The following is a 56,525-nucleotide window of genomic DNA, read 5'->3' on the forward strand; positions in this document are numbered from 1 at the left end:
GTCTCCTCGCCCAGCGTGCGGGTCTTCACCTGCTCCGGAGTCGCCGAGTCGCCCACGTACGCCTCCGGGCTCGCGCCCGTCAGGTGCCGCACCATCGCGACCATGCCGCCGTGGTACTGGAAATAGTCGTCCGCATCCGCGATGTCATGCTCGCGCGTGTCGACGTTCTTCGCCGCCACGGCGATCCGCTTGAACGCCGTCTCCATGTCCCCGCGCGCCGCCCGCCCGCCGAGCCCGCGCCCGTAGGCGTAGCCGCCCCACACCGCGTACACCTCGGCGAGGTCCGCGTCGGAGCGCCAGTTGCGGGCGTCGATCAGCGGCAGCAGCCCCGCCCCGTACGCGCCCGGCTTCGAGCCGAAGATGCGCGCCGTGGCCCGCCGCCGGTCGCCGTGCTCGGCGGTGTCCTCCTCCACATGCGCGCGTACGTAGTTGGACTCGGCCGGTTCGTCCAGCTCCGCCACCGCCCGTACCGCGTCGTCGATCAGCCCCACGACGTGCGGGAAGGCGTCCCGGAAGAAGCCGGAGATGCGGACGGTGACGTCGATGCGCGGCCGGCCCAGTTCCTCCACCGGCACCACCTCGAAGCCCGTCACCCGGCGCGACGCGTCGTCCCACACCGGGCGGCACCCCAGCAGCGCCAGGATCTCGGCGATGTCGTCGCCCTGGGTGCGCATCGCGGACGTACCCCACACCGTCAGGCCCACGGACTTCGGATACGCGCCGGTGTCCTGCACATACCGCTGCACCAGCGAGTCCGCCAGCGACTGCCCCACCTCCCAGCTCAGCCGCGACGGAATCGCCTTGGGGTCGACGGAGTAGAAGTTCCGGCCGGTCGGCAGCACATTGACCAGACCGCGCGTGGGCGACCCCGACGGTCCCGCCGGGACGTAACCGCCGTCCAGCGCCCGCAGGATGTGCCCGATCTCGTCCGTCGTCCTCTCCAGCCGGGGCACGACCTCCTCGCACGCGAACCGCAGCACGGCCACCGCGTCGGGAAGCTCCACGCCCAGCACTTCCCGTACCAGAGCAGCACTCTCGCCGGTCGCCCAGCCGCGCTCCTCCATCCCCTCCGCGATCCGCCGGCACAACTGCTCCAGCAGGTCGATCGCGTCGGCGGCCGACCGCGCCGGGCCGTCCACCAGGTCCGTCAGCTCCACCGGCACCTTCACCGGAGCGCCCGGCTCGGTCAGCAGTTCCTTCTCCACCAGCCCGAAGTGCGCGGCCAGCGCGGCCCGCAGCCCCGGCAGGGCGTTCGCCTGCCCGCCCCACACCTGCGAGGCGCGCAGCACCGCCAGGACGAGGTTCACGCGCGGCTCGCCGACCGGGCCGCCGCCGAGAATGTGCAGACCGTCCCTGATCTGCACATCCTTGATCTCGCACAGATAGCCGTCGATGTGCATGACGAACTCGTCGAACGCGTCGTCGTCCGGCTGGTCGTCCACGTGCAGGTCGTGGTGGAGCTCGGCCGCCTTCACCAGCGTCCAGATCTGCGCCCGTACCGCCGGTGCCTTCGCCGGGTCCAGGTCGCAGACCAGCGCGTACTCGTCGAGCAGCTGCTCCAGCTTGGCGAGATCGCCGTAGGTGTCGGCCCGCGCCATCGGCGGCACCAGGTGATCGACGACCGTGGCGTGCCCGCGCCGTTTCGCCTGTGTCCCCTCACCGGGGTCGTTCACGATGAACGGATAGACCAGCGGCAGGTCGCCGAGGACCGCGTCCGGCGCGCACCCGGCGCTCAGGCCCAGCCCCTTGCCCGGCAGCCACTCCATCGTGCCGTGCTTGCCCATGTGCACGACGGCGTCGGCGCCGAAACTGTTCTCCAGCCAGCGGTAGGCCGCCAGGTAGTGGTGCGACGGCGGCATGTCCGGGTCGTGGTAGATCGCGATCGGGTTCTCGCCGAAGCCGCGCGGCGGCTGGATCATCACCACGACGTTCCCGAACCGGAGCGAGGCGAGGACGATGTCGTCTCCGTCGACGTACAGCGACCCCGGCGGCTCGCCCCACGCCTGACGCATCCCCTCCCGAAGCTCCGGGTCCAGCTTCTCGAACCAGGCGCGGTAGTCAGCCGGCGGAACGCGTGCGGGCGCCGCCGCCAACTGGTCCTCCGTCAGCCACTCCACGTCGTGCCCGCCCGCCTCGATGAGCCGGTGGATCAGCTCGTCGCCCTCGGAAGGGTGGTCGGTGACCCCGTAGCCCGCCTCCCGCAGCGCGTCCAGCACCCGCACCGCCGAGGCCGGGGTGTCCAGCCCCACCGCGTTGCCGACCCGCGAGTGCTTCGTCGGGTAGGCGGTGAAGACCAGCGCCAGTTTCTTCTCGGCGTTCGGCTTGTGCCGGAGCGCCGCGTGGCGTACGGCGATCCCGGCCACCCGCGCGGCCCGCTCCGGGTCGGCGACGTACACCGGGACGTCGTCGGGGCCCTGCTCCTTGAAGGAGAACGGGACCGTGACGAGGCGGCCGTCGAACTCCGGGATGGCGACCTGCATCGCCGCGTCCATGGGGGACAGGGCCGCGTCGGACTCCTCCCACGCGGCGCGCGACGAGGTCAGGCAGAGCCCTTGCAGCACCGGCACGTTCAGATCGGCGAGCGCCCCGATGTCCCACGCCTCCTCGTCACCGCCCGCCGACGCCTGCGAGGCGTGCGTGCCGCCGGCCGCGAGCACGGTGGCGACCAGCGCGTCGGCCCGCGCCAGCAGCTCGTACAGCCCCGGGTCGGCGCCGCGCAGTGAACCGCAGTACACGGGAAGGGCGTTGGCGCCCCGTGCCTCGATCGCGTCGCACAGCGTGTCCACGAAGGCGGTGTTGCCGCTCAGTTCGTGCGCCCGGTAGAAGAGCACGCCGACGGTGGGGCGGCCCTCGACCGGGGCCCGCTCCCCGTGCAGCCCGAACTCCGGCATCGGGCGCGGCTGTTCGAACCCCTCGCCGGTCAGCAGCACGGTGTCCGACAAGAACCGGGCCAGTTCGGTCAGGTTGCCGGGGCCGCCCTCGACGAGGTAGCGCAGCGCTTCGGCGACCACCCCTGCGGGCACGGTCGACTCGGCCATGAGTTCCGCGTCGGGTACGGCCTCCCCGCCGAGCAGCACCGCCGGGATCCCGGACGCCTTCAGCGCGGCGAGTCCGTCCTCCCAGGCCCGCTTGCCGCCGAGCAGCCGTACGACGGCGAGGTCCGCGCCGTCGAGCAGCGCGGGCAGCTCGTCGGCCACGTCCACGCGGGTCGGGTTGCCGATCCGGTAGGAGGCGCCGGAGGCACGGGCCGCCAGGAGGTCCGTGTCGGCGGTCGACAACAACAACACAGTGCTCATGCGGGCGCTCCCGGTGGAATGAAGGGCAGTCCTTGCGGCGCGCCGGACTCGATGAGCCGCCACAGCGCGTCCGTGTCCGCGTGCTGTTCGATCAGGTCGCCGAGCCGGTCGAGCTGCTCCTCGCGCAGCGCGGCGAACGAGGTGCCGGGGGCCGGTACGAAGCGGCGTCCCGAGGCCCGCGCCACCTCGCGCAGGAAGGCCCGCCGGAAGCCGTCCGACTCCAGCGAGCCGTGCCAGTGGGTGCCCCAGGTCTGCCCGGCCCGGCAGCCGTCCAGGAAGGGTTCCCCTCCCAGTACTTCGGCGACCCCGTGATGGATCTCGTAGCCCTCGACGGGCTCCCCGAGGGCTTCCCCCACGGGCCGGGCGAGCGTCTTGCCGTCGGCGAAACGCACCCGTACGGGCAGCACGCCGAGCCCGTCGACGCGCCCCTGCCGGCTCTCCACGTGGTCCTCGATCTGTTCCCCGAGGATCTGGAAGCCCCCGCAGATCCCCAGCACGGGGCGCCCCTCGGCCGCCCGCCGCCGCAGCGCGTCCGCCAGTCCGCGCTCCCGCAGCCACTCGAGCGCCCGCACGGTACCGCGCGTTCCGGGCACCACCGCGAGGTCGGCGTCGGCCAGTTCCTCGGGCCGGTCCACGAACCGCACCACGACGCCCGGTTCGGCGGCGAGCGCGTCCACGTCCGTGAAGTTGGACATCAGCGGCACCGCGCACACGGCGACCCGCAGCACGTCCTCGCCGGCCGGCGCGGCGACCGCGGACTCCCGTACGGCGCCGCGCAGCGACACCCTCCCCCACTCTCGGCTTCGCTCGAGCGGGGGGACCCCCATCCCGTCCTCCTCGTCGATGCCGAGGCCGTGCCGGAAGGGCAGCACGCCGTACGTCCGCCGCCCGGTCAGACCGTGCAGCATGTCCAGGCCGGGTTCCAGCAGCGAGACGTCGCCGCGGAACTTGTTGACCAGGAACCCGGCGACCAGCCGCTGGTCCTCGGGCGAGAGCAGCGCCACCGTGCCGAAGAACGACGCGAAGACACCGCCCCGGTCGATGTCGCCGACCACGAGGACCGGCAGTCCGGCGCCCCGGGCGATCCCCATGTTCACGATGTCGGTGCGCCGCAGATTGATCTCGGCCGGGCTGCCGGCACCCTCACAGATCACCGCGTCATACGTGCCCCGCAACCGCTCCAGACAGTCAAGGACCGTGCCCAGCAGCCGCTGCTGGCGTCCGCCGTGGTATCCGCGGGCGCTCATCTCGCCGACGGGCCGGCCCAGCAGCACCACCTGGCTGGACCGTTCGCCGCCCGGCTTGAGCAGCACCGGGTTCATCAGCGCGGTCGGCTCGAGGCGGCAGGCCTGGGCCTGCATGGCCTGCGCCCGTCCGATCTCGGCGCCCTCCCGGGTCACGAACGAGTTCAGCGACATGTTCTGCGCCTTGAACGGGGCGACCTTCACGCCCTGCCGCACCAGCCACCGGCAGATCCCGGCGGTCACCACACTCTTGCCGGCGTCCGAGGTGGTCCCGGCGACCAGCAGACCTCCACCGCTCACGACGCACGTCCCTTCACGACGCTCCGCGCGGCGACGCCGGCGGCGAGCGCGAGCCAGCCGACCCGCCGCGAGAGCCGTACCGCCCGATCGATGTCGGACACGTTCACGGCGCGTCCGCCGCCGCCCAGGACCGGCCGGTGCTCGACCCGTCCGCCGTAGGAGAGAGTGCCGCCGAGCCGTACGCCGAGCGCGCCCGCGAAGGACGCCTCGACGGGACCGGCGTTGGGGCTCGGATGCTTCGCCGCGTCCGCGCGCCAGGCCCGTACGGCCCCGCGCGGGTCCGGTCCCGCGAGCGCGGCGAGTACGGCGGTCAGCCGCGCCCCCGGCCAGCCGGCGACGTCGTCGAGGCGGGCGGAGGCCCAGCCGTAGCGGCGGTGGCGGGGCGACTTGTGACCCACCATCGCGTCCAGGGTGTTGACGGCCCGGAACCCCACCAGGCCCGGCACCCCGGCGACGGCGCCCCACACCAGCGCGCCCACCACGGCGTCGGAGGTGTTCTCGGCGACGGACTCCACCACCGCGCGGGCGATGCCGTCGGCATCCAGCGCCTGCGGGTCCCGGCCGCACAGATGGGGCAGCCGGGCGCGGGCCGCCTCGACGTCCCCGGACTCCAGGGCGCGCCCGATGGCGCGGGCCTCCCGGGCCAGCGAGGTGCCGCCGACGACGGCCCAGGTGGCGACGCCGGTCAGGGCAACGGAAGCGGCGGGACTACGGCGTACGGCGCGGGCGGCGAGGCTCGCGAGCGTGACGGCGCCGCCGACGCACACGGCGGTGTGCACGGCCCCGCGGCCCCGGTCGTCGCGCCACAGCACCCGCTCCACGGCAGCCGCGGCCCGCCCGAAAGCGGCGACCGGATGCCCGCGGCGGGGATCGCCGAGCAGCAGGTCGCCGAGGAGGCCGGCGGCGGCGCCGTACGCGAACACGCGGTCGGCACCCATGGGTTCAGCCGGTGACGGATCCGGAGGGAGCGGCCCCGGAGCGGGGCGGTGTGTCGCTGGTCGACCTCAACAGGCAGCCGCGCATGGCGATATGTCCTCACTCAGGGTGTCCACGCCCTGGTTCGACGAGACCGGCGGCGAGAGTTCCTGGCTCCCCGGGTGGCTCACCCCGGTGACAGTGGCGGGACCGCGCCGGATTCGCACCGGCTTCCTCTCCTGCCGCCGTATTGGCTGAGGCAGTCCACCACGGCCCCCGAAGGGCCGTCAACTTGCCGTTGACCTGCGAGGCTGAAGTGTGCTGAGGCCCACAGAGGGGCGCCGGTGGGTGAACCGGGGACGGGCGCGCACACGCCGGCGGGCGGTGCGGGAGCTCCGGCTCCCGCACCGCCCGCCGGACGGACGCGCTGTGCGGTCAGGCCGCCATGACCCGTCAGGCCATGATCAGGTAGATGCCGTACCCCACCGCCGCCGCGCACGCCGCGAAGCAGGCGTACGCGCCGGTGACCGCCAGGGCCGCGGGCCGGCCCTGTGCGGCGGCCCGCTCGCGGTGGGACAGACCGGAGATGCCGAGGGTGAACAGGCCCACCAGGGCCACCGTGACCACGAGGCTGACGCCGAAGACGGAGCCGAGGGCCGCCCAGTCGATTTTCATGGTGCTCTACTTCCTTCGTACCGGGTCGCGGTCAGACGGTGGTCCTGGCCGACGGGGTCGCCGGGTCGGCGGACTCCGGGGCCGGGATCGTGACCGAGATCTCGTCGGCCACGGTGCCCGCCGGGGGAGGCGTCACCGCGGCCATGGCCTGCGTCACCACGCCGGACGGCTCCGCGTCCGGCACGTCGTGGTCGTTGACGTTGGTGTGGTCGACGACCTCGCGCCGGGAGACCTTCCAGATCGCGGCACTGGAGGCGATCAGGAAGACGGCCACGAGGGCGGTGCCCCAGTCGCCGAAGCCGCAGATCCACTCGGCGAGCGCGGCGACCAGGGCCGCCGCCGGCAGCGTCAGGCCCCAGGCGACGAACATCCGGGTGGCGGTCGACCAGCGCACCACACCGCCCTTGCGGCCCAGGCCCGCGCCCATCACGGAACCGGAAACGGAATGCGTGGTGGAGAGGGAGAAGCCGAGGTGCGAGGAGGCCAGGATGACCGTCGCGGCGCTGGTCTGGGCGGCGAAGCCCTGCTGCGGCTGGAGGTCGGTCAGGCCCTTGCCCATGGTGCGGATGATGCGCCAGCCGCCGAGGTAGGTGCCCATGGCGATGGCGAGGCCCGCGGAGAGGATGACCCACAGCGGCGGGTCGGAGTCGGGGGCGAGGGTGCCGCCGGTCACCAGGGCGAGGGTGATGATGCCCATCGTCTTCTGGGCGTCGTTGGTGCCGTGGGCCAGGGAGACCAGGCCGGCGGAGGCGATCTGCCCGGCGCGGTAGCCCTTCTCGGCGGCCTTGCCGTCGGCCTTCTTGCCCAGGCGGTAGGTGAGCCGGGTGGCGAACATCGCGGCGAGTCCGGCCACCAGCGGGGCGGCGATCGCGGGGATCAGCACCTTGGTGACGAGGACGTCGCCGTGCACCCCGCCGAAGCCGGCGGAGGCGACCGTGGCGCCGATCAGACCGCCCATGAGGGCGTGCGAGGAACTGGACGGCAGACCGACCAGCCAGGTCAGGAGGTTCCAGAGGATCGCGCCGACCAACGCGGCGAAGATGACCTCGGGACGGATGCCGGCCTCGTCGACGAGGCCCTTGGAGATCGTGTTGGCGACCTCCACCGAGAGGAATGCGCCGACAAGGTTCAGTACGGCGGACATGGCCACCGCGACCTTGGGCTTGAGCGCACCGGTCGAAATGGTTGTTGCCATCGCGTTCGCGGTGTCGTGGAAACCGTTCGTGAAATCGAACGCGAGTGCGGTTACCACCACAATCGCGAGGATCAGCGAGAAGCTTTCCATTTACCCAGGCAATCGTTCGAGGTCATTGGCTGATCGAACGTAGGTAACCTGGGTGAACGGAAGATGAACTGGAACGGGCATCGGGGTGACCGTAAGAGGGGGTGGCCGCTCCGCCGGATGGCCGGGGCCGACTGGCAGGATCGCGCCATGACTGAGCAGCTGCGGAACGGCCGGAGACACGCGGACGAGGACGAGGCGCGTGCCTGGGTGGAGCTGGTGGAGACCGCGTGCCGGAGCGTCGCCGACGGACTCGTCGTCGGCACCTCCGGCAACGTCTCCGTGCGGGTCGGCGAGACGGTCCTGGTCACCCCGTCGGGGGTACCGTACGACCGGCTGACGCCGGACGACGTGACCGGGGTCGACCTGGCCGGCCGGCAGGTGATCGGCACGCTCCTCCCGACCAGCGAGCTGCCCATGCATCTGGCGGTGTACCGCACGACCGGCGCGCGTGCCGTCGTGCACACGCACGCCGTGCACGCCACGGCCGTCTCCACGCTCGTCGACGAGCTGCCGCTGATCCACTACATGGCGGCGGCACTGGGCGGCCCCGTCCGGGTCGCCCGCTACGCCACGTACGGCACCGACCGGCTGGCCGAGCACATGCTCCGCGCCCTCGACGGCCGCACCGGCTGCCTGCTGCGGAACCATGGCACGGTCACCCACGGCACGACCCTCGGCCAGGCCTACGACCGCACGGCCCAGCTCGAATGGATGTGCCGGGTCTGGCTGACGGCGTCCTCGGTCCCGGGCCTGACCCCCCACCTCCTGACCCGCGAGCAGTTGACGGAGGTGAGCGAACGCCTGACCGGCTACGGCCAGCATGGCAGCCCCTCCGGCGCTTGAGGAGCGGGGGAGCGGGGGCCGGGGGGAGCGGGGGGCCGGGGGGGGAGCGCCCCCGGACCGGGACGGGAAGGGGCGACGGGGGGCGAAAACACCCCCCGGCCCCCACCTGAACCGGCCCACTGGCCGGGTACCCGTCCCGACGTGACACTGGAAACCGTGCGCACTGTCAGAGCGACGGCCGCTGCCGTCACCGCCGTGATGGGCGCCGGCGCCGCCGCCGTGGCCGCCGGGCGCTTCGCCAGCGACGCCGCCCTCAGGATCCCGCCCGGCGGCCCCCTGCCCACCGAGCCCGCACTCACCGTCCACGCCACCGCCGCCGGCCAGGTCACCCTCACCCGGGACCTCGCCGCCCTCCGCCCCGGCCGCCACGGTCTCGCCGGCAACGGCTTCCACGCGGTGGTCGGACCCGTGCTGTCCGGCACCTCCAACCCCGCCGACACCGTCGTGCGCCGGCTGGAGCGCGTCACGCACGGCACCCTGGAACCCGGCGACCGTGCCTGGCTCACCCCGGCCGTATGCACCGGCGACCCGGGCACCGCCCTCGGCCTGGACCACACCGACCTCGACGTCCCCGGCGAACTGGGCCCCCTGCCCGTCTGGTTCGTGCCGGGCGCCCGGGACACCTGGGTGATCGCCGTCCACGGCCTGGGCACCACCCGGGAACACCCCCTGAACGTCCTGGAGGTCCTGCACCACCACCGCTTCCCGGTGCTCCTCCCGGCCTACCGCGGCGACCCCGGCGCACCGGGCGCACCGGACCGCCTCAACCATCTCGGGGAGGCCGAGTGGCGCGACCTGGACGCCGTGCTGCGCCACGCGGTGGACTCCGGCGCCCGTCAGGTGATCCTCTACGGCTTCTCCATCGGCGCGACCATGGCGCTGCGCGCCACCGCCCGCTCCGAGCTGCGCGACCGCGTCGCCGGCCTCGTCCTCGACTCCCCGGTGCTCAGCTGGGAGGCGACCCTGCGCGCCCTCGCCGCCGCCCACCACACCCCGGGCGTGCTGCTGCCGCTGGCCGTCCGCGCCGCACAGGGCCGCACAGGGCTGTACGGCGACCGCAGGCCCGGCGCCGTCCACCTGGACCGCGTGAGCGTCCCCACGCAGATCTTCCACGGACCCGACGACGCCGTGGCCCCCTGGCGGTTCTCCCGCGACCTCGCCGCCGCCCAGCCGGACTTCGTCACCCTGCGCACCGTCAGGGGCGCCCCCCACGCCGCCATGTGGAACGCCGACCCTCAGGCGTACGAGGAGGGTCTGCGACGCTTCCTCACCCCGCTGATGTGAGGCCCTTCCCGGTGATTCCGTTTGGCGTCGTACCACTGGCCTGATTCGCTCGCTGCCACCGGTTCCGGCCCGGGGTTCGGGCCCTCCCCGGGGCCTCGTCGACATTCCGTTTGGGTTTTCGGACCGTCAACCGCAAGACTGCACCCGTGACGTCCCGTATCCCGCGCGACTCCAGGCTCCGACTCGTCGGCCCGCGACCCCTGGCCGCCGCCCCCGCCGCGATCAGCCGGCAGCGCCCGCGCCGCCCCGCGCCACGCCCCCCGGAGGGCACTCCCGCGCCCGCGGAGCTGGCCGGAATGGCCCGCTCCTGTCTGGCCGCGGCGGCCCGCGTCGCCCGCTGGGCCGACGCCGCCCTCGGCCCCGGCCGGGACGGCGCCACCGCCGACGGCAAGGCCACCCTCTCCGACGCGAGCGCCGAACGTGCCGCCCGGGACCTGGGCCTGACCACCGCTCAGGTCCGTGCCGACTGGGACACCGCACGCCTGGCCGGTCTGATCGAGGTGCACGGCGACACGGCCCGCCCCGGCTGGCGGCTGCGCGCCTGGGACCGCGACGACAGCGCCGTCCTGCGCGGCTGGGTCGCCCTCTGCGACGCCTGGTCGCTCGCCTGCCCCGAGCCCGAGGAGTACGAGCCCGCCGCCGTCGCCGAGGTCGTCACGGCCATGCCGCAGGTGCTCTCCTTCCTCCAGCTGTCCGCCGGCTCCGTCCCCGTGCCGCAGCTCCTCGACCTCCTCCAGCAGCGCGTCACCGAGCTCCGTACCGAGCGCTGCGAGATCGACTACGTGCCGCAGGCGGACGACGCGCCCGGACCCGCGGACGACCGGCCCGGAGCCGGGCCCGGGACCCTCCAGCGGCCCCGTCCCGCGCTCGCCGGGCCCGCGGCCGACGCCCCGCTCGAACCGCTGCTCGACTGGGCGCTGCGCGCCCTCGCCTCCGTCGGCGCCCTCACCTATGGCGACGGACAGGCCACCCTCACTCCGCTGGGCAGCTGGGCGGTGTGGGTCAAGCTGGAGCAGATCTGCGTCGCGGCGCAGAGCCCCGCCGGGAACATCGAGCAGGGCGCCGAGGACATGCTGCGCGGCTGCGCCCAGCTGCGCCCCAACGCGGCCCGCGCCGAGTACCGCGCCTGGCTCGCCGCCCGGCCCGTCGCCGGCGCCGTCAGCGAGCTGATCGCCGCCGCCCGGGGCGAGGACGCCCTGCTGCGCGGCCTGGCCTTCGAGGCGCTGCGCGTGGTCGGCGCCCCGGCCGAACCCGAGGTCCGCACCGTGCTCGACGAGCCGACGCTGCGGCCGTACGCCCTGCTGTGGCTGGCCGAGCACGACGGCGCCGACCCCGAGGACGCCCACGCGGTCCTCACCCGGGAGGAGGCCACCTGGCTCTGGGTGGACACCGCCGCCGCCGTCGCCGACCACGGCGAGGCCCCGCTGCTGGTGCGTCACCTGGAGTCCGCGGTCCAGCCGACGGTCCCCGCGCTGCTCACCGAGGTGCGGGCCGTCGGGCATCCGCGCACCGTGCAGGTCCTGGTGGCCCTCGCCGCCGCGCACCCCGACCCCGCCCTGGCCAAGGCGGTCCGCCGGGCCGCCTTCCAGGTCCACACCGGCGGCTGAGCCGGAGCGCGGGGCGGTGGTTCAGGCGCCGGCCTCCGGCGCGTATGTGCCGAAGCCCCACACGTTGCCCTCGAGGTCCCGGGCCATGTAGTCGCGTGAGCCGTAGTCCTGGTCCGTCGGGGGCATCAGGATCTCCGCGCCCTGCTCCGCCGCGCGCCGGTGGTGTGCGTCCACGTCGTCCACGACGACGTACACCCCGGCCGGGCCCGCGCCCTTCATCGCCGTGTCGAAGACCCCGCCGCGGCCCTTGGAGCCCAGCATCACCACGCCGTTGCCCTGCGCCAGTTCGGCGTGCATCACGGCTCCGTCCTCGCCCTCGTACACCGACAGCTCACTGAAGCCGAAGGCCTCCGTCAGCTGCCGGATCGCCGCCTTCGCGTCCGCGTACAGCAGCGTGGGGACGATGCTCGGACGCCCGCCGTCCGTGCCTGCCATGGTGACCACATCCTCGTGCCTCACGTGTGCCGGAATGTCCTTGTCCGCCCAGTGTGGCACCGGGCACCGACAACGGCCCGGACGCCCGCACGGAGAAAACCCGCACGGAGAAAAAGCGGTTGCACGGCCCCGTTAGAATGGCTCGCATGGCCATTCTCCTCGCGCATTAGACGGCGGGAACGTCCTCAGCCGCCCACCGCCACCCCAACCCGCCCTGGAGTCTGTCCGTGATCTCCGCCTCCGGCATCGAGCTGCGCGCCGGTGCCCGCGTCCTCATCGAAAGCGCCACGTTCCGCGTCGCCAAGGGCGACCGCATCGGCCTGGTCGGCCGCAACGGCGCGGGCAAGACCACCCTCACCAAGGTCCTCGCCGGCCAGGGCATCCCCGCCGCCGGGAGCGTCACCCGCTCCGGCGAGGTCGGCTACCTTCCCCAGGACCCCCGCACCGGCGACCTCGACGTCCTCGCCCGCGACCGCATCCTCTCCGCCCGCGGCCTCGACGTGCTGATCCGCAAGATGCGCGACAACGAGCAGCGCATCGCCACCGGCCAGGGCGCCACCCGGGAGAAGGCGCTCAAGCAGTACGAGCGCCAGGAGACCGAGTTCCTCACCAAGGGCGGATACGCCGCCGAGGCCGAGGCCGCCACGATCGCCGCCGCGCTCAACCTGCCCGACCGCGTGCTGGGCCAGCCCCTGCACACCCTCTCCGGCGGTCAGCGGCGCCGCGTGGAGCTCGCCCGGATCCTCTTCTCCGACGCCGACACCCTGCTGCTCGACGAGCCGACCAACCACCTCGACGCCGACTCGATCGTCTGGCTGCGCGACTACCTCAAGACCTACCGCGGCGGCTTCATCGTCATCTCCCACGACGTGGACCTGGTCGAGACGGTCGTCAACAAGGTGTTCCACCTGGACGCCAACCGCGCCGCCATCGACGTCTACAACATGGGCTGGAAGCTCTACCAGCAGCAGCGCGAGGCCGACGAGAAGCGCCGCCGGCGCGAGCGCCAGAACGCCGAGAAGAAGGCCGCCGCGCTCAACGCGCAGGCCGACAAGATGCGCGCCAAGGCCACCAAGACGGTCGCCGCGCAGAACATGGCCCGCCGCGCGGAGCGCCTGCTGTCCGGCCTGGAGGAGGTCCGCCGGTCCGACAAGGTCGCCAAGCTGCGCTTCCCCGAGCCCTCGCCCTGCGGCAAGACTCCGCTGACGGCCGAGAGCCTGTCGAAGTCGTACGGCTCCCTGGAGATCTTCACCGACGTCAGCCTGGCCATCGACAAGGGCTCCCGCGTCGTCATCCTCGGTCTCAACGGCGCCGGCAAGACGACCCTGCTGCGGCTGCTGGCCGGGGTGGAACAGCCCGACACCGGCGCGGTCGTCCCCGGACACGGACTCAAGCTCGGCTACTACGCCCAGGAACACGAGACCCTCGACCCCGACCGCACGGTCCTGGAGAACATGCGTTCCGCCGCGCCCGACATGGACCTCGTCGAGGTCCGCAAGGTGCTCGGCTCGTTCCTGTTCTCCGGCGACGACGTGGACAAGCCCGCCGGTGTCCTGTCCGGCGGTGAGAAGACCCGTCTCGCGCTCGCGACGCTCGTCGTGTCGTCGGCGAACGTGCTGCTGCTCGACGAGCCGACCAACAACCTCGACCCGGCCAGCCGCGAGGAGATCCTCGGCGCCCTGCGCACGTACCAGGGGGCGGTCGTCCTGGTCACCCACGACGAGGGAGCCGTCGAGGCGCTCCAGCCGGAGCGGATCATCCTGCTGCCGGACGGCATCGAGGACCTGTGGGGCTCCGACTACGCGGACCTGGTGGCCCTCGCTTGAGCCGCCGGACCGGTCAGCAGCGGTTGATCGAAGACGTGATCCACAGCGTATGGATCATTCGGCCCATCGGTGATCCATCATTCGTGTGAGATCTCCTCATCCCGAGGTGTGTCCTACACGGATTTCGCGGCCGAGCCCCCGGGCGAACGGGGCTCGGCCGTCACGTCTTTCTGACCTGGTACTTCGCGGAGGAACCCGATTGGAGGCATCGGCGGCACCCATCGGAATCATGTGTTCCGGATGTGGGGACGCGCTCCCGTCGTCACAACCTTGTCTCATCGACCTTGCCGAATGGGTGGCCATGTGGGCCGGGAGGGGTGATCATGAGGAGACCAGAGCGCACTTCCCATGAGGAGGCACGGGTGGCCGAGACTCTGAAGAAGGGCAGCCGGGTGACCGGCGCCGCGCGCGACAAGCTCGCGGCAGACCTGAAGAAGAAGTACGACGCCGGTGCGAGCATCCGGGCGTTGGCCGAGGAGACCGGCCGCTCGTATGGCTTTGTGCACCGCATGCTCAGCGAGTCGGGTGTCACGCTGCGAGGGCGTGGCGGGGCGACACGGGGCAAGAAGGCTCCTTCGTCCTGACCCCGGCGCCACAGAACCCGATGGTGGCCACCCGGTCGGCAGACCGACCGGCCGGGTGGTTACTGTGCAGTCACTTATGACCGCACCCATCGGAGGCGCCCCATGGCTTCGTCCGCCCAGGACCTCGGCCCGGTACTCGACAAGGACGGCGTACGGCTCACCGTCGACGACGCGATCGCCACGGTGACGCTGACCAACCCGGCCAAGCGCAACGCGCAGAGCCCCGCTCTGTGGCGGACGCTGACCGAGGCGGGCCGGATGCTGCCCGGCTCCGTCCGTGTCGTGGTGCTGCGCGGGGAGGGCAAGTCCTTCTCCGCCGGCCTCGACCGGCAGATGTTCACGCCCGAGGGCATCCCGGGCGAGCCGTCGTTCATCGACCTCGCACGCTCCGACGACGCCGAGCTGGACGCCGCCATCGCCGGGTTCCAGGAGGCGTTCACCTGGTGGCGGCGCAACGACATCGTGTCCATCGCCGCCGTGCAGGGACACGCCATCGGGGCCGGTTTCCAGCTGGCCCTCGCCTGTGACCTGCGCGTCGTCGCGGACGACGTGCAGTTCGCCATGCGCGAGACCAGCCTCGGTCTCGTCCCCGACCTGACCGGCACCCACCCGCTGGTCGGACTCGTCGGCTACGCCCGCGCGCTGGAGATCTGCGCGACCGGGCGCTTCGTCACGGCCGAGGAAGCCGTGAACACCGGCCTGGCCAATCTCGCCGTCCCCGCCGCCGAACTGGACGCGGCCGTCCAGGACCTCGCCGCCGCGCTCCTGGCGGCGCCCCGCGACGCCGTGATCGAGACAAAGGCCCTGCTGCGCGGCGCCCAGGACCGCACCTACGACGAACAGCGCACCGCCGAACGCACCGCCCAGTCCCGCCGCCTGCGCGACCTGGCCGGCCTCGGCGACTGACGCCGTGCCGTGCGGCGCCCGGGGGCGCATGTGCCGGGGGCATCGCCGAGCGCGCCGCCCCGGCCGCGACCGCACCGCGACCTGGCGGGGCTTCGGCGCGTAGCGACACGCCGTTCGCGGGGCTGCTGTCGGTGGTGTGCGGTGGCCGGGACGGCGTGTGCCGGGGGCGGCGCGCGGCGCGCTGCTCAGGCCGTGTCGCCCCGTGACCTGGCGGGGTTTCGTCGGGTACCGGCATGCAGATCGCGTGCCGCCCGTGCGTGAGGCGCTTGTGTCGCACGTGCCGGGGCACCGCCGGGCGCGCTGCGTCCGGCTGCGTGACCTGGCGGGGCTTCGGCGCGTAGCGACACGCCGTTCGCGGGGCTGCTGTCGGTGGTGTGCGGTGGCCGGGACGGCGTGTGCCGGGGGCGGCGCCGGGCCGCGCTGCTCACACCGGGTCGGCTGCGTGACCTGGCGGGGGCTCGGTGCGTGCCGTGCGGTGCCCGGGAGTGCGCGTACCGGGGACGGCGCCGGGCGCGGGAGTGCCGTTCGCGTCAGTCGAGTGCGGTGACCAGGACGGTCGCCGTGGGGTGGTCCGGGAGGGCGTTGGTCACGGCCGTGCGGACGGCACCGGCCACCTCCAGCGGGTGGTGGTCCGCCCGTACCGCGAGGTCCACGCGCGCGTGGCGGTGCGGCAGCGCCGTGCCGCCCGGCTGACCGGAGGCGTACAGCCGGACCGGGCCGGCCGGCGTGCCCGTCAGCCTGCTCACGCCCGGCACGGCGAGCACGGCCGCCGCGACCCGGCCGGCTTCCGAGTCACCCGGAAGGCGCTGCCCGGCCGCCGGTTCCGGCTCCGGTGCTTCGGGTGGCACCGCCGGATCCGTGTCCAGCAACTCCGTCACCCGCAGATCCACCTCGGCGACCACCAGCCCGATCCGTTCCGCCGCCTCGGCCAGCACCGTGCGCAGCAGCGACGCCGTCACCGGCAGCGGCTGCGCCGCCGTGGCCGCGAACCGGGCCGACAGCCGCAACGGGCCGGGCGGCAGCGCGCTCGGCGGAGGCGGCACGACCGGCTCACCCGCCTCCTCGGGAACGGCGAGCCCGATCCGTACGCCGTCCAGGCGAACGCCCGGCGCACCCCGTGCCGCCGCGCGCCGCAACGGCACCGTCGCCGCCCGCTCCGCGATCCACGCGCCGTCGCGCGGCCCGCCCAGGGGCACGATCCTGCCCAGCCCCACCTGTTGCCGTACCGCTTGCGTCCATCCGTCCGCCGTCACTCCTCCAGCCTGCCGCATTCCTGGCGCGATGCAGGGCAACCGTGCATACGGTGGTCGTGGAGGACGACCGAAGGGACGCATGACGATGACCGACATGACCGAGGGAGGCTCGGTACGGGCCCCCGATACCGAGAAGAACCTCGCCGAAACCGGCCCGCGCAAGGGCCAGGGCACCCGGCGGGGCGGCGGCGACCCCGCCACGCGTGGCCGCACCACCATCGCCGACGGTGTCGTGGAGAAGATCGCCGGGCTGGCCGCCCGGGACGTGGTCGGCGTCCACGCCATGGGCAGCGGTCTGTCGCGGACGTTCGGCGCCGTACGCGACCGTGTGCCCGGCGGCTCCAAGTCCGTGACGCGCGGGGTGAAGGCCGAGGTCGGCGAGGTGCAGACCGCGCTCGACCTGGAGATCGTCGTCGACTACGGCGTGTCCATCGCCGATGTCGCCAGGGCCGTGCGGGAGAACGTCATCGCGGCGGTCGAGCGGATGACCGGCCTCGAGGTGGTCGAGGTCAACATCGCGGTCAGCGACGTGAAGCTGCCCGACGAGGAGGACGAGGAACCGGAGTCCCGCCTTCAGTGAGGTTCGGTGAGCGAAGGAGCGCACCATGAACATGGCTGTGGTCGGCATGATCGCCGGCATGGCGCTGGGCTTCGCCGGATACTTCGGCGGCTTCGGGGCCTTTCTGCTGGTGGCGGCCCTGGGCGCCGTCGGGTTCGTCGTCGGCCGGTTCCTCGAGGGGGACCTGGAACTCGGCGACTTCTTCCGGCCGCGTGACGAACGGCGGCGGTGACGGCCGTGAGCACGGGGACCGTCGGACTCGGTGGGAACCCGGCCGCCGTCGCGTCGGGCGAGCGCGGGGAGATCAGGATCGCCGACCGGGTGGTCGCCAAGATCGCCTCGCAGGCGGCCCGCGAGGCGATCGGCACCCTGCCGCAGGAGGCCGCACCACCGCACGCAAGCGTCGTCGTACGCCATGACGCCGCCCGCGTCCGCGTGCACATCGAACTCGACTACCCGGGCGACATCGGCGCCCGCTGCGCACAGGTACGGCGCCGGGTGGTCGACCGGGTGCGCGACCTGGCCGGCATGGCCGTGCCGGAGGTCGTCGTCCAGGTGGAACGGCTGCATCTGACGCCGGCGCCCGGCGCGGAACACGGGAGGACGCCATGAGCGAACCCCACGGCACCGTCCTGGAGAAGCACCCGCCGTCCGCCGGCGACGGAGCGGACACCGCCGGCGGGGGCGACGACGGGCACCGCCGCTTCTGGTCCGCCCGCCGGGTCCCCGCCGGGCTCCTCGCCCTGGTCCTCCTGGTCGTCGCGGGCGCGTTCCTGTACGACATCGTCGCGGTGCGCGCCGACCGGGCCGGGATGAGCTGGCGCCGTGAACTGGCCCGCCAGCTGGCCCAGCGGCCCCTGGACGACGTCTGGGTGCTGACCGGCGCCGCCGTGGCCGCCGCGCTCGGACTCTGGCTCGTCGTCCTCGCGGTGACGCCCGGCCTGCGCTCCCTGCTCCCGATGCGCCGCACCCATCCCGACGTCCGCGCGGGACTGCACCGCGCCGCCGCCGCGATGGTGCTCCGGGACCGGGCCATGGAGGTGGCCGGCGTGCAGTCCGTGCGGGTCGAGGTGAAACGCAGGCGCGCCGACGTCCGCGCGGTGTCGCACTTCCGCGCACTGGACGACGTACGCGCCGATGTGACCGAAGTGCTCGACGAGGCGATCAGAGGTCTGGGCCTGGCCCGGCCGCCCACGCTGTCGCTGCAGGTGCGGCGGCCCGGCCGGAAGGGGCGATAGCCGTGCTGGGGAGCGTCAACCGCGTACTGCTCGCCGTCGTCGGTCTGGTGCTGGTCGCGCTCGGCGGGTCCGTGCTGGCGATCGGCCTCGGAGCGCCCGCACCCTCCTGGTGGCTGCACCACGGGCGGGACGACGTCCTGCTCGACAACGCCGAGCGGACCCGGTGGCGGGACGAGGGCTGGTGGTGGCCGGTGGTCATCGCCGCGCTCGCCGTGCTGGTCCTGCTCTGCCTGTGGTGGCTGCTCGCGGTGCTGCGCCGGCGGCGGCAGGCCGAGATCCTGGTCGACACGGGCGACGGGGAGGGGGCGTCACTGCGCGGCCGGGCCCTGGAACACGTTTTCGCCGAGGAGGCGAGCCGTCAGGACGGTGTCGCCGACGCCCGCGTGGTGCTCACCGGCCACCGCGGCAGCCCGAGAGCCCGGGTGACCCTCACCCTGGAACCCCACGTCGACCCGGGTACCGCCCTGCACACCCTCACCACCGTCGCCCTGGCCCACGCCCGCACCTCATCGGCCCTCCCCGGACTTCCCACGGAAGCCCGCCTCCAAGCCCGAAAACACGGCCCGGAACGAGTGGCCTGACGCCACCCGGCCCACACCACCGCACGGCGCCCGGCACACCAGGGAGCGTCAGAACCCCCTCCGATACCCCCCATCCACCGGCACCATCACCCCCGTCAGATACGACGCCGCCGGCGACAGCAGGAAGGCCGCCGCCCGCCCGAACTCTCCCGGCGTCCCGTACCGCCGCAACGGAATCCGCGACTCCGACGCCTGCCGGGTAGCCTCCGGATCCGCGGACAACGCGTCCAGCTCCCGCACCCGGTCCGTGTCGATCCGCCCCGGCAGCAGCCCCACCACCCGGATCCCCCGCGGCCCCAGCTCGTCCGCCAGCGACTTCGCGAACCCCGCGAGGCCCGGCCGCAGCCCGTTCGAGATCGTCAGCCCGGGAATCGGCTCGTGCACCGACCCCGACAGCACGAACCCGATGACACCCCCCTCGCCCAGCTCCTCCGCCGCCGCCCGGGCCATCCGCACCGCACCCAGGAACACCGTCTCGAACGCCGACTGCCACTGCTCGTCGGTGGTGTCGGCGACGAACCCCGGCGGCGGCCCGCCCACGCTGACGAGCACGCCGTCGAAGCGCCCGAACCGCTCCCGCGCGGTCGCGATCAGCCGCGCCGGTGCCTCCGGGTCGGCGTTGTCGACCGCCACCCCGACCGCGTCCGGCCCCAGCGCGGACGCCGCCTCGGCGACGGGCTTCTCCTCCCGCCCCGTGACGACCACCTTCGCGCCGTCGGCGACGAGCTCCCGCGCGGAGGCGTTGCCCAGCCCGCGGGTCGCCCCGGTGACGACGTACACCCGGTCCTTCAGTCCAAGATCCATGGCCCTATCCTGCCCCCTCGTCCCCGAACAGGGCGAGGGCCGTGTTCACCAGGCCGATGTGGCTGAACGCCTGCGGAAAGTTGCCCAGCAGCCGGCCGCCCACCGGGTCGTACTCCTCCGCGAGCAGTCCCACGTCGTTGGCCAGCCCCAGCAGCCGTTCGAACAGCTCCCGGGCCTCCTGCGTCCGGCCGGTCATGTGCAGGGCGTCCGCCAGCCAGAAGGAGCACACCAGGAAGGTGCCTTCCTCGCCGGGCAGCCCGTCGACCTCCTCGGCGTCCGAGGTGTAGCGGCGGACGAACCCGTCCTGGCCCAGCTCCGAGCGGACCGCCTCGATGGTGCCGAGCACCCGGGGGTCGTCGGGCGGCAGAAAACCCACCCGGGGGATCAGCAGCAGCGCGGCGTCGAGTTCCCGCGAGCCGTAGGACTGGGTGAAAGTGTTGCGCGCGGGGTCGAACCCCTTGGCGCACACCTCCCGGTGCACCTCGTCGCGCAGTTCCCGCCAGCCGTCCAGGTCCCCCTCGAGATCCGGGAACTCCTCCATGGCGCGCACCGCGCGGTCGGCGGCCACCCACACCATCACCTTGGAGTGCACGAAGTGGCGGCGGCCGCTCCGTACCTCCCACAGCCCCTCGTCCGGCTGCCGCCACGCGGTGCGCAGGAAGCCCAGCAGCACCGATTGCAGCGCCCACACGTCCGGTTGTGCGGGCAGCCCCGAACGCCGGGCCAGCGCCAGCGAGTCCACGACCTCTCCGTACACATCGAGCTGGAGCTGGTTCACGGCGTCGTTGCCGACCCGCACCGGCGTGGCGCCGTCGAAGCCGGACAGCCACGGCACCTCGAACTCCGGCAGCCGCCGCTCGCCCGCGAGCCCGTACATGATCTGCAGGTCCGCCGGATCGCCCGCCACCGCGCGGAGCAGCCAGTTGCGCCAGGCCTCCGCCTCGTCGCGGTACCCGGCGGCCAGCAGTGCCTTCAGGGTCAGCGTGGAGTCGCGCAGCCAGCAGAAGCGGTAGTCCCAGTTGCGGACGCCGCCCGGCGCCTCCGGCAGCGAGGTGGTGGGCGCGGCGACGATGCCGCCCGTGGGGCGGTAGGTGAGCGCCTTGAGGGTGATCAGCGAGCGGACGACGGCGTCCCGGTAGGGGCCGTCGTACCGGCAGTGCGCCGCCCAGTCCCGCCAGTCGTTCACGCTGTGCCGCAGTGAGGCGTACGGGTCGATCAGCCGGGGCCGCGGCTCGTGGGAGGGGTGCCAGGTGAGCACGAACGCGACCCGCTCGCCCTCCCGCACGGTGAACTCCGAGCAGGTGCCCATGTCCTCGCCCCAGGTCGGCACCTCCGGCACGCTGCGCAGCCACGCCGAGTCGGGTCCGGCCACCGCCACCCGGTGCCCGTCGGCCCGGCGCACCCAGGGCACGACCGAGCCGTAGTCGAAACGCAGCCGCAGGGTGCTGCGCACGGTCACCCCACCCCGTACGCCCTGCACGATCCGCACCAGGTCCGGGGCGCGGTGCCGTTGCGGCATCAGGTCGGTGATCAGCACCGTTCCTTGCGGGGTCGTCCACTCGGTGTCCAGGACCAGGGTGTCCTCGCGGTAGGAGCGGCGGGTGTACCGCTCCGCGCCGACCGGCGCGATCTGCCAGTGTCCGTTGCTCTCATCGCCGAGCAGCCGGGCGAAGCAGGCCGCCGAATCGAAGCGGGGCAGGCACAGCCAGTCGACCGAGCCGTCCGCCCCCACCAGGGCAGCGGTCTGTTCGTCGCCGATGAGCGCGTAGTCCTCGATACGGTGCACGGGGTGCGGGTTCCCGGCCGCCGGGGGCCGCAATCAGGGGTGGAGCCGGGGGAGTGACGGACCGTCGGCCGCCGCGGCACCGCCGCCGTTGAAGATCACCCCGGGGTCCGAGGGCGCCTGGTTGAGCACCCACAGGCCGATCAGTGTGGCCAGCGCGAAGACGACCGCGACGAGCACGGTGAGGACGAGCCGCCGCCGGCGTTCCCGGCGCAGCCACTCGCCGCGCGCCGTGCGGTAGGCGTCGGGGTCGGGCAGCACCCCGCCGGCCAGGGCCTGGAGGGCGTCGCGCAGTTCGCGTTCGGTGCGTTCCGTGCCCGGCGGGCCGGACGGCTCGGCCCGGTCGTGGTCCGTGCGGTCCGGGCCGGTGCCACGTGACCCCGTCGCATCTCGGTGCGTCATCGCCGGGCCTCCATCGCCTGGGTCAGTGCGGCGATGCCGCGTGAGGTGTGCGTCTTGACGGAACCACGGGAGATTCCCATCGCGGCGGCTATCTCGCTCTCCTTCAGGCCGAGCCAGTGCCGCAGCACCAGCGCCTCGCGCTGCCGGGCCGGAAGGTGCTGCAGCGCGTCGATCAGGACCCGCTGGTCGTCGTGGAGCAGCGCGGTGTTCTCGGCGGAGGCCACGGTCTCGTCGGCCGGGGCCGGCGGACGCTGCTCGTGCCTGCGGGCGACCTGGAGGTGGCGGATCCGCATCCGGGTCAGATTGCAGACGGTGGAGCGCAGATACGCCTCCGCCGCGGCCACGTCCTTCAGCCGTCGCCACTTGCGGTAGATCTGGTAGTACGCCTCGGCCACCACGTTCTCCGGGTCGTCGGCGCCGAGCAGCACGGCGAGCCGCAGCATCGAGGAGTAGTGCAGCTCGAAGAGGCGGGCGACACCGGCCTCCCGCTCCAGATCGGCCGGGTCGCCGACGGCGGGACGCAGCGGCGGGGCCGGCGCCGTCGAGGGGGGCGGCGCGGGAGCCGGGGCCGGGGCCGGGACCGGGGCGGCGGGGGCCGAGGTCAGCGTGGTCCGGGCCTGCTGTCTGCGTCTCATGTGTTGTTCGCTCCCGTCTCCGGACGTCGCCCGGCCATCAGGCGGGACGGCAGGTCGGTGGCGTCGGCGCCGCGTGCGACACCGAGCACGGCGAGGGCCGCGGTGCCGGCGACCGCGACGGTCAGGTTCAGCACCAGGGCGGCGACACCGGCGTAGATCTCCAGCGGTCCGGCGCCGGTGTCGAGCGGCACGATCGAGGAGAACCCCTCCCGCACCACCAGATACGTCCCGGTGGCCATGCCCACGGCCCAGCCGGCGAGCAGCGCCCGCGGATGCAGCCACCGGGTGTACAGCCCGACGGCCACCGCCGGGAAGATCTGCAGGATCCACACGCCGCCGAGCAGCTGAAGGTTGATCGCGTCCTGGTCGCGCAGCCCGAACACGAACGCGACGGCACCGAGCTTCGCGGTCAGCGACACCGCCTTGGCGACCCGCACCTGTCGCTTCGGCGTGGCCGTGGGATGGACGTACTCGACGTATACGTTCCGTACGAAACTGGTCGCCGCGGCGATCGACATCACGGCCGCCGGCACCAGCGCGCCCACCACGATCGCACCGAAGACCAGTCCGGCCAGCGGGCCCGGCATCAGCCGGTCGACGAGCATCGGCACCGCCGCCTCGGCGCTGCCCTCGGGCGCCCGCACCCCGGCCGCCAGGGCCGCGATGCCGAGGAACCCGAACAGCGCCAGCAGCGCGGTCCAGGCGGGCAGCCCCGCCGACACCTTGCGCAGCGTGCGCCCGCCGTCGGCGGCGAATCCGGCGGTGAGCACATGCGGGTACATCAGCAGGGCCAGCGCGGAGCCGAGCGCGAGCGTGGCGTAGGCGGGCTGCTGCCCCGGCGACAGCAGCAGCGGGGAGTGCGCCGCGTCCGTGCCGCCGAGGGCGCGGGCCGCCCCGTCGAAGACCGCGCCGAAACCGCCGAAGCGCCGCAGGACCAGCCAGCAGACGGCGGTCAGCGAGACGAACACCGCCACCGCCTTCAGGGCGGAGATCACCGTGGGCGCCCGCAGCCCGTGCCGGTAGGTGGCGACGGCCAGCCCCGCGAACACGGCCACCATCACGAGATCACCGGTGGCGCCGCTCGGGTACAGCCCGCCCGCGGTGAGCACCGCGCGGATGCCGAGCAGCTGGAGCGCCAGGTACGGCATCGTCGCGAGGATGCCGGTGAGCGCGACGACCAGGGCCAGCGGCGGCGATCCGTACCGGCCGCGCACGAAGTCGGCGACGGTGATGTAGCCGTGCCGCCGCGCCACGTCCCACAGGCGGCTGAGCAGCACGAACGCGAGCGGACAGACGATCACCGTGTACGGCACCGCGAAGAACGCGGGCGCGCCGTTGCCGTACGCCAGGCCCGGTACGGCGGTGAAGGTGTACGCCGTGTAGATCGTCCCGCCGAGCAGCAGCCAGGTCCAGCCCGCGCCGAGGCTCCGGTCGGCGAGCGCCCAGCCCTCCAGCGAGGGCAGCCGGTCGCTGGGCCGCAGCCACCGCGCGGTGACGGCGAGCAGCGACGCCCCGCCGATCACGGCGAGGAACGTCGCGGTCATGGCGCTGTCAGCCATGAATCACCGTCCTAGGAGTGCTGTGCCCTCGGGGGAGAGTTGCGCGGACGGCCCGTCCGGATGACAGAAACCGGTGGGACATCCGTCCGGAACGTGGCGTCAACACATCCGACCGGTGCGCCACTCTCGCACAGAACACCGCGAACCGGGAGGGCAGTCCAGCTCACACCACACACCGCCCACCCCCGGCTACCCACCGTGCCCCCACCACCCGCCCTCCTCGGCCCCGGCACCCGGCTCCGGCCCGCGTGCCGCGTCGCCGCGTGCCGTGGCACGCGGACGTCTGTAGCGCGCCTCCGCGTGCCGACTCGGACAGTGCACCGTCGGCCGGTGCGGGTCCGGGTCGGCCACCTGGCCCTGGCCCTGGTTCCGGCCTCAGCGCTGGCTCCGGGCCCCGGCCTTTGCCCGGGCGCCGCGTCGCCGCGCGCCGTGGCCGGCTGCGCAGCGCGCCTCCGCGTGCCGGCCTGGACAGTGCACCGTCGGCCGGGGCAACAGGGGCGGGGCGACAGCGGGTTCGGCCGGTGCGGGGCCGGGACGGCCACGGACAGCCACCGTCGGTCGGGGCAGGGGCCCCGGCAGGCGGTTCGGCCGGTATGGGGCCGGGCCTCGTTACACCGGTGCCGGCTCGGTCGTACGGGCCGACGGCGTGGCCGTCGCCCGCTCCCGGGCCTCCCTGCGGACCAGGACGATCCAGCCGACCGGCACGGCTGCCGCGAACAGCCACCACTGGACGGCGTAGGCGTAGTTCAGGGCCGCGTTCTCCTTGCCGGGGTCACCGAGCCGTTCCGGGGTGCCGTTCTTCGGCTCGGGTGCCGTCTGTGCCACATAGCCGCCGAGCACCCGGGCGCCGAGGCGCTCGGCCTCCCGCTCGCTGTTGATCAGCATGATCTGCCGGTCGGGCAGGCCCTCGAGCTCCTTGATGCCGCTCGCCTCGGTGGTCTCGTCGGGCATGAGCCGGCCCTCGATCGTGATCTCGCCGGGCGGCGGCGCGGGGACCTCGGGGAAGGCGGTCTGGCTCGGCCCGTCCGAGGGGATCCAGCCCCGGTTGACCAGCAGCACCCTGCCGTCGTCGAGCACGAAGGGGGTGAGCACGTGGAAGCCGACCTGGTCGTCGGCGTTGGTGCGGCGGCGCACGACGACCTCGTCATCCGTGTCGAAGTGCCCCTTCGCGGTCACGGTGCGATACCGCTCGGCGCGGGTCACGGCGTCCCCCGGCGCGGCGAGCCGCTCCACCGGCACGGGATCGGCGGCCAGCGCGTCGGTGACCAGCTGGTTCCGGGCGGAACGCTCCTCGTGGCGGTCCATCTGCCATATGCCCAGCCGGATCATCGTGGGGATGAGAAGCAGGGCGACCAGTGTGATGATCACCCATTGGCGGGACAGCAGGAAGCGGTACACCCCACGACCGTACAACCCGGCCGCGGGGTGCATTCAGGCGGGTACGTCCCCTCACACCGGGCGACTCACACCCGGTCGACGATCCCCGCTTGTCCCTCCGCGCGGGCGCAGTGGGCGCCGCAGTACCAGTGACCGTCCGCCTCGACGCCCTGGCCGATGATCTGCACCCGGCAGTGCTCGCAGATCGGGGCCATGCGGTGGATCGCACAGGAGAAGCAGTCGAAGACGTGCACCGCGCCCTGCGCGTGCACCTCGAAGGTCATTCCGTAACTGTTGCCGCAGACTTCGCATGTCGCCATGCGCCACAGGGTGAGCCGTCGGCCGGGCGGGAGCGAGCGGGCGGCGGGCGAGTCGCCCGTCTGTCACCCGTCCGTACGGTCCGCCGGCTCCACGTCCCCGAGCAACTGGCCGAACGCCGCCTCGTCGACGACCGGGGTGCCGTACTGCCGCGCCTTGACCGTTTTCGACGTCCCCGAGTCCGGGTCGTTGGTGACGAGCAGGCTCGTCAGCCGGGACAGGCTGGAGGCCACATGCAGGCCCGCCTCGGTCGCGCGGTCCTCCAGCAGGTCCCGCTCGACGGAGGTGTCCCCGGAGAACGCCACCCGCATCCCCTGCTTGAGCCGCTTGCCCGGCTCGTAGCGCCCGGGGTTGGGGTAGGGGCACGCGGGCCGCTTGCGCGAGGGGCGCCAGCTGGCCGGCCGGTAGCCCCCGGGGCCCGCCTGCTGCCCGATGCGGGGCCGGTCCGTCCACTCGGTCAGCGGCAGGCACTCGTGCAGCGGCAGCCGTACGCCGCCCGCGGCCGCGGCGCGCAGGCTGGGCCGGAAGGCCTCCGCCAGCACGCGTGCGTCGTCCAGCGCGTGGTGCGCCCGCCGCTGCACGACACCGAAGTGCGCGGCGAGCGACTCCAGCTTGTGGTTGGGCAGCGGAAGCTTCAGCTCCTTGGACAGGGCGATGGTGCACAGCCGCTGCTTGACCGGGGCCTCACCGCGTGCGCGGGCGTACTCCCGGGCGATCATCTGCCAGTCGAAGACGGCGTTGTGCGCCACCAGTACCCGGCCCTCCAGCCGGGCGGCGAACTCCGCGGCGACGTCCCGGAAGAGAGGCGCGCCTTCGAGCACGTCGCTCGTCAGACCGTGGATCCACACCGGGCCCGGGTCCCGCTCCGGATTGACCACCGTGTACCAGTGGTCCTCGACCTCGCCGCGCGCGTCCAGCCGGTAGACGGCCGCGGAGATGATGCGGTCGTCCCGGGCCAGCCCCGTGGTCTCCACGTCAACGACCGCGTATCCCTGGGGATACGCGGCCGGCCACGCGGTGGGGGAGGGGGCTGTGGCGGTGAGGTCTTCGAGCATGGTTCACGAGGATACGGGCCGGGGCCGACACTGCGGTCCGTCAGGTGCCCTGTACACGCCGCCCGTTCGGATTCCGGACATGTCCGGAAGGAGGCGGGCTCCGGTCAACCGCGCCCGGTCACCAGCGGATCGGCACCGGAAGCGCCGTCAGCAGTCCCGACACGGCGACGACCAGCGCGAGCAGATACACCTCCGCCCGCGCGGGTGAACTCGCGCTCAGCGGGTCGGCCGCGCGGGCCAGCCGGATCCGGGCCCACAGCGCGAGCGCGGCGACCCCGGCCATCAGGATCACCTTGGCGAGCAGCACCCGCCCGTACGCCGTCTCCGTCAGCTGCTCCAGGATCGTCTCCGGCGGCATCCGGCGCAGCGAACTGCACACGCCCGTCGCGGTGAGGGCGGCGAGCAGCGCGGCCGCCACGCGCGCGTAGCGGCCCAGCAGCGCGGCGCCCGCCTCCGCGCGCTGCCACACCTTCAGCGTGCGCAGGGCGTACACCAGACCGCCCACCCAGAGCGAGGCGCAGGTCAGGTGCACCAGGGTCAGCCCGGAACCGATCATCGGGCTGTACTCGGTCGTCGGATGGGCGCGCAGGGCCTCCGCGACGACGATCGCGGCCAGGGGCCACACCTGTGTGGCGGGCCGTGCGGACGCGGCGCACAGGGCCGCCGCGAGGAAGCCGTTGACCTCCAGCAGGGCGAGTTTGCCGTCCCGGGAGTCGTAGAGGCCGCCGACGTCGATGTCGGCGGGGCTGCCGGGAACGAGGTTGCCGGTGGCCACGACGGAGGCGAGGGCGAGGGCGGCCACGAGACCGGCGGAGTTGGCGACCGTGGACCAGCTGCGGGGCAGCGTGGCCGGGGCGCCGGGCACGGAGCGGGCCAGCCGCCGGACGAACAGCTCGCCGACGGGTATGGACAGCGCCGCGAACAGCACCGTGCGCAGCAGGGCTATGCCGCCGGTGCCGGGCGCGTCGGCCTCCCCGGTGCCGTGCAGCGCCGGGGACGGGCCGAGGAGCGGTATCAGCGCGCCCAGCGCCACCAGTACGAGTACGGCAGTGGCCCGCCCGGTGCCGGGGCGCCGGGCGCCCCTGTGTGCACCGGTCCTCCCGGCCCTGGGGTTCGTCAGAGTCACCCCAGGATCTTCACAAGATCACACAGTTTTGGGCAAGTGAGCGGCGAAATGCGCGGGGCCGGGCGTCTCCGCCCGGCCCCGCGCCTGTATCACACCCGAGGGACTACCACGTCACCGCGTCCAGCGCGTCGGCGGTGCCCCAGCCGTAGAAGCCGTTGCGGTTCTTCGGCCCCTCGCACACCGCGTCGGCCTTGCCGTCGCCGTTGATGTCGTACGGGTCCGTGCAGGCGGTGGCGTCGGCCTCCGCGTACAGCAGCGCCTTCACCATCGCCGGCGGCGCGTAGGGGTGCGTCGACTTGATCAGCGCGGCAACCCCCGCGACATGCGGCGACGCCATCGACGTACCCGCCATGTAGCCCCACTTGCCGCCGGGCAGCGTGCCCAGGATCAGCCCGCTGGTGGCGGGCGGGGCGGGCGGCTGGTAGGCCGTGGAGTCACCGCCGGGCGCGGCGATGTCGATGAAGCCCCGTCCGTAGTTGGAGAAGGACGACTTCAGCCCCTTGGCGCCCGTCGCCGCGACCGTCACCACACCCGGCAGCTGCGTCGGGATGTCGAGGCACTCGTCCGGGTCGATCACCCGGTCCGACGGGGTGCCGTCGTTCGGGGACACCGGGTCGGTGATCTCGTCGGCCGCGAGGTCGTAGTTCTCGTTGCCGGCCGCGGCCACGTTGACCGTGCCCTTGCGCTCCGCGTACCGCGTGGCCCGGGTGACGGCCTCCAGGAGCGCCTTCTGGTCCGGGTCGTCCTTGCAGTTGAAGTACCAGGGGTCGGTGTAATAGCTGTTGTTGGTGATGTCGACCCCGTGCTCGGCCGCCCACATGAAGCCGCACACCACGGCCTCGGTGTAGAAGTACCCCGCCGGCGTGGACACCTTGATGCCGGAGACCTTCACCCCGGGCGCGACACCGGTCATGCCGATGCCGTTCTTGGCGGCGGCGATCTCACCGGCGACATGCGTGCCGTGCGGGCTCTCGTCCGCGCCCGGCCGCCAGGCGCCGTCGCTCGTGTCCGGCTTGCCCGTCACACAGTTGACCGACGCGTCCCGGTCGAAGTTGGGCGCGATGTCCGGGTGGGTGTCGTCCACACCGGTGTCGATGACGCCGACGGTCACCTTCGAACTGCCCAGCGACTTCTTGTGCGCCTTGTCCGCCTTGATGGCGGGCAGGTCCCACTGCAACCCCTGCAGCGGGTCCTCTCCCTCGGCGGCCTCCGCCTGCGCCTCGGCGGCCTCGGCGGCGCTGAGCACCTTCGGGGTGCCCATGTCCTGGGTGGCCGCCGACGGCAGCGGGGCGTTGCGGGTGTTGCCCGCCGACTGCACGCCCCGCACCTTGCGGACGGTCTTCGCGAAGTCGGGGTTGGAGGAGTGGACGACGATGACGCCGATCTTGTCGTACGACGTCACGATCGTGCCGCCGGCCTTGGCGATCGCCTTCTTCACATGGGCCGGGGCGCCGTGCCCGCCACGGACGTTGACCACATAGCTGAGCGAGTCCGCGTCGGCCTCGGCGGCGGCCGCAGGCCGGCCGTCGGCCGGGGCGGCGGTGGCCGCGGTGTTCGGCAGGAACGCCAGCGCGGTCGCCATGGCCATTCCGGCCGGGACGACGAGCACACGGCGATGGCGCGGGTGAGACGCTGTCATGAAGTCTCCAGTTCGTTCACTGTTGCGGGGGTCGGGCGGAACCTGCGGGAGAGCGTGCTCACTTGACGGCGCGCAGCGCGTCGACGATGCCGAAGCCGTAGAAGCCGTTGACCCGGTCGCCGCCCTCGCACGTCGCGTCCTGTGCGCCGTCGCCGTCCTGGTCGTAGGAGTCCGGGCAGCCCGGGTTGTCCGCCTGCGCCTTCAGCAGCGCCTGCAGCGCCGCGGGGGAGGCCCACGGGTGCTTGGACTTCAGCAGCGCGGCGACACCGGCGGCGTGCGGCGAGGCCATCGACGTGCCTTGCAGGAAGGCGTATTCGCCGCCCGGCATGGTGGACAGGATGCGGCCGTCCTTGGACGGCGTGTCCGGCAGCTGGTAGCGGCGGTCGCCGCCCGGCGCCGCGACGTCGACGACGCCCTTGCCGTACGTGGAGTAGTACGACTTGAGGTTCTGCACGCCCGTCGCGCTGACCGTGACGACGCCCGGCAGCTGGGTCGGCAGGTCGAAGCACTCGCTCGGGTCGATGGTGCGCTCGACGGGCGTGGTGTCGTTCGGGCTGGACGCGTCGTCGATGGCGTCCGAGGCCAGGTCGTGGTTGGAGTTGCCGGCCGAGGCCACGTGCAGGGTGCCCTTGCGCTGCGCGTACAGCTGGGCCCGGTTGACCGCGTCGACGATCGCCCGCTGGTCGGGGTCGTCCATGCAGTTGTACAGCCACGGGTCCACGTAGTAGCTGTTGTTCGTGATCTCCACGCCGTGGTCGGCGGCGAACATGAACGCGCAGACGACGTTCTCCGGGTAGAACAGGCCGTTGTCCGGGTCGCTGACCTTGATGCCGGCCACCTTGACGCCGGGCGCGACACCGGCGACGCCGATGCCGTTGCGGGCGGCGGCGATCTCACCGGCCACATGGGTGCCGTGGTAGTCGTCTTCCGTGTACGGGCGCCAGGCGCCGTCACTGGTGTCCGCCTTGCCGCCGACGCAGTTGGCCGACTGGGAGGCGGAGAAGTTCGGGGCGAGGTCCGGGTGGGTGTCGTCGACGCCGGTGTCGATGACGGCGACGGTCACCTTGCGGCTGCCGGGGTTGATCTTCGCGGCCTTGTCGGCGCCGATGGCCCGCAGGTCCCACTGGTCGGCCTCGAGCGGCTCGCTGCCGGGAGTGCCCGCGGAGGCGGCCTTCGTCCGCGCGGCCTCGGCGGCCGTCACGTAGTCGGCGGCGCCCTCGTCCGTGGTGCCCGCGCGGGTCAGCGGGGCGGTGCGGGTGGCGCCGGCCGAGTGCACACCCCGCGCCTTGCGAACGGTCTTGGCGAAGTCGGGGTTGGAGGAGTGGGCGACGATCACACCGATCTTGTCGTACGTGACCACGACCGTCCCGCCGGCCGCGGCGACCGCCCGCTTCACCGAGGCGATCGTGCGGTGGTCCGCCCTGGTGTTGACGACGTACGCCAGGGCGGGCGCGTCCGTCGCCTGCTCGGCCGACGCCGTCCGCGGGGCCGCCGACGCCGACGCCGCCGGCAGGAAGCCGAGCGAGGCGGTCAGGGACAGCACGACGGGCACGGCGAGGGCGAGCCGGCGTCTGGAACGCAGATGAGCCATGGGGTCTCCACATCATCCGGAAACGAGACCGGCCCGAGACACGGGGTGGTGCTCGGGCAGGTACATGACGGGTGGTGCAGGCCGAAGCTATCCCGCGCGTTCGCCGGCCAGCAATCATTTGCCGGAACGTCTTCACAAAAGGGCAGCGCAAAAAGAATGCGTGGGAGTTGAACCGGTCCTCGCGTGGCGCCGTGCCCTTGGTCAGGAAGCGCGAGCAGACTCGCCTTTCGTCCCCGCCCGAACCACCGCAATGCGAGGAGACTCCGTGGCCGCCGACGCACCGCCCCCCTCGACAGATCAATCCGCACTCCCCGGGCCCGAGGCGTACACCGAGGTCCAGGAGAGCGCCGAGTTCGGTGAACTGCGCCGCTCTCACCGCTCCTTCGCCTTCCCGCTGACCGTGGCCTTCATCGTCTGGTACCTGCTGTACGTCCTGTGCAGCAACTACGCGGGCGGCTTCATGGGCACCGAGCTGTTCGGCAACATCAACGTCGCCTTCGTCTTCGGCATCCTGCAGTTCGTCACCACGTTCCTCATCGCGTGGTGGTACTCCCGGCACGCCGCCGCCAAGCTCGACCCCAAGGCCGAGGCCATCAAGACCCGACTGGAGGGCGGCGCATGAGCCCCTCGATCACCCATGTCACCCTGGCCGCGAACGAGGCGAGCGAGCACCGCGCGCTGATCATCACGCTGTTCGTGCTGTTCGTCCTCGCCACGCTCGGCATCACCGTCTGGGCGGGCCGCCAGACCAAGGACGCCGCCGACTTCTACGCCGGCGGACGCCAGTTCAGCGCCTTCCAGAACGGACTCGCGGTCTCCGGCGACTACATGTCGGCCGCCTCCTTCCTCGGCATCGCCGGCGCCATCGCCCTCTTCGGCTACGACGGCTTCCTGTACTCCATCGGCTTCCTGGTCGCCTGGCTCGTCGCCCTCCTCCTGGTCGCCGAACCGCTGCGGAACTCCGGCCGCTACACCATGGGCGACGTCCTCGCCTACCGCATGCGGCAACGCCCCGTGCGCACCGCCGCCGGCACCTCCACCATCATCGTGTCGATCTTCTACCTGCTGGCCCAGATGGCGGGCGCGGGCATCCTCGTCTCGCTGCTGCTCGGCATCACCTCCGACGCCGGCAAGATCCTCATCGTGGCCATGGTCGGCGTACTGATGATCGTGTACGTCTCCATCGGAGGCATGAAGGGCACCACCTGGGTCCAGATGATCAAGGCCGTGCTGCTCATCGGCGGCACGATCCTCATTACGTTCCTGGTGCTGCTGAAGTTCAACTTCAACATCTCGGATCTGCTGGGCAGCGCGGCCGCGAACAGCGGCAAGGGCGACGCCTTCCTGGAGCCCGGCCTGCGGTACGGCGCCGACGGCACCTCCAAGCTGGACTTCATCTCCCTGGGCATCGCCCTGGTGCTCGGCACCGCCGGTCTGCCGCACATCCTGATCCGCTTCTACACGGTGCCCAACGCCAAGGCCGCCCGTAAGTCCGTGAACTGGGCCATCGGCATCATCGGCGGCTTCTACCTGATGACCATCGCCCTCGGCTTCGGCGCCGCAGCGCTCATCTCCCAGGACGAGATCATCGCCTCGAACCCGTCCGGAAACACCGCGGCCCCGCTGCTCGCGCTGCATCTGGGCGGCGTCGACTCGGCCTGGGGCGCGATCCTGCTCGCCACCATCTCCGCGGTCGCCTTCGCGACGATCCTCGCCGTGGTCGCCGGACTCACGCTCGCCTCGTCGTCCTCCTTCGCGCACGACATCTACGCCAACGTCATCCGCAAGGGGAAGGCCACGGAGAAGGAGGAGATGAAGGCGGCCCGCTGGGCGACCGTCCTCATCGGCGTCGTCTCCATCGCGCTCGGCACCCTCGCCCGCGACCTGAACGTGGCCGGCCTGGTCGCCCTGGCCTTCGCGGTCGCCGCGTCCGCCAACCTGCCGACCATCCTCTACAGCCTGTTCTGGAAGCGGTTCACCACCCAGGGCGCCCTGTGGTCGATCTACGGCGGTCTCATCGTCGCCGTCGGCCTGGTGCTGTTCTCGCCCGTCGTCTCCGGCGCCCCCAAGGCGATGTTCCCGGACGTCGACTTCGCCTGGTTCCCGCTGCAGAACCCGGGCCTCATCTCCATCCCGTTCGGTTTCCTGATGGGCTGGCTCGGCACGGTCCTGTCGAAGGAGGAGCCCGACGTCAAGAAGTACGCGGAGCTGGAGGTCCGGTCCCTGACCGGCACCGGCGCCCACTGATCCGCCCGCCTTGGACGGCCGCGTCGCGCGGACCCCTGTGGGTCCCTACGACGCGGCCGTCCGGCATCTCGTCACAACGGTCCTCGTCCGTTGTCGGTGGCGTCACGTAGGCTCACCGGTACGGGGACAGAAGTGATCCGCGTCGAGGGAGGGGGCCACCGTGCTCGTCGACACCTATGGCCGAGTGGCCACCGATCTGAGGGTCTCGCTGACCGACCGGTGCAATCTGCGCTGCACCTACTGCATGCCCGAGGAGGGGCTGCAGTGGCTGGCCAAGCCCGACCTGCTCACCGACGACGAGATCGTCCGCCTCATCGACATCGCCGTCACCTCCCTGGGCATCGAGGAGGTCCGCTTCACCGGCGGTGAGCCCCTGCTGCGCCCCGGTCTGGTCGGCATCGTCGAGCGGGTCGCCGCCCTGGAGCCCCGGCCCCAGATGTCCCTCACCACCAACGGCATAGGTCTCAGGCGCGTCGCGCCCGCGCTGAAGGCGGCGGGCCTGGACCGGGTCAACGTCTCCCTGGACACCCTGCGCCCCGACGTGTTCAAGACACTCACCCGCCGCGACCGCCACCGGGACGTCATCGACGGCCTGTACGCGGCCCGCGAGGCCGGCCTGACCCCGGTCAAGGTCAACTCGGTCCTGATGCCGGGGCTCAACGACGACGAGGCCCCCGACCTCCTCGCCTGGGCCGTGGAGCACGACTACGAGCTGCGCTTCATCGAGCAGATGCCGCTGGACGCCCAGCACGGCTGGAAGCGCGAGGGCATGATCACCGCCGGGGACATCCTGGCCTCCCTGCGCACCCGCTTCGAGCTGACCCCCGAGGGCGACGAGGCGCGCGGCTCCGCACCGGCCGAGCGCTGGCTGGTGGACGGCGGCCCGCACCGCGTCGGTGTCATCGCCTCCGTCACCCGCCCGTTCTGCGCCGCGTGCGACCGCACCCGCCTCACCGCCGACGGCCAGGTCCGCACGTGCCTGTTCGCCACCGAGGAGACGGACCTGCGCGCGGCCCTGCGCTCCGACGCCCCCGACGAGGAGATCGCCGGCATCTGGAAACGCGCCATGTGGGGCAAGAAGGCGGGCGCGGGCCTGGACGACCCGAGCTTCGTCCAGCCGGACCGCCCGATGTCGGCGATCGGGGGCTGAGGTCCCGATCGCCGAGCCGGGAGCCGGGCGCCGCTGTTCAGGCGCCCCGGGCCTGCCACTCCTGAAGCGGGACGACCTCCTTCAGGAACCCGCGCACCCCCAGGAACTGCGACAGATGCTCCCGGTGCTCCTCGCAGGCGAGCCATGTCTTGCGGCGCTCGGGAGCGTGAATCTTGGGGTTGTTCCAGGCCAGTACGTGGACCGCGGCGGCGCGGCAGCCCTTGGCGGAACAGATCGGCGTCTCGGGATCGGGGAGCATCACACCCCGACCCTAGCGCGCGGGAAAAAGGCGACGCCGAGCAGCCACGGGGGGAGCTGCCCGGCGTCGGTCCGTCGCTCCGACGGGGGATGCGGAGCGCGTACGCAGTATGTCATGGGTCACCCCGCCCCCGGCACCGGAAGCACATGATTGATCTGAGCTTTTCTTGAGCTTGGCGGAGAAACACCTTCCGCTCGGCGCCGTTTCCCCTCTCGCTCCGATCTTCACGACCGCTCGGGCCGCTCCGTTCGTTCGCCCGGCACCCGCTCCGACGCCACATCTTCCGCATCGGGTTCCGCGGAACCGTCGTTCGTCCGCGGCGGTGCGATCATCGGCTTCATCGGGGTCGTCACGAAGGTCGACGGCAGCGACGGCGCGTTCTCGCGCCCGGCGTTGGCGATCACCACCGCGATGTACGGCAGGACCGCCCCGAGCACCAGCGCGACGATCGCGACATGCCGCTCCACGTTCCACAGGGTCGCCGCGAGGATGACCGAGATCGTACGGACGACCATCGAGATCACATACCGGCGCTGCCGTCCGCGCACGTCTTCCTGGAGGCCCGTCCGGGCGCCGGTGATCCGGAACACCTGGACGCCGCCGCCGCCATGTTGCTTCCGCATCACATTCCACCATCCGCCCGCAGAGGACCGTCCCCGCCCCGGCCGTCCCGCACCCCGGTCGGTGAACCCGGGCCCGGACAGGTCCCACGGTACGCCGCCCCCACCCGGGTCACGAGCCCGGGTCCGCCCCTCCTTCCGTCCGTACGGCCTGCGCCGTCGCACGTACGCCGCGTCCGACGTGCGGCGTACCGCTCCTCGTCCGACACTGGGCGCAATGCTCGCGTCACGCCGTACTAGGAGGCTTCCATGGGCTGGTTGTGGGCGATCATCGTGGGTTTCGTTCTCGGTCTTCTCGCCAAGGCGGTGATCCCCGGCAAACAGCACATCCCGCTGTGGCTGGCCACCATCTGCGGCATGATCGGTGCCGTCATCGGCAACGCGATGGCGCGCGGCTTCGGCATCGAGGAGACGCGGGGCATCGACTGGGGCCGGCACATCTTCCAGCTGGGTGCGGCCATCGTCATCGTCCTGCTCGTGGAGATGATGTACAACGCCATGCAGCGCAGGAAGCACGAGGGGGAGCGGGCCTGATCCGCAGGCCGAGGAACGACTCGGGGGCGGCCCCGGCCGCGCCGGACACCGCCCCCGTACCCGTCGTCGCTCAGCCGGCCGTGACCTCCACCGCGGCCAGGTTCTTCTTGCCCCGGCGCAGCACCAGCCAGCGGCCGTGCAGCAGGTCCTCCTTGGCCGGCACGGCGTCCTCGGCGGTGACCTTGACGTTGTTCACGTAGGCGCCGCCCTCCTTCACCGTGCGCCGCGCGGCCGACTTGCTCGCCACCAGGCCGACCTCGGCGAACAGGTCCACGACCGGGCCGAGCTCGGTCACCTGGATGTGCGGCACCTCCGAGAGCGCCGCCGCCAGCGTCCGCTCGTCCAGCCCCGCCAGCTCGCCCTGGCCGAACAGGGCCCGGGACGCGGCGATCACGGCGGCCGTCTGGTCGGCCCCGTGCACCAGCGTCGTCAGCTCCTCCGCCAGCGCGCGCTGCGCGGCCCGGGCCTGCGGACGCTCCTGCGTTTGCCGCTCCAGCTCCTCCAGCTCCTCCCGGGACCGGAAGGACAGGATCCGCATGTAGCCCGAGATGTCCCGGTCGTCCACGTTCAGCCAGAACTGGTAGAACGCGTACGGCGTGGTCATCTCGGGGTCCAGCCAGACGGCGCCGCCCTCGGTCTTGCCGAACTTGGTGCCGTCCGCCTTCGTCATCAACGGCGTCGCGAAGGCGTGGACGGTCGCGTCCGGCTCCAGCCGGTGGATCAGGTCGAGCCCGGCCGTGAGGTTGCCCCACTGGTCGCTGCCGCCCTGCTGCAACGTGCAGCCGTAGCGCCGGTACAGCTGGAGGAAGTCCATGGCCTGGAGCAGCTGGTAACTGAACTCCGTGTAGCTGATGCCCTCGGAGGACTCCAGCCGCCGGGCGACCGAGTCCTTGGTCAGCATCTTGTTGACGCGGAAGTGCTTGCCGATGTCCCGCAGGAACTCGATCGCGGTCAGGTTCGCGGTCCAGTCGAGGTTGTTCACCATGACGGCCGCGTTCTCAGCCTCGAAGGTCAGGAACGGCTCGATCTGGCGGCGCAGCCGCTCCACCCAGCCCGCGACCGTCTCCGGCGAGTTCAGCGTGCGCTCCGCCGTCGGCCGCGGGTCGCCGATCTGCCCGGTGGCGCCGCCGACCAGCGCCAGCGGCCGGTGCCCGGCCTGCTGAAGCCGGCGCACGGTGAGCACCTGCACCAGATGCCCCACATGCAGCGAGGGCGCCGTCGGGTCGAAGCCGCAATAGAACGTGACGGGACCGTCCGCGAGCGCCTTGCGCAAAGCGTCCTCGTCAGTGGACTGGGCGAACAGCCCGCGCCACTTCAGCTCGTCGACGATGTCCGTCACGGTTCTCGCGTCTCCTTGATGATCTTCGGCCGGTCGGGTCACGGCCGCTGGCGAACGCCTACGAGGTTATACGCCCTGGCTGACAGAGCTCATATTGAAATCGGGGACGCGCAGCGCCGGCATCGCCGCCCTGGTGAACCAGTCGCCCCACTCCCGGGGCAGCGTCCTGTCCGTACGGCCCGCCTCCGTCGCCCGGCCCAGCAGGTCCACCGGCGACTCGTTGAACCGGAAGTTGTTCACCTCGCCGGTGACCTCGCCGTTCTCGACGAGATACACGCCGTCCCGGGTCAGCCCCGTCAGCAGCAGCGTCGCCGGGTCGACCTCCCGGATGTACCACAGGCAGGTCAGCAGCAGCCCGCGTTCCGTGGCCGCCACCATCTCCTCCAGGGACCGGTCGCCGCCGCCGTCCAGGATCAGGTTGTCGATCCCGGGCGCCACCGGCAGCCCGGTCAGGCCCGCGCCGTGCCTGCTGGTCGTCAGCCGGTTCAGCTCGCCCTCGCGGATCCACTCCGTGGCCGACAGCGGCAGCCCGTTGTCGAACACCGACTGATCACCCCCGGAGGAGTGCGCGATCACGAACGGCGCCGACTCCAGACCCGGCTCGTGCGGATCGCTGCGCAGCGTCAGCGGCAGTTCGGCCAGCCGCTCGCCGACGCGGGTGCCGCCGCCCGGCTTGGAGAACACCGTGCGCCCCTCGGCCGCGTCCCGCCCCGAGGCCGACCACAGCTGGTAGATGAGCAGGTCGGCCACCGCGGTCGGCGGCAGCAGCGTCTCGTACCGGCCCGCGGGCAGCTCCAGCCGCCGGCGCGCCCACCCCAGCCGTACGGCCAGCTCGGCGTCGAGCGCCGCCGGGTCGACGTCCTTGAAGTCCCGCGTGGCCCGCCCTGCCCACGCCGACCGCGTACGGTCCGGCGACTTGGCGTTCAGCTCCAGCGTGCCGTTGGGCTGGTCGTGCCGCAGCCGCAGCCCCGCCGAGGTGCCCAGGTAGGTGGAGACCATCTCGTGGCTGGCGAACCCGTACAGCTCCCGGCCGCCGGCCCGCGCGCGTGCGAACGCCTCGCCCAGCGCCGGGGCGAAGTCGGCGAACACCGCGGAGGAGGTCTCCGCGGGCGCCTCGGTGAACTCGGGGGACGGGGCCACGCCCGTGACCAGCGGCTGCGCGTCCTCGGCGGGACCCGCGCCCCGCGCGGCGTCCTCGGCGGCCCGCACCAGCGGCTCCAGCTCGTCCACGGTCACCGCGGAGCGGGACACCACCCCGGACGCCGTGCCCCGGGCGCCGTCCACCATGGCGATCACGGTGAGCGTGCGCCCGCGCGTGACCCCGTTGGTGGTGAGCGCGTTGCCCGCCCAGCGCAGATTGGCGGAGGACTCCTCGTCGGCGATCACCACACAGCCGTCCGCCCGGGACAGCTCGAGCGCGCGCTCGACGATCTCGTGCGGCTTGTTCGTTCGCGCGCTCATCGCCCCGCCTCCTGCGTGGTGTTGAGAATGTTGACTCCCTTGAACAGGGCGGAAGGACAGCCGTGCGAGACCGCCGCGACCTGTCCCGGCTGGGCCTTGCCGCAGTTGAAGGCGCCGCCCAGGACATACGTCTGCGGGCCGCCGACCGCCGCCATGGAACCCCAGAAGTCCGTGGTCGTGGCCTGGTACGCGACATCCCGCAGCTGTCCCGCCAGCCGCCCGTTCTCGATCCGGTAGAAGCGCTGGCCGGTGAACTGGAAGTTGTACCGCTGCATGTCGATCGACCACGACCGGTCACCGACCACGTAGATGCCCCGGTCCACGCCCCCGATCAGGTCCTCCGTCGACATCCCCGCCGGATCCGGCCGCAGCGACACATTGGCCATCCGCTGCACCGGCACATGACCGGGGGAGTCCGCGAACGCGCACCCGTTGGACCGCTCGAAGCCGGTCAGCCTCGCGATCCGCCGGTCCAGCTGGTAGCCGACCAGCGTGCCGTCCTTCACCAGGTCCCAGGACTGCGCCTCGACGCCCTCGTCGTCGTAGCCGATGGTGGCCAGCCCGTGCTCGGCGGTGCGGTCCCCGGTGACGTTCATCAGCTCGGAGCCGTACTTCAGCTTGCCCAACTGGTCGAAGGTGGCGAACGAGGTACCCGCGTACGCCGCCTCATAGCCGAGCGCGCGGTCCAGCTCGGTGGCGTGCCCGATGGACTCGTGGATGGTCAGCCACAGGTTGGACGGGTCCACCACGAGGTCGTACAACCCCGGCTCGACGCTCGGCGCCCGCATCTTCTCCGCCAGCAGCTCCGGGATCCGCTCCAGCTCCTCGTCCCAGTCCCAGCCGGTACCCCGCAGATACTCCCAGCCACGGCCGACGGGCGGCGCGATCGTGCGCATGGAGTCGAACTCGCCGCTGGAGTCGTCCACGGACACGGCCGTGAGCACCGGGTGCAGGCGCACCCGCTGCTGTGTCGTGACGGTCCCGGCCGTATCGGCGTAGAACTTGTTCTCGTGCACGGTGAGCAGCGAGGCGTCGACATGGTCCACCCCGCCCGCCGCCAGCAGCCGGGCGCTCCACTCGGCCAGCAGCCCGCTCTTGTCCTCGTCGGGCACGGTGAACGGGTCGATCTCGTACGACGACACCCAGGTCTGCTCGGAGTGCACCGGCTCGTCGGCCAGCTCCACCCTCTCGTCCGACCCGGCCGCCCGGATCACCTGCGCGGACAGCTTCGCCATCGCCACGGCCTGCGAGGCGACCCTCGCGGCGGCGTCCGGGGTCAGATCCACCCCGGAGGCGAACCCCCAGGTCCCCCCGTGCACCACGCGCACCGCGTACCCGAGGTCGGTGGTGTCCGACGACCCGGCGGGCTTGGCGTCCCGCAGCCGCCAGGAGGCGCTGCGGACCCGCTCCAGGCGGAAGTCCGCGTGCTCCGCCCCCAGCGACCGCGCGCGCGCGAGCGCGGCGTCGGCGAGGGCGCGCAGCGGCAGCATCATGAATGACTGATCGACTTCATGGGGCACGAGTGGACATCCCTTCGGGGCCTGCCTGCGGTGACCATCGGAGGCAGTGAACCATGTCGCCCCGTTCGAGTTCCTCTGGAAAAGGGGTTGAGGACAACAAATCACCGACGGGTCGTGGAGGTGCCGGTGGGGAGGGGCGGCTGAGGATCTGGCGGCACGTCGTCGACCTCTCCCGTCCCTGGCGGATCTGGCCGCGGACATCGACGCCCTCGCCGAGTCGGTCGACGCCGCGCGTGGCAGCGGCACCCTGTGAAGGCGAGCATGGCGGGTCGAATGTAGGTACCCTCAGGGATATGTACGCACAACCTGCCTGCTGTGAGGGGAGCGCGGTATGAGCACCATTTCCGTCCGCGAGTTCTCGTACAACCCCAGCGCGGTCTTCGCCCGCGTCGAGAAGGGCGAGGCGATCGAGGTCACCCGGCACGGCAACGTGATCGCGATACTGTCACCGGCCGGCAGCCCCATGGAGCGGTACGCGCACCTGGTGGCGCAGGGCAAGATTAAGTTGAAGCCGGTCACGGCCGCCGAGCGCCACAGCATGCCGCACTACGAGGTGCCGGAAGACGTCGACCCCGTGGCGCTCCTGCTGGCCGAGCGCGAAGAGGACGACCGTTGATCTATATGGATACGTCCGCGCTGGTCACCTGGATGACCCGGCGCAGTCACTGGGGCGCGCTGGACGCCTTCCTTCAGGAACGGGCCACGGAACCGCCGGCCACCAGCACGCTCGGCTTCGTGGAGACCGTACGGACGCTGGACCTCATGGGGCACTTCCCGAAGGCCATGGAGGATCTGGACGCCCGGATCACTGAAATTCTCCTCACCCGAGAGGTTCGTGACGCGGCGGCTCTGCTGGTCGGGCGCCTGAGGACGCTGGACGCGATTCACGTGGCGAGTGCCCTCTCCATGAGGGACGACCTGACCGCCCTGGTGACCTACGACCGCAGGATGCTCGAGACGGCTCGCGCCGAAGGGCTGTCGGCTCACGCACCGGGCATGGCGGACTGACCGGGGCCACGAACTGTAGGAACCCGACAGGAGGCCACGGGAGCCACTGTCGGTGCCCCAATGTCCCGAGCGGGACCCGGACCGATAGGTTTTCGGTGAAGCCGCCTGTCATCCAGGTGTCCGGGCGGGTGGACCAGACCGCTATCGAAAGGGTGATCCGTTGAGCCGCTCGGTTCTCGTCACCGGAGGCAACCGGGGCATCGGCCTCGCCATCGCCCGCGCGTTCGCCGACGCCGGCGACAAGGTCGCCATCACATACCGCTCGGGCGAGCCGCCGGCCGCCCTCGCCGAGCTGGGCTGCCTCGCCGTCAAGTGCGACATCACCGACCCCGAGCAGGTGGAGCAGGCCTACAAGGAGGTCGAGGAGGCGCACGGCAACGTCGAGGTGCTCGTCGCCAACGCCGGCGTCACCAAGGACCAGCTCCTGATGCGCATGTCCGAGGAGGACTTCACCTCGGTCGTCGACACCAACCTCACCGGCACCTTCCGGGTCGTCAAGCGCGCCAACCGCGGCATGCTGCGCGCCAAGAGGGGCCGTGTCGTGCTGATCTCGTCGGTCGTCGGCCTGCTCGGCTCCGCGGGGCAGGCGAACTACGCCGCCTCCAAGGCCGGCCTCGTCGGCTTCGCGCGCTCCCTGGCCCGTGAGCTGGGCTCGCGCAACATCACCTTCAACGTCGTCGCCCCCGGCTTCGTCGACACCGACATGACCAAGGTGCTCACCGACGAGCAGCGCGAGAACATCGTGTCGCAGGTGCCGCTGGGCCGGTACGCCAAGCCGGAGGAGATCGCCGCGGCCGTGCGGTTCCTCGCCTCGGACGACGCCTCGTACATCACTGGAGCCGTCATTCCCGTTGACGGCGGACTGGGAATGGGTCACTGATCACCATGAGCGGAATCCTCGAGGGCAAGCGCGTCCTGATCACTGGCGTGCTGACCGAGTCCTCCATCGCCTTCCACGCCGCGAAGCTGGCGCAGGAGCAGGGCGCCGAGGTCATCCTCACCGCGTTCCCGCGGCCCACCCTGACCGAGCGCATCGCCAAGAAGCTGCCCCGGCCCGTCAAGGTCATCGAGCTCGACGTCACCAACGACGAGCACCTCGGCCGGCTGGCCGACGTGGTCGGCGAGGAGCTCGGCGGCCTCGACGGCGTCGTGCACTCCATCGGCTTCGCCCCGCAGGACGCCCTCGGCGGCAACTTCCTCAACACGCCGTTCGAGTCGGTCGCCACGGCCATGCACGTCTCGGCGTTCTCCCTGAAGTCGCTGACCATGGCCTGTCTGCCGCTGATGCAGAACGGCGGCTCGGTCGTCGGCCTCACCTTCGACGCCCAGTTCGCCTGGCCGCAGTACGACTGGATGGGCCCGGCCAAGGCCGCCCTGGAGGCGACCAACCGCTACATGGCCCGCGACCTGGGCAAGCAGAACATCCGCTGCAACCTCGTCTCCGCGGGCCCGCTCGGCTCCATGGCCGCCAAGTCCATCCCGGGCTTCGGCGAGCTGGCCTCGGTGTGGGACACCCGTTCCCCGCTGGAGTGGGACCTGAAGGACCCCGAGCCGGCCGGCCGCGGCGTCGTCGCCCTGCTGAGCGACTGGTTCCCGAAGACCACGGGTGAGATCGTCCACGTGGACGGCGGTCTGCACGCCATCGGCGCCTGACGGACGCCGCACCAGGGCCCGCCTCCCGCGAGGGAGCGGGCCCTTCGCACATCCCGGGGCCGGCCGTCCCGCCCTGGGGGACGGATCAGCCGCCGGAGGACGGCCCCGGCCGTCCCGGACGGCACACGAACGGGTAGGCGGCGGCCTCCTCGGCCGCCGTCGCCGCGTCGCCCGCGCGGATCGCGTCCACCAGCCGGCCGTGGTCCATGTGCGTCTCCGGGGACATGTCACCGCCGACGTCCTCGCGCAGCCAGTCCCGCAGCACCTCGCTCAGGTCCGCGTACATCGCGGTCATCACGTCGTTGTGCGAGGCGGCCACCACGGCGAGGTGGAACGTCGCGTCCGCCGCCACGAACGCCTCAGCGTCGCCCGACTCCCACGCCTCCTCCCGGCGCAGCAGCACAGTGTCGAGCTGCTTGAGATCCTTCTCCGTACGGCGCTCGGCGGCCAGCCGTGCCGCCGCCGACTCCAGGGTCGACCGCAGCTCGGCGATGTGCCGCGGGTCGGCGCCGGCGAAGCGCCGGTGCATCACGCCCGCCAGCTCGCTGGTGGCCACCACATACGTGCCCGAACCCTGCCGGATGTCCAGCAGCCCGTTGTGCGCCAGCGCGCGGACGGCCTCACGCACCGTGTTGCGGGCCACACCCAGCTGCTCGACCAGCTCCGGCTCGGTCGGAATGCGCGCGCCCACCGGCCACTCGCCCGAGGTGATCTGCGCCCGCAGAGCGGCGATGACCTGCTCGGACAGTGCCGAACGACGCGGATGGCTCAGAGGCATGACACACCTTCGCACGACAGGGGCGCCCCACGGCGGCCTCGGCATGGACAACCAATCATCCCATGATTCTATGATGGGCTCATGGCAAGCGAGGAAAACCGGACGCTCACGTCCACGACCGTACGCGCGCCGGCCGCGCCCCGAGCCCTGAGGCCCCCCGGCGAGAGCGCCGGGCACGGGTGGCGGACGCGGCTGCTCGTCGTCGGCATCGTGCTGGCCGCGCTCAACCTCCGCCCCGCCATCACCAGCCTCGGCGCCCTGCTCGAGGAGGTCCGCGACGGGCTCGGCATGAGCGGCAGCGTCGCCGGACTGCTCACCTCCGTGCCCCCGCTGTGCTTCGCCGTCTTCGGCGTCACCGCGCCCCGCCTGGCCCGCCGCTTCGGGGCCGGAGCCGTGGTCTGCGCGGGCATGGTCGCCATCACCGCCGGCCTGCTGATACGCCCCTACGCCGGCGGCACCGCCGCCTTCCTGGCCACCACCGCCCTCGCGCTGATGGGCATCGCCGTCAGCAACGTCCTGATGCCGGTCATCGTCAAGCGCTGGTTCCCCGACCGGGTCGGTTCCATGACCGGCCTGTACTCCATGGCCCTCGCCCTGGGCACGGCCTCGGCGGCGGCGGTGACCGTACCGCTGAGCGAGGCGCTCGGCGGGAACTGGCAGTCCGGCCTCGCCCTGTGGGCGGCCCTCGCGGCCACCGCCGTACTGCCGTGGATCCCGTTCGTACGGGAACGCGGCGGGGCACCGGCCGAGCCCGCACCCGCGCGGGACGCGGACACGCCCGCGCCCCGGCTGCGCATCACCCGCAGCCGCACCGCGTGGGCGCTGGCCGTCTTCTTCGGCCTCCAGGCCACCGCCGCCTACATCACCATGGGCTGGATGGCGCAGATCTTCCGCGACGCGGGCGTCCCCGCGGGCACGGCGGGGCTGCTCCTCGCCGTCACCATGGTGATGGGCGTACCGCTCGCCTTCGTCATACCCCGCCTCGCCACCCGGCTGCCCCACCAGGGCCCCATCGTGCTCGCCCTGGGCACGAGCGGCCTCGTCGGCTACGCGGGCCTGTACTTCGCACCGGCCGCCGGCGCCTGGGCCTGGGCCGTCCTGCTGGGCATCGCCAACTGTGCCTTCCCGCTGGCGCTCACCATGGTCGGGATGCGCGCCCGCACCAGCGCGGGCGTGGCCCAGCTGTCGGCCTTCGCCCAGAGCACCGGCTACCTGATCTCCATCCCCGGCCCGCTCCTGGTCGGCGTCCTCTACCAGCACAGCGGCGGCTGGACCCTCCCGATCACCCTGATGGCGGCCTTGATGATCCCCCAGGCCATCGTCGGCTACCTGGCCGGGCGGGACCGCACGGTGGAGGAAGAAGCGACAGCCGCCTGAGGGGGCACGCGCGGGGAACTGCGCGAACGGGGGTCCGGGGGCGAAGCCCCCCGGGGAACGGGACGGGAAGGGGCGGCGGGGCGAAACAAACACCTACCCCACCCCCCGACGCGAGCCCTCGAGCCCGCCCCGGTCCACCGGATGCGAGACTTGCCCCATGCCAGTCCTCGACCCGAACCCCCAGAACGGCCAGAAGAAGATGCTCCTGGTCTTCGGCGCGTTCTTCGCGATCTTCATCGTCATCGGCGTGGTGGCCACCGTCCTCGCCCCGTGACACCGCCACCGCCACCGCCCCGCCACCGCCTCGCGCAAGCCCATGGTGGTGCCAGCCCCACCACCCCCTAGGGGGCCAGGCTCAGGGTCAAGTGGGTGGGTCACCGGATGGGTTGGTCCCCGAATGATCCGTACCTTCGAGATGTGGCCGCGGACCGCGGCCCACCGACCGTACGAGGGACACGAGAAGCGGAGGCCACCATGGCGGCGCGCACGGACACCCGGCCCGACACGGCCCCCGGCGGCAGCGTCGACACGCGGCTGCCGTGGTGGGCCCTGGCCCTGCCCGCGCTGGCGTTCGCGGCGCTGCTGACCGTGGTCCTCAACCCCTCCGAGGCCCACGCCGCCGCCCACGAGCCCACCATCGCCCACCTCGTCGAGCGCGCGCAGCAGCTCATGACCCGCTGAACACCCCGCAGGCGCTGGTCAACTACCTGCGCCCCGTGGCCTGTTTCATGCGAAGCTGGGGTGCATGAGCGTCGCAGAACCCCACAGGATTGTCCTTTTCCGGCATGCGAAAGCCGACTGGCCCCCGGTGTCCGATCATGAGCGCCCGCTCGCCGAGCGGGGCCGGATGGATGCCGCGGTCGCCGGACGCAAGCTCGCCGATACCGGCATCGCCTTCGACCTGGCCCTGTGCTCCACCTCGGTCCGCACCCGGGAGACCTGGAAGCTCGCGGTCCACGAGTTTCCGCAGCGGCCGAAAACCGTCTACGAGGAGCGGATCTACGAGGCCTCACCCGGCGAGCTGATCGCCCTGCTCAACGAGACCCCCGACGACGCGCAGAACGTTCTCCTGATCGGTCACAACCCCGGCGTCCAGGGACTCGCGGACATCCTGGCCGGTACGGCCGAGGGCGACACCCGCGAGCGCATGAACCGCCGCGGCTACCCGGCGGCCGCCTTCGCCGTGCTGTCCTTCACCGGCTCCTGGAAGTCCCTGGAGCCCGGTGTCGCCACCCTGGTCGACTACTGGGCGCCGAGCGAGTGACACCCGGCCGCGGGAGCGGGCGGCGCCGCGCTGCCGGCCCGCCCGCCCGCCGGCTCAGCCCACGTCGAGCGTGTCCGCCGCCTCGACCTCTTCGCGCGTGACGCCCAGCAGATAGAGCACCGTGTCGAGGAAGGGGACGTTCACCGCGGTGTGGGCGGCCTCGCGCACCACCGGCTTGGCGTTGAAGGCGACCCCGAGCCCCGCCGCGTTCAGCATGTCCAGGTCGTTCGCACCGTCACCGATCGCCACCGTCTGCGACAGCGGCACCCCCGCCTCGGCCGCGAACCGGCGCAGCAGCCGCGCCTTGCCCGCCCGGTCCACGATCTCCCCGGTGACCCGGCCGGTCAGCCTGCCGTCGACGATCTCCAGGGTGTTGGCCTGGGCGAAGTCGAGCCCCAGCCGCTCCTGGAGGTCATCGGTGACCTGTGTGAACCCGCCCGAGACGACGCCCACTTGATACCCGAGCCGCTTCAGCGTACGGATCAGGGTGCGTGCGCCGGGCGTCAGCCGCACCTCGCTGCGCACCTTGTCCACCACGGAGGCGTCCAGCCCTTCCAGCAGCGCCACCCGTGCGTGCAGCGACTGCTCGAAGTCCAGCTCCCCGCGCATCGCGGCCGCCGTCACCTCGGCGACCTTGTCCTCGCACCCGGCGTGCGCGGCGAAGAGCTCGATCACCTCGTCCTGGATCAGCGTGGAGTCGACGTCCATGACGACCAGGCGCTGCGCCCGCCGGTACAGTCCCGCCCCGACCACGGCGATGTCCACCCCGAGCCGGCCCGCGTCGGTCACCAGCGCGGTCCGCAGCGGCTCGGTCTCCACGCCGGACACGGCGAACTCCACCGCCGTCACCGGATACTTGGCGAGCCGGAAGATACGGTCGATGTTGCCGCCGGCCTGCGTTATCCGCGAGGCGATCGCCGCCGTCGCCTCCGAGGTGAGGGGGTGGCCCAGCACGGTGACCAGGGACCGGCCGAGACCGCGCGGACGGTTGTCGCCCTTGCCCGAGATGATCTCCGCCTGCATCTTCATCGACTCCGCCCAGTTGTGGACGGTCGCCCGCAGATCTCCTTCGAGCCCCTTGGACGGCGCGTTCACGAGCGCGCAGAGCACGATGCGGCCACGGGTGACGACCTGCTCGATGTCGACCACATCGACGGAGTAGGCGGCGAGGGTGTCGAAGAGCCCGGCCGTGATGCCCGGCCGGTCCTTCCCGAAGATCTTGACCAGAAGGGTGGGAACGTCGGAGGTCTGCGATGCGCTCATGGTGCTCCCACCGTATCCGCCCCCCAAGCCCCCCTGCCTCCCAGGTCCGCCACCCGGACAGCCCCCGGCAGCTGCGGGCAATCGCGCCGCTGGGGGCGGCACCGGCAAGCGCCGCAAGTGAAACCCCCGCACCTCAGCCGGGTCACCGCCCACCCTTCGGCTCACGCGGCGGAGGCGGAGGCGGAGGCGGCGGCGGCCCCTCATCCGGCCACGACACCCCCCTCCCCTCACCCCCCGACTCGCCCCGCCGGCCCCCACGCCCGGGCGGCGGCCCAACGGGCCCGATCACGGTGGGCGCCCCAGAAACGTCGTACGGCGGCCTCGCCCCCGGCGGCCGGGAATCCTCGGGCTCCCGCAACGCCTCGGGCGGCACACGCAAATACGGATTGGTATCCGGATTCGGCGGCCGATAGGGCCTCCCCGGCGCATACGGCCCCGCCGGCGGAACCGGCGAAACCTCCCCCCGAGCCACAGCCACCCCCACGGCCCGCCTCCCCACCGCACCACTCACCCGGGCAAGTTCCGCCCCGGCCGCCCCCGCACCCGCCCCCCACACCGCACCCAGCGGCAACGCCACCCCGAGCTGCCCGCGCAGCTCGATCCCCGCACCGAACGCGTCGAACCCGAGCACGGACAGCGACGCGTCCGCGGACACCTCCGTCAGCCACACCAGCAACGGCAGCGTCAACGCCGTAGCGGCTCCCAGACGCAGCGCACACCACCCCGCGAAACGAACCGCTCCCGGCGCCTCCGCGCCCACCGGCGTCCGCACCGCCGTCAGCACCCCCGCCAGCAGCATCATCAGCGCCGCGGCCACCCCCAGCAGCCACACCCGCCCGTCGAGCGCGGCCAGCCGTCCCAGCGTGACCGGTTCCTCGGCACCGGCCCGCAGCAGCTCGTCCACGGGGTGGGGCAGCACGCCGAGCAGGGCCCCGTCAGCCCGCCCGTCCCACGGCACGAACAGACCGACCCCTATCCCGAGCCACACCCCGTTCGGCGCCCCCAGCAGCGCCGCCCCGGCGATGCGCCGGGGGTGGTCGTCGCCGATCGCCGCGTACGCCGCCGCGGCGAGGCCCGCCGCCACCGCCACCAGCAGCACCGTCACCACCGCGGAGGCCGCCGGCCGCACGACCCGGTGCACGGCGTCCCAGCCGCGCGGCAGCGGCGTACGGCGGGACGCCAGCAACGCGACGAGCAGCACACCGGCCGACCAGCCGAGGCCCCCCAGGACCGTCGGCACCGTGTCGACAGTGAACCCGACCGCGGCCCGCGCCTCGACGAGGTCACCGACCCGGTCCGGCAGCAGCCCCCCGACATCGCCGAGGCCGGGAATCTCCACGCCGCCCACGCCCGGCAGATCGTCCAGCCCCAGAGAGCCCCCGTCGATGGTGATGACGTCGTGCCCCGCCCAGACCAGCCCGCCCGTCATCGCCACGAACAGCGCCACCACCGAGCCCGCTCGGGCGAGGAGTTCGGCGGGGGAGACCACAACTCCCGCCGCCCGCAGGGACCGCAGGAAGAAGTACGACAGCAGCAGCGCCCCCACCAGGCTCACGCCCAGTGGCGTGACCGCGACCGCCGTCGTCGCCTCCGCGCCCGACAGCCCGAACGCGGACACATCCCCGGACGGCGTGACCGATCCACCCGCGCCCAGCGCCACCACCGCGGCCGTCATCGGCCCCAGCGACCCGGCCGCGTCCGCGTCCAGCAGACGCAGCCCGAGTGCCGCCGTCCCCGCCATCCCGATCAGGGACCAGCTCACCGCGGCGACCGCGGACATCAGCACATCGACCCACGGCACGCGCGTGCCGGTACCCGTGGCAGTACCCATGGCAGACCCCCCGATCCGCGGCGCGGCGGTCGAGGCCGCGCATGTCCCCCTCGCGTGGTTTACCACTCTCCGGGTCGATTTCAACCCCGCCCGGGGGCGCTCTGTGAACGCCTTGGTGCGGGCTCGTGACAAGGCCCGACTTTCGGTCAGAGGGCCGGGCCTGGAATAGTTCCCCACGATGTTCGACATCCCTAGACTCCCTGCGATGGGGGAAACTCGGGGGACAACTCAGTGGGGCATGGAGTGCCGGAACTCGTACTGGAATCAAACGGACGTACCTGGACGCTCGATCCGTCCAGGGCCTACACCCTCGGACGCGATCCGCAAGGGGACGTCGTACTGGACGACGCCAGGGTCTCCTGGCGTCATGCCACGATCAGCTTCAACGGCCGCAGCTGGGTCATCGAGGACCACGGCAGCACCAACGGCACGTTCGTGCAGGGGCAACGGATCCATCATCTGGAGTTCGGCTCCGACACGGTGCTGAACCTGGGCAACGCGAACGACGGACCGCGCGTGACGCTGTCCGGCGTCGGTGCCGCGGCCGCCGCGCCGCAGGCACAGCCGCAGCAGCAGCCGTACGCCGCGCAGGGCGCGAACGCCGGCTGGGCGCAGCAGGCGCCGCCGCAACAGCAGCAGCCGCCCGCCCAGCCCGGCTGGCAGCAGCCGCAGCAGGCGGCACCGCAGCAGTCCGCGCCGCACATCCCGCAGCAGCAGGGGCCCGGCAGCGGCGCGGGGGCGCCGCCGGTGTACGGCGACCGCAGCCCCACCACGTTCCACCAGTTCTCCCTGGGCCGCGTGATGCGGATCGGCCGTGCGCTGGAGAACGACCTGGTCGTCTCCGACCTCCAGGTCTCCCGCAACCACGCCGAGTTCCACTCGACGCCCGACGGGCGCATGGAGATCCGCGACCTCGGCTCGCACAACGGCACCTACGTCAACGGTCTGCCGATCCCCAAGGGCGGCTCGCAGCTGCTCGGCCCCACCGACATCGTGGGCGTCGGTCACTCGACGTTCCGGATCGTGGGGGACCGGCTCGAGGAGTTCGTCGACACCGGTGAGGTGTCCTTCTCGGCCCGTCATCTGACCGTCACGGTCGACGGCGGCAAGCAGATCCTCAAGGACGTCTCCTTCGGCGTCCCCGAGAAGTCGGTGATCGCGGTCATCGGCCCCTCCGGCTCCGGCAAGTCCACCCTGCTGAAGGCGCTCACCGGCTACCGCCCCGCCAACCAGGGCGAAGTCCTCTACGACAACCGGAACCTCTACAAGCAGTTCGCCGAGCTGCGTCAGCGCATCGGTCTGGTCCCGCAGGACGACATCCTGCACAAGGAGCTGACCGTCAAGCGGGCCCTGAAGTACGCGGCCAAGCTGCGCTTCCCCGCCGACACCACGGCCGCGGAGCGCGAGTCCCGCATCGACGAGGTGCTGCGCGAGCTGAAGCTGGACATCCACAAGGACAAGAAGGTCACGTCCCTGTCCGGCGGCCAGCGCAAGCGCGTGTCCGTGGCCCTGGAGCTGCTCACCAAGCCGTCGCTGATCTTCCTGGACGAGCCGACCTCCGGCCTCGACCCGGGCATGGACCGCGACGTCATGCAGCTGCTGCGCGGCCTCGCCGACGACGGCCGCACGGTGCTGGTCGTCACCCACTCGGTGGCCGAGCTGGCACTGTGCGACAAGCTGCTCGTGATGGCGCCGGGCGGCTCGGTCGCCTACTTCGGTCCGCCCGAGGAAGCGCTGAACTTCTTCGGCTACGACACCTGGGCCGATGTCTTCTCCGCCTTCGAGAACTACCGCGACTACGACTGGGCGGGCCGCTGGAAGGGCTCGCAGCACTACCAGATGTACGCCGCGGACATCGACGCGGTGGCGCCGCAGTCCGTACAGGTCCCGGCGATGCAGGCGATGAAGCCGCCGAAGCCGCAGGGCTGGATGTCGCAGTTCGTCACCCTGGTGCGCCGCTACATCTCGGTGATCGTCTCCGACAAGGGCTTCCTCGCCCTGATGGTGATCCTGCCGGCGGTCCTGGGCGCGGTCAGCCTGCTCATCGACGCGGACAAGGGCCTGCTGCCCAATCCGCCCAATCCGCAGACCGGCCGGCTCATTCCCAACGGCACGGCGACCACGGTGCTGCTGATCCTCGCGGTGGGCGCCTGTTTCGCGGGTGCCGCGAACTCCGTGCGTGAACTGATCAAGGAACGGGTCATCTACGAGCGGGAGCGCGCCACCGGCCTGTCCCGCTCGGCGTACCTGATGTCCAAGGTGTTCGTGCTCGGCATGATCACCGTGCTGCAGGGCCTGCTGGTCGGTGTGATCGGCTTCTCCAGCCGGGAGATCCCCGAGGAGGGCCTGGTCTTCGGCGGCTTCACGCTGCTGGAGCTCTCGGTGCCGATCATGGCGCTCGGCTTCACCTCGATGATGTTCGGCCTGATCATCTCCGCGCTGGTGAAGACCGCCGAGAAGACCATGCCGCTGCTGGTGATGTTCGCGATCATCCAGGTCGTCTTCACCGGCTGTCTCTTCACCCTGCACGGTTCCATCGGCGTGAACCAGTTCTCGTTCCTGATGCCGTCGCGCTGGGCGGTCGCCGCCTCGGGCGCCACGCTGGACTTCAACAAGATCAGCCCGCCGGAGACGGCCGGGGACACCGACCCGCTGTGGGAGCACACGGTCGGGGCCTGGGCGATGGACATGGGCGCGCTGATCCTTCTCGGCGTGATCTGCGGCTTCTTCGTGGCCCGCTTCCTGCGCCGCCACGAGCCCGAGGTCATGCGCAAGTAGTCCGCGGTCCGACGACTCCGAAGGGCGGCACCCCGTCAGGAGGGTGCCGCCCTTCGGCGTCTGTGTTCGCGAGGTGAGGTCCGCGCCGACCTCAGTACGCGCTGTCGACGTTGTCCATGGTGCCGTACTTGTCGGCCGCGTAGTTGCAGGCGGCCGTGATGTTGGCGACCGGGTCGTAGATGTTCTTCGAGGTGCCCGGGACGTGGTACGCCTCGAACGTCGGCGGGATCACCTGCAGCAGGCCCTTGGACGGGATGCCGTTCTGGGCGTTGATGTCCCAGAGGTTGATCGCCTTCGGGTTGCCGGAGGACTCCCGCATGATGTTGCGGTGGATGCCCTCGTAGGAGCCGGGGATGCCGTGCTTCTTCATGATGTCCATGGCCTCGCGGATCCAGCCGTCGAGGTTGTTGCCGTACGTCTTCGGGGACGTCTTGGCGGCGGACTTCTTCACCGCGGCGCGCTCGGCGGCACGGCTCGCGGCCTCCTTGGTCTGGCGGGCCTTCTCCGCCTTGGCCTCCGCGGCGGCCTTCTTCTTGGCGGCGGCGGCGGCCGCGGCCTCCTTCTTGGCGGCGATCTGCTCGACCTTGACGCTGGCGTCGGCGAGCTGGTCGGTGACGTCCGCCTTGACGTCCTGGATCGGCTCGGTGCTGTACGAGACGTTCGCCGTGGAGGCGGCGGCCTCGGTCGTCGTGGTCGTGGCCGCGTCGCTCGGCACGGCCGAGAGGCCGATCGCGGTGGCGCCGAGGGCGGCGACACCGGCGACCGCGAGCTTGTGGTGCCGGGTCAGCGCACGGCTGTGGCCACGGGTGAGGACGTTCTTCGGGTAAGCACGACTGAGGATGTTCTTCGACATGCGGGACGGACCTCTTCGAATAGCGCGGAGGTCGCTCAACGTCCGGTGGGGACTTGGTGCTTCCGGCACAAACGCCGCGGGTTCGAACCCACGGCGCTGAGCGACGCAGCCATTCTTAGCGGCCGCAAAATGGCAGGGCAAAGGTGTGACGTACGAAGCCGGGTAGTGGATCCGGGGATGACAAATAGGGGCAGATTGGGCAGTACGCCCCGCTCGCGTGGGCAGTATGTCTCTCCTACTCCCCTTCGTACGTGATGTACGCCCTATGTTCGGCCTCACACCCGGCCCGCTGGAATCTCACGCCCAGTTGCTTGAGCAATGCACTGTGTGAGGTGCTCCCAAGGCGCGCGCGGGACGCCCGCGGGCCCGTGCCGGGCGTGTTCCGTATGCGTCCGCGATCTGTTTCCCCGCCGCACCCCTGGTGTTCGCCGTGCCCGGCTAGCTTCGCCTCCCCGACACGGCCCGCAGGAGGTACGTCCATGAGCACCCCGGCCCGGCACACCTCGTCCCGGCCGCCCTCGGCCACGTCGATGGCGGCCAGGCAGCGTCGGGAAGGCAACGGGAGCGGGGCAGGGAGTCCGTCCGCGAGCACGGCGGAGCAGGCCTTCCTCCAATTACAGTCCGCAGCAGGCAACCGGGCCGCCACCGTGGCGGTGCAGCGTGCCAGAGCCGCGGCCCCGGATGTCGCCGAAGCGTCCGGGCAGGCACCGGCGCTCCAGGAGATCGCGGTCGACGACGACTGGGGCGGGCAGCTCCTGGCCGAGCTCGAAGCGACCCGGCGGACAGCGGCAGCGGCCGAGGCGGCGGCCGGGCAAGCCATGGCCGCCGCCGGTGAGCGGGCCGGACGGACAGCGCATGCCGCCGTCGACGAGCAGACACGGGCCGCCGACGAGTGGGCCGGGCAGGTGGCGGCCGACGCCGACGACTGGGCCCGGGACGTGGTGGCCGACGCCGACGACTGGGCCGCGCAGGCGACCGGCGCCCGGGGGCAGGCCACGCCGACCGTCCCCGGGGGAGCGGTCCGGCAGGCATCGGCCGACGACGAGTGGACGCGGCAGACCTTGGCCGCGATGCAATGGGCTGAGGAGGCACCGGCCGCCGAGCAGCCGTCCCGGCGGGCCAGTACCGCCGCGCCGGCCGAGCGGACACCGGCGGCGACCCGGCCGGCGACCCCGCAACAGGAGACAGCCCCGCAACAGGAGACAGCCCCGCAACAGGAACAGGAACGGCCCCAGGAGGCCCCCGGGACCGCGGCCGGGACACAGTCGAAGCAGAGCCTGCGGGAACGGGCCGTCCAGCACATGGACCGGCTCAAGAAGCTCCTCGACCTGGGGGACAACCCGGCCAAGGGCGCCCAGTCCCCGGCCGCCTCCGGCCTCCACCACCAGGCGGGGACGGCGACGTCCGGCGGCGCGGCCAACAGCGGGCTGACGCAGGACGCCGCCGCCGCGGGAACGGCCACCGGGACCGTCAACCTTGCCACGGAGGTCCTCGGAGTCGTCGTCAACGCCCTCGAAGCGGTCAAGAACCTGAAGTCCGCCCGGCAGAAGCAGTCCGGGGTCGCGTACCACACGGCCCACAGGAAGGGCAGGACCAAGCGGACGGACGCGGCGGTCGGCGGCGTCAGCGCGACCTCCCATGCCGGGCTCATCGGCAGGGAGGCGGCCAGGGCCCAGCAAGCGGCCCACGCCGCGAGCGCCGCTCAGGCGGGCGATGCCGCGGCGGCCACCGCCAGGCACGCGCAGACGGTCGTGACCTCCACCGAGGTGGCGGGTGGCCTCAGCGCGGTCAGCGGCGCGGTGAAGGCCGGACGCGCCGGCTACAAGGTCACCCACGCGGTCCGCAAGCGCCGGGAGATCACCAAGGTCGAGAACCGCTTCGAGGCGGAGCTGACCCGGCTGGAGCAGGCGGTCAGGAGGGCCGAGGAGGAGTCCGGCAACGCCGAGGCGGCCCGAGCGGCCTACGAGCGGGCCGCGCAGGACGCGGGGGAGCTGAAGCAGGCACAGAAGTACGCGAAGAAGAAACAGACGGTCAAGGGGGTCAAGGAGACGCTGGGCGGCGTGGGCGAGGGGGCCAAGTCCGCCGGCGGCGCCGTGATCGTGGCCATCGCGGCCGGAGGGCTGGCGAGCACCCCGGCCGGCTGGGCCACCGCCGCGGCCGGAGCCGGCCTCATCCTCCTGGTGGCGGGCTACAAGGGAGGCAGGGCGGCGACGAAGCGCTACCAGGAAGCCCGCCACCCCGACCGCTACACACCCGAGGGCGACGCCGAGCAGCCGAAGAGCTGGGGGGAGGCGCTGCGGCACGCTCTGTCGTTCTGGAAGAAGGTGTCGAAGCACGAGCGCACGCTGATGGCGCACAAGATCTACCGGATGGCGGCGGGGCCCGGCGTCCCCGGGAGCGAGGCGGTCGCGGACGAGGTGCGCGCCTCCGCCCGGGAACTGCTCGTCGCGCTCAAGGCCGGCCCCTCGGACCACAGGGTGGACGACGAGGAGTGGCGCGCCGGCCTGAACGACCCGGGACAGAAGAGCGCCTGGATCAAGGAGATCGCGGAGCAGCTGGCCTCCGGGTGACCGGCGGTGTCCCGGGCCCGCCCGGCCCCCGCGGCGCACGGGCGGGCCCGGACCGTTCCTAGGACCATGGTCCCGGTCCCGGGGCCGCCCTCCGTCCGATCCGGCCCCGCCCGGCCGCCGGTACCGTGAGGACCATGAGCCACGGTCCCCGGTCCGGCCTCGCCGCGGTCAGTTCCGCGCTGCTGGCCATGAGCAGGCACCTCGAGGTGCGCGACGTCCTCAAGACGATCGTCGCCTCGGCCCGCGAACTCCTCGACGCGCAGTACGCCGCCCTCGGCGTGCCCGACGACCACGGCGGGTTCGCCCAGTTCGTGGTGGACGGTGTCAGCGAGGACCAGTGGAAGGCCATCGGCCCCCTTCCGCGACGGCACGGCATCCTCGCCGCGATGCTCGACGAGGCCGCCCCGCAGCGCCTCGCCGACGTGCGCCGCGATCCCCGCTTCGAGGGCTGGCCCAGCGCCCACCCCGACCTGGCCGACTTCCTGGGCCTGCCCATCCGCGACGGCGACGAGGTCATCGGCGCCCTGTTCCTGGCCAACAAGAGGTGCTCCAAGCCCGAGGGCACCTGCGGCTTCACCGAGGACGACGAGGAGCTGCTCGGCATTCTCGCCCAGCACGCCGCGATCGCCCTCACCAACGCCCGGCTCTACGAACGCAGCCGTGAACTGACCATCGCCGAGGAACGCTCCCGCCTCGCCCACGAGCTCCACGACGCCGTCAGCCAGAAGCTCTTCTCCCTGCGGCTCACCGCCCAGGCCGCCGCCCGCCTCGTCGACCGCGACCCCTCCCGCGCCAAGGGCGAGCTCCAGCAGGTCGCCGCCCTGGCCGCCGAAGCCGCCGACGAGCTGCGCGCGGCGGTCGTCGAGATGCGCCCCGCGGCGCTGGACGAGGACGGCCTCG

General features: G+C 72.4%; 53 protein-coding genes and 1 riboswitch (2 of these 54 running past the window's edge). Of the genes, 26 read left to right on the forward strand and 27 right to left on the reverse strand.

Annotated features, from left to right (window positions below):
• From cobN to AC5L3C_RS29615, 5 genes are all read right to left on the reverse strand, one after another.
• Positions 1–3,296, reverse strand: partial view of a cobaltochelatase subunit CobN gene (gene cobN, locus AC5L3C_RS29595; RefSeq protein ID WP_493652003.1) — the 5' portion only. It extends 355 nt beyond the left edge of the window; the window shows 3,296 of its 3,651 coding nt (coding positions 1–3,296); it begins with the start codon at positions 3,294–3,296; its stop codon lies beyond the left edge, outside the window.
• The gene (locus AC5L3C_RS29600) at positions 3,293–4,840 is read right to left on the reverse strand and encodes a cobyric acid synthase (RefSeq protein ID WP_493652005.1); all 1,548 of its coding nucleotides are present in this window, start codon (positions 4,838–4,840) and stop codon (positions 3,293–3,295) included. The genes cobN and AC5L3C_RS29600 overlap by 4 nt, the downstream gene beginning before the upstream one ends.
• The gene (locus AC5L3C_RS29605; protein WP_493652006.1) at positions 4,837–5,778 is read right to left on the reverse strand and encodes a cobalamin biosynthesis protein; all 942 of its coding nucleotides are present in this window, start codon (positions 5,776–5,778) and stop codon (positions 4,837–4,839) included. The genes AC5L3C_RS29600 and AC5L3C_RS29605 overlap by 4 nt, the downstream gene beginning before the upstream one ends.
• A 119-nt stretch (positions 5,779–5,897) precedes the next feature.
• Positions 5,898–6,017: riboswitch (cobalamin riboswitch) on the reverse strand.
• A gap of 191 nt (positions 6,018–6,208) precedes the next feature.
• Positions 6,209–6,430, reverse strand: coding sequence for a hypothetical protein (locus tag AC5L3C_RS29610; protein ID WP_493652008.1), 222 nt, complete (start codon positions 6,428–6,430; stop codon positions 6,209–6,211).
• 31 nt (positions 6,431–6,461) lie between these two features.
• Positions 6,462–7,715: an inorganic phosphate transporter gene (locus AC5L3C_RS29615; protein ID WP_493652010.1), complete on the reverse strand. Its 1,254-nt coding sequence runs from the start codon at positions 7,713–7,715 to the stop codon at positions 6,462–6,464.
• 147 nt (positions 7,716–7,862) lie between these two features.
• Between AC5L3C_RS29615 and AC5L3C_RS29620 the strand changes: the two genes are divergently transcribed.
• The 3 genes from AC5L3C_RS29620 (at position 7,863) to AC5L3C_RS29630 (ending at position 11,449) form a co-directional block, all read left to right on the forward strand.
• A complete protein-coding gene (locus AC5L3C_RS29620) occupies positions 7,863–8,558 on the forward strand; it encodes a class II aldolase/adducin family protein (protein WP_493652012.1) in 696 nt (231 codons plus the stop codon).
• Positions 8,559–8,714: 156 nt separating this feature from the next.
• Positions 8,715–9,842 carry an alpha/beta hydrolase gene (locus tag AC5L3C_RS29625; RefSeq protein WP_493652014.1) on the forward strand — a complete coding sequence of 376 codons (1,128 nt, stop codon included), beginning with the start codon at positions 8,715–8,717 and terminating at the stop codon, positions 9,840–9,842.
• 146 nt (positions 9,843–9,988) lie between these two features.
• Positions 9,989–11,449, forward strand: a complete 1,461-nt coding sequence (locus AC5L3C_RS29630; protein ID WP_493652016.1) for a hypothetical protein — start codon at positions 9,989–9,991, stop codon at positions 11,447–11,449.
• A 21-nt stretch (positions 11,450–11,470) separates the two neighbouring features.
• On the opposite strand, the gene AC5L3C_RS29635 is transcribed toward AC5L3C_RS29630, so the two are convergent.
• A complete protein-coding gene (locus AC5L3C_RS29635; protein WP_493652018.1) occupies positions 11,471–11,884 on the reverse strand; it encodes a VOC family protein in 414 nt (137 codons plus the stop codon).
• A gap of 227 nt (positions 11,885–12,111) precedes the next feature.
• Here AC5L3C_RS29635 and AC5L3C_RS29640 point away from each other — a divergent pair, with 227 nt between their 5' ends.
• From AC5L3C_RS29640 to AC5L3C_RS29650, 3 genes are all read left to right on the forward strand, one after another.
• A complete protein-coding gene (locus tag AC5L3C_RS29640; protein ID WP_493652020.1) occupies positions 12,112–13,710 on the forward strand; it encodes an ABC-F family ATP-binding cassette domain-containing protein in 1,599 nt (532 codons plus the stop codon).
• A 362-nt stretch (positions 13,711–14,072) separates the two neighbouring features.
• Positions 14,073–14,294: a helix-turn-helix domain-containing protein gene (locus AC5L3C_RS29645; RefSeq protein ID WP_185930913.1), complete on the forward strand. Its 222-nt coding sequence runs from the start codon at positions 14,073–14,075 to the stop codon at positions 14,292–14,294.
• A gap of 102 nt (positions 14,295–14,396) precedes the next feature.
• Positions 14,397–15,200, forward strand: coding sequence for an enoyl-CoA hydratase/isomerase family protein (locus tag AC5L3C_RS29650; RefSeq protein ID WP_493652022.1), 804 nt, complete (start codon positions 14,397–14,399; stop codon positions 15,198–15,200).
• A gap of 530 nt (positions 15,201–15,730) precedes the next feature.
• Here AC5L3C_RS29650 and AC5L3C_RS29655 read toward each other — a convergent pair.
• Positions 15,731–16,453 (reverse strand): nucleopolyhedrovirus P10 family protein, encoded by a 723-nt coding sequence (locus AC5L3C_RS29655; protein ID WP_493652024.1) that lies wholly within the window; start codon positions 16,451–16,453, stop codon positions 15,731–15,733.
• A gap of 85 nt (positions 16,454–16,538) precedes the next feature.
• Between AC5L3C_RS29655 and AC5L3C_RS29660 the strand changes: the two genes are divergently transcribed.
• Genes AC5L3C_RS29660 through amaP form a run of 5 tightly spaced genes read left to right on the forward strand, consistent with a single transcriptional unit; the run spans position 16,539 to position 18,831 of the window.
• Positions 16,539–17,033, forward strand: coding sequence for an Asp23/Gls24 family envelope stress response protein (locus AC5L3C_RS29660; protein WP_125507562.1), 495 nt, complete (start codon positions 16,539–16,541; stop codon positions 17,031–17,033).
• Between the two features lie 25 nt (positions 17,034–17,058).
• Positions 17,059–17,244 carry a hypothetical protein gene (locus AC5L3C_RS29665; protein ID WP_215204723.1) on the forward strand — a complete coding sequence of 62 codons (186 nt, stop codon included), beginning with the start codon at positions 17,059–17,061 and terminating at the stop codon, positions 17,242–17,244.
• Positions 17,241–17,624, forward strand: a complete 384-nt coding sequence (locus AC5L3C_RS29670; protein ID WP_125507566.1) for an Asp23/Gls24 family envelope stress response protein — start codon at positions 17,241–17,243, stop codon at positions 17,622–17,624. The genes AC5L3C_RS29665 and AC5L3C_RS29670 overlap by 4 nt, the downstream gene beginning before the upstream one ends.
• Entirely contained in the window at positions 17,621–18,250 is a 630-nt protein-coding gene (locus AC5L3C_RS29675) for a DUF6286 domain-containing protein (RefSeq protein WP_125507568.1), read from the forward strand. The genes AC5L3C_RS29670 and AC5L3C_RS29675 overlap by 4 nt, the downstream gene beginning before the upstream one ends.
• A gap of 2 nt (positions 18,251–18,252) precedes the next feature.
• Positions 18,253–18,831: an alkaline shock response membrane anchor protein AmaP gene (amaP, locus tag AC5L3C_RS29680; protein ID WP_411573070.1), complete on the forward strand. Its 579-nt coding sequence runs from the start codon at positions 18,253–18,255 to the stop codon at positions 18,829–18,831.
• 48 nt (positions 18,832–18,879) lie between these two features.
• On the opposite strand, the gene AC5L3C_RS29685 is transcribed toward amaP, so the two are convergent.
• The 11 genes from AC5L3C_RS29685 to AC5L3C_RS29735 form a co-directional block, all read right to left on the reverse strand.
• Positions 18,880–19,635 (reverse strand): SDR family oxidoreductase, encoded by a 756-nt coding sequence (locus AC5L3C_RS29685; RefSeq protein WP_493652027.1) that lies wholly within the window; start codon positions 19,633–19,635, stop codon positions 18,880–18,882.
• A gap of 4 nt (positions 19,636–19,639) precedes the next feature.
• Positions 19,640–21,421, reverse strand: a complete 1,782-nt coding sequence (locus AC5L3C_RS29690; RefSeq protein ID WP_493652029.1) for a glycoside hydrolase family 15 protein — start codon at positions 21,419–21,421, stop codon at positions 19,640–19,642.
• A 33-nt stretch (positions 21,422–21,454) separates the two neighbouring features.
• A complete protein-coding gene (locus AC5L3C_RS29695; protein WP_493652031.1) occupies positions 21,455–21,820 on the reverse strand; it encodes a hypothetical protein in 366 nt (121 codons plus the stop codon).
• Complete coding sequence (locus AC5L3C_RS29700; RefSeq protein ID WP_493652033.1) at positions 21,817–22,455, reverse strand: RNA polymerase sigma factor; 639 nt, start codon at positions 22,453–22,455, stop codon at positions 21,817–21,819. The genes AC5L3C_RS29695 and AC5L3C_RS29700 overlap by 4 nt, the downstream gene beginning before the upstream one ends.
• Positions 22,452–24,014 carry a sodium:solute symporter family protein gene (locus AC5L3C_RS29705; RefSeq protein WP_493652035.1) on the reverse strand — a complete coding sequence of 521 codons (1,563 nt, stop codon included), beginning with the start codon at positions 24,012–24,014 and terminating at the stop codon, positions 22,452–22,454. Before AC5L3C_RS29705 ends, AC5L3C_RS29700 begins: the two co-directional genes overlap by 4 nt.
• 609 nt (positions 24,015–24,623) lie before the next feature.
• Complete coding sequence (locus AC5L3C_RS29710; RefSeq protein ID WP_493652037.1) at positions 24,624–25,412, reverse strand: SURF1 family cytochrome oxidase biogenesis protein; 789 nt, start codon at positions 25,410–25,412, stop codon at positions 24,624–24,626.
• A 65-nt stretch (positions 25,413–25,477) separates the two neighbouring features.
• A complete protein-coding gene (locus tag AC5L3C_RS29715; RefSeq protein ID WP_125507584.1) occupies positions 25,478–25,711 on the reverse strand; it encodes a metallothionein in 234 nt (77 codons plus the stop codon).
• A 63-nt stretch (positions 25,712–25,774) separates the two neighbouring features.
• On the reverse strand, positions 25,775–26,764 hold the full coding sequence (locus tag AC5L3C_RS29720; protein WP_493652039.1) for a DEDDh family exonuclease: 990 nt from the start codon (positions 26,762–26,764) through the stop codon (positions 25,775–25,777).
• A gap of 118 nt (positions 26,765–26,882) precedes the next feature.
• Positions 26,883–27,890 carry a CopD family protein gene (locus tag AC5L3C_RS29725; RefSeq protein WP_493652040.1) on the reverse strand — a complete coding sequence of 336 codons (1,008 nt, stop codon included), beginning with the start codon at positions 27,888–27,890 and terminating at the stop codon, positions 26,883–26,885.
• A 103-nt stretch (positions 27,891–27,993) separates the two neighbouring features.
• Positions 27,994–29,529, reverse strand: coding sequence for a S8 family peptidase (locus AC5L3C_RS29730; protein WP_493652041.1), 1,536 nt, complete (start codon positions 29,527–29,529; stop codon positions 27,994–27,996).
• A 58-nt stretch (positions 29,530–29,587) separates the two neighbouring features.
• The gene (locus AC5L3C_RS29735; protein WP_493652043.1) at positions 29,588–31,120 is read right to left on the reverse strand and encodes a S8 family serine peptidase; all 1,533 of its coding nucleotides are present in this window, start codon (positions 31,118–31,120) and stop codon (positions 29,588–29,590) included.
• 265 nt (positions 31,121–31,385) lie between these two features.
• Here AC5L3C_RS29735 and AC5L3C_RS29740 point away from each other — a divergent pair, with 265 nt between their 5' ends.
• The 3 genes from AC5L3C_RS29740 to moaA all read left to right on the forward strand — a co-directional run bounded on the left by AC5L3C_RS29740 (position 31,386) and on the right by moaA (position 34,517).
• Positions 31,386–31,742, forward strand: a complete 357-nt coding sequence (locus AC5L3C_RS29740; protein WP_493652044.1) for a DUF485 domain-containing protein — start codon at positions 31,386–31,388, stop codon at positions 31,740–31,742.
• Positions 31,739–33,367 carry a monocarboxylic acid transporter gene (locus tag AC5L3C_RS29745; RefSeq protein WP_125507596.1) on the forward strand — a complete coding sequence of 543 codons (1,629 nt, stop codon included), beginning with the start codon at positions 31,739–31,741 and terminating at the stop codon, positions 33,365–33,367. Before AC5L3C_RS29740 ends, AC5L3C_RS29745 begins: the two co-directional genes overlap by 4 nt.
• 160 nt (positions 33,368–33,527) lie before the next feature.
• Positions 33,528–34,517 (forward strand): GTP 3',8-cyclase MoaA, encoded by a 990-nt coding sequence (moaA, locus tag AC5L3C_RS29750; RefSeq protein WP_125507598.1) that lies wholly within the window; start codon positions 33,528–33,530, stop codon positions 34,515–34,517.
• A 37-nt stretch (positions 34,518–34,554) separates the two neighbouring features.
• Here moaA and AC5L3C_RS29755 read toward each other — a convergent pair whose 3' ends face one another.
• Together AC5L3C_RS29755 and AC5L3C_RS29760 are read right to left on the reverse strand one after the other, a co-directional pair.
• A complete protein-coding gene (locus AC5L3C_RS29755; RefSeq protein WP_493654079.1) occupies positions 34,555–34,776 on the reverse strand; it encodes a hypothetical protein in 222 nt (73 codons plus the stop codon).
• Between the two features lie 224 nt (positions 34,777–35,000).
• Positions 35,001–35,399: a DUF3099 domain-containing protein gene (locus AC5L3C_RS29760; protein WP_493652047.1), complete on the reverse strand. Its 399-nt coding sequence runs from the start codon at positions 35,397–35,399 to the stop codon at positions 35,001–35,003.
• A 246-nt stretch (positions 35,400–35,645) separates the two neighbouring features.
• Here AC5L3C_RS29760 and AC5L3C_RS29765 point away from each other — a divergent pair, with 246 nt between their 5' ends.
• On the forward strand, positions 35,646–35,930 hold the full coding sequence (locus AC5L3C_RS29765) for a GlsB/YeaQ/YmgE family stress response membrane protein (protein WP_125507600.1): 285 nt from the start codon (positions 35,646–35,648) through the stop codon (positions 35,928–35,930).
• 70 nt (positions 35,931–36,000) lie between these two features.
• Here the strand turns inward: AC5L3C_RS29765 and tyrS are convergent, their stop codons facing one another.
• From tyrS to AC5L3C_RS29780, 3 genes are all read right to left on the reverse strand, one after another.
• The gene (tyrS, locus tag AC5L3C_RS29770) at positions 36,001–37,269 is read right to left on the reverse strand and encodes a tyrosine--tRNA ligase (RefSeq protein ID WP_493652048.1); all 1,269 of its coding nucleotides are present in this window, start codon (positions 37,267–37,269) and stop codon (positions 36,001–36,003) included.
• A gap of 66 nt (positions 37,270–37,335) precedes the next feature.
• Entirely contained in the window at positions 37,336–38,730 is a 1,395-nt protein-coding gene (locus tag AC5L3C_RS29775; protein ID WP_493652050.1) for a metallopeptidase TldD-related protein, read from the reverse strand.
• Positions 38,727–40,250: a TldD/PmbA family protein gene (locus AC5L3C_RS29780; RefSeq protein WP_493652051.1), complete on the reverse strand. Its 1,524-nt coding sequence runs from the start codon at positions 40,248–40,250 to the stop codon at positions 38,727–38,729. Before AC5L3C_RS29780 ends, AC5L3C_RS29775 begins: the two co-directional genes overlap by 4 nt.
• Before the next feature lie 331 nt (positions 40,251–40,581).
• Between AC5L3C_RS29780 and AC5L3C_RS29785 the strand changes: the two genes are divergently transcribed.
• From AC5L3C_RS29785 to fabI, 4 genes are all read left to right on the forward strand, one after another.
• On the forward strand, positions 40,582–40,866 hold the full coding sequence (locus AC5L3C_RS29785; protein ID WP_019522103.1) for a type II toxin-antitoxin system Phd/YefM family antitoxin: 285 nt from the start codon (positions 40,582–40,584) through the stop codon (positions 40,864–40,866).
• 5 nt (positions 40,867–40,871) lie between these two features.
• Positions 40,872–41,258, forward strand: coding sequence for a type II toxin-antitoxin system VapC family toxin (locus AC5L3C_RS29790; protein WP_493652052.1), 387 nt, complete (start codon positions 40,872–40,874; stop codon positions 41,256–41,258).
• 160 nt (positions 41,259–41,418) lie between these two features.
• Positions 41,419–42,138, forward strand: coding sequence for a 3-oxoacyl-[acyl-carrier-protein] reductase (fabG, locus tag AC5L3C_RS29795; RefSeq protein WP_493652054.1), 720 nt, complete (start codon positions 41,419–41,421; stop codon positions 42,136–42,138).
• Positions 42,139–42,143: 5 nt separating this feature from the next.
• Positions 42,144–42,911, forward strand: a complete 768-nt coding sequence (gene fabI, locus AC5L3C_RS29800) for an enoyl-ACP reductase FabI (RefSeq protein ID WP_493652055.1) — start codon at positions 42,144–42,146, stop codon at positions 42,909–42,911.
• Positions 42,912–42,996: 85 nt separating this feature from the next.
• Here the strand turns inward: fabI and AC5L3C_RS29805 are convergent, their stop codons facing one another.
• Positions 42,997–43,689, reverse strand: coding sequence for a FadR/GntR family transcriptional regulator (locus AC5L3C_RS29805; protein ID WP_493652056.1), 693 nt, complete (start codon positions 43,687–43,689; stop codon positions 42,997–42,999).
• 81 nt (positions 43,690–43,770) lie between these two features.
• Between AC5L3C_RS29805 and AC5L3C_RS29810 the strand changes: the two genes are divergently transcribed.
• The 4 genes from AC5L3C_RS29810 to AC5L3C_RS29825 all read left to right on the forward strand — a co-directional run bounded on the left by AC5L3C_RS29810 (position 43,771) and on the right by AC5L3C_RS29825 (position 46,330).
• Entirely contained in the window at positions 43,771–45,066 is a 1,296-nt protein-coding gene (locus AC5L3C_RS29810) for a CynX/NimT family MFS transporter (RefSeq protein WP_493652058.1), read from the forward strand.
• Positions 45,067–45,223: 157 nt separating this feature from the next.
• Positions 45,224–45,340 (forward strand): SGM_5486 family transporter-associated protein, encoded by a 117-nt coding sequence (locus AC5L3C_RS29815; protein WP_125507614.1) that lies wholly within the window; start codon positions 45,224–45,226, stop codon positions 45,338–45,340.
• A 200-nt stretch (positions 45,341–45,540) separates the two neighbouring features.
• The gene (locus AC5L3C_RS29820; protein ID WP_493652061.1) at positions 45,541–45,747 is read left to right on the forward strand and encodes a hypothetical protein; all 207 of its coding nucleotides are present in this window, start codon (positions 45,541–45,543) and stop codon (positions 45,745–45,747) included.
• Between the two features lie 64 nt (positions 45,748–45,811).
• The gene (locus AC5L3C_RS29825) at positions 45,812–46,330 is read left to right on the forward strand and encodes a SixA phosphatase family protein (protein ID WP_493652062.1); all 519 of its coding nucleotides are present in this window, start codon (positions 45,812–45,814) and stop codon (positions 46,328–46,330) included.
• 54 nt (positions 46,331–46,384) lie between these two features.
• On the opposite strand, the gene serB is transcribed toward AC5L3C_RS29825, so the two are convergent.
• On the reverse strand, positions 46,385–47,593 hold the full coding sequence (gene serB, locus AC5L3C_RS29830) for a phosphoserine phosphatase SerB (protein WP_125507620.1): 1,209 nt from the start codon (positions 47,591–47,593) through the stop codon (positions 46,385–46,387).
• 142 nt (positions 47,594–47,735) lie between these two features.
• Positions 47,736–49,424, reverse strand: a complete 1,689-nt coding sequence (locus AC5L3C_RS29835) for a streptophobe family protein (RefSeq protein ID WP_493652064.1) — start codon at positions 49,422–49,424, stop codon at positions 47,736–47,738.
• Positions 49,425–49,667: 243 nt separating this feature from the next.
• On the opposite strand from AC5L3C_RS29835, the gene AC5L3C_RS29840 reads away from it, so the two are divergent.
• Positions 49,668–52,202: an ABC transporter ATP-binding protein/permease gene (locus AC5L3C_RS29840; protein ID WP_185930911.1), complete on the forward strand. Its 2,535-nt coding sequence runs from the start codon at positions 49,668–49,670 to the stop codon at positions 52,200–52,202.
• Positions 52,203–52,293: 91 nt separating this feature from the next.
• Here AC5L3C_RS29840 and AC5L3C_RS29845 read toward each other — a convergent pair whose 3' ends face one another.
• Entirely contained in the window at positions 52,294–53,055 is a 762-nt protein-coding gene (locus AC5L3C_RS29845; RefSeq protein ID WP_493652066.1) for a transglycosylase SLT domain-containing protein, read from the reverse strand.
• Positions 53,056–53,534: 479 nt separating this feature from the next.
• Here AC5L3C_RS29845 and AC5L3C_RS29850 point away from each other — a divergent pair, with 479 nt between their 5' ends.
• Positions 53,535–55,625: a hypothetical protein gene (locus AC5L3C_RS29850; RefSeq protein ID WP_493652067.1), complete on the forward strand. Its 2,091-nt coding sequence runs from the start codon at positions 53,535–53,537 to the stop codon at positions 55,623–55,625.
• Positions 55,626–55,759: 134 nt separating this feature from the next.
• A protein-coding gene (locus AC5L3C_RS29855; protein ID WP_493652068.1) for a GAF domain-containing sensor histidine kinase crosses the window boundary here: on the forward strand, positions 55,760–56,525 show its 5' portion. It continues 380 nt past the right edge of the window; 766 of the gene's 1,146 nt are visible here — the first part of the coding sequence; it begins with the start codon at positions 55,760–55,762; its stop codon lies off the right edge, out of view.

The sequence above is a fragment of the Streptomyces speibonae genome (assembly GCF_984686075.1).

Bases quoted from the DNA above. Each gene is read 5' to 3' on its own strand.
- AC5L3C_RS29605 (WP_493652006.1), bottom strand. From the start codon at position 5,778: ATGGGTGCCGACCGCGTGTTCGCGTACGGCGCCGCCGCCGGCCTCCTC.
- AC5L3C_RS29610 (WP_493652008.1), bottom strand. From the start codon at position 6,430: ATGAAAATCGACTGGGCGGCCCTCGGCTCCGTCTTCGGCGTCAGCCTC.
- AC5L3C_RS29615 (WP_493652010.1), bottom strand. From the start codon at position 7,715: ATGGAAAGCTTCTCGCTGATCCTCGCGATTGTGGTGGTAACCGCACTC.
- AC5L3C_RS29620 (WP_493652012.1), top strand. From the start codon at position 7,863: ATGACTGAGCAGCTGCGGAACGGCCGGAGACACGCGGACGAGGACGAG.
- AC5L3C_RS29635 (WP_493652018.1), bottom strand. From the start codon at position 11,884: ATGGCAGGCACGGACGGCGGGCGTCCGAGCATCGTCCCCACGCTGCTG.
- AC5L3C_RS29650 (WP_493652022.1), top strand. From the start codon at position 14,397: ATGGCTTCGTCCGCCCAGGACCTCGGCCCGGTACTCGACAAGGACGGC.
- AC5L3C_RS29660 (WP_125507562.1), top strand. From the start codon at position 16,539: ATGACCGACATGACCGAGGGAGGCTCGGTACGGGCCCCCGATACCGAG.
- AC5L3C_RS29665 (WP_215204723.1), top strand. From the start codon at position 17,059: ATGAACATGGCTGTGGTCGGCATGATCGCCGGCATGGCGCTGGGCTTC.
- AC5L3C_RS29675 (WP_125507568.1), top strand. From the start codon at position 17,621: ATGAGCGAACCCCACGGCACCGTCCTGGAGAAGCACCCGCCGTCCGCC.
- AC5L3C_RS29685 (WP_493652027.1), bottom strand. From the start codon at position 19,635: ATGGATCTTGGACTGAAGGACCGGGTGTACGTCGTCACCGGGGCGACC.
- AC5L3C_RS29695 (WP_493652031.1), bottom strand. From the start codon at position 21,820: ATGACGCACCGAGATGCGACGGGGTCACGTGGCACCGGCCCGGACCGC.
- AC5L3C_RS29700 (WP_493652033.1), bottom strand. From the start codon at position 22,455: ATGAGACGCAGACAGCAGGCCCGGACCACGCTGACCTCGGCCCCCGCC.
- AC5L3C_RS29705 (WP_493652035.1), bottom strand. From the start codon at position 24,014: ATGGCTGACAGCGCCATGACCGCGACGTTCCTCGCCGTGATCGGCGGG.
- AC5L3C_RS29715 (WP_125507584.1), bottom strand. From the start codon at position 25,711: ATGGCGACATGCGAAGTCTGCGGCAACAGTTACGGAATGACCTTCGAG.
- AC5L3C_RS29720 (WP_493652039.1), bottom strand. From the start codon at position 26,764: ATGCTCGAAGACCTCACCGCCACAGCCCCCTCCCCCACCGCGTGGCCG.
- AC5L3C_RS29730 (WP_493652041.1), bottom strand. From the start codon at position 29,529: ATGACAGCGTCTCACCCGCGCCATCGCCGTGTGCTCGTCGTCCCGGCC.
- AC5L3C_RS29735 (WP_493652043.1), bottom strand. From the start codon at position 31,120: ATGGCTCATCTGCGTTCCAGACGCCGGCTCGCCCTCGCCGTGCCCGTC.
- AC5L3C_RS29745 (WP_125507596.1), top strand. From the start codon at position 31,739: ATGAGCCCCTCGATCACCCATGTCACCCTGGCCGCGAACGAGGCGAGC.
- AC5L3C_RS29755 (WP_493654079.1), bottom strand. From the start codon at position 34,776: ATGCTCCCCGATCCCGAGACGCCGATCTGTTCCGCCAAGGGCTGCCGC.
- AC5L3C_RS29760 (WP_493652047.1), bottom strand. From the start codon at position 35,399: ATGCGGAAGCAACATGGCGGCGGCGGCGTCCAGGTGTTCCGGATCACC.
- AC5L3C_RS29765 (WP_125507600.1), top strand. From the start codon at position 35,646: ATGGGCTGGTTGTGGGCGATCATCGTGGGTTTCGTTCTCGGTCTTCTC.
- AC5L3C_RS29775 (WP_493652050.1), bottom strand. From the start codon at position 38,730: ATGAGCGCGCGAACGAACAAGCCGCACGAGATCGTCGAGCGCGCGCTC.
- AC5L3C_RS29785 (WP_019522103.1), top strand. From the start codon at position 40,582: ATGAGCACCATTTCCGTCCGCGAGTTCTCGTACAACCCCAGCGCGGTC.
- AC5L3C_RS29790 (WP_493652052.1), top strand. From the start codon at position 40,872: ATGGATACGTCCGCGCTGGTCACCTGGATGACCCGGCGCAGTCACTGG.
- fabI (WP_493652055.1), top strand. From the start codon at position 42,144: ATGAGCGGAATCCTCGAGGGCAAGCGCGTCCTGATCACTGGCGTGCTG.
- AC5L3C_RS29805 (WP_493652056.1), bottom strand. From the start codon at position 43,689: ATGCCTCTGAGCCATCCGCGTCGTTCGGCACTGTCCGAGCAGGTCATC.
- AC5L3C_RS29810 (WP_493652058.1), top strand. From the start codon at position 43,771: ATGGCAAGCGAGGAAAACCGGACGCTCACGTCCACGACCGTACGCGCG.
- AC5L3C_RS29815 (WP_125507614.1), top strand. From the start codon at position 45,224: ATGCCAGTCCTCGACCCGAACCCCCAGAACGGCCAGAAGAAGATGCTC.
- AC5L3C_RS29820 (WP_493652061.1), top strand. From the start codon at position 45,541: ATGGCGGCGCGCACGGACACCCGGCCCGACACGGCCCCCGGCGGCAGC.
- AC5L3C_RS29825 (WP_493652062.1), top strand. From the start codon at position 45,812: ATGAGCGTCGCAGAACCCCACAGGATTGTCCTTTTCCGGCATGCGAAA.
- serB (WP_125507620.1), bottom strand. From the start codon at position 47,593: ATGAGCGCATCGCAGACCTCCGACGTTCCCACCCTTCTGGTCAAGATC.
- AC5L3C_RS29835 (WP_493652064.1), bottom strand. From the start codon at position 49,424: ATGGGTACTGCCACGGGTACCGGCACGCGCGTGCCGTGGGTCGATGTG.
- AC5L3C_RS29845 (WP_493652066.1), bottom strand. From the start codon at position 53,055: ATGTCGAAGAACATCCTCAGTCGTGCTTACCCGAAGAACGTCCTCACC.
- AC5L3C_RS29850 (WP_493652067.1), top strand. From the start codon at position 53,535: ATGAGCACCCCGGCCCGGCACACCTCGTCCCGGCCGCCCTCGGCCACG.